Raw genomic sequence first — 55,723 nt, 5'->3', positions numbered from 1 at the left:
GCCCAGCTTGGCGATGCCGGTGATCAGATAGGCCAGGCCACCCAGCATTTTCTTCAGTCCTTCGTCTGTCTCGACGGTCACCTCCGTGCCGAACCCGCCACTGGCCAGGTTCGCGCACCAATGGATGCCGTCGTCGGCGTCGATGCGCAGCAGGTCGAGCGGCACGGCCGCCGCGTCGCGGACCAACGCCAATGCCGCCAGTGGCTCGTCGGGAATCCCGGCGGCGGTGGCGAAATCATTCGCCGTGCCCATCGGCACCAGTCCCAGCGAAGGCAACGCGTCGGCGCGCTCGTCGCGATGCGCCAGCGTGGTGGCGACTTCGCTCAAGGTGCCATCGCCGCCGGCGGCGATCACCGTATCCACACCATCGGCGATGGCTTCGGCGACATAACGCTCAGCATCGCCGTTTTCCCAGGTGACGCGCACATCAAGGGCGATGCCGGCCTCGCGCATCGCACCCACGGCCTCGCGCAGGGCATCGTCGCCGGCGGATTTTCCATTGAGGATCAGGCGCCAGCGGGGTGCGGTCATGGGGGATTCCTTGGAGGACGCGCGAGCATAGCCGCTCTCCTGTAGGAGCGACGTGAGTCGCGACCGCACGCTACGGCTTGCAGGGAAGCTGCGGACCCAGGAATTTCGGAACTCGGGGTCTACGGTCGCGACTCACGTCGCTCCTACAACGGCAAAGCCGCTGTCACGGCTTCGTCACAGACGCTGCGTAGTGTGGAAGGCCATAGCAGGGACGACGGGCGGAGGCAGGATCAGCCTCCAATTCTTCCGGGGCGGTGGCGAAAGCCATCGCCCTTCTGCTTTTTTCAGGCGCCACGCGCGTCGGCCACGGCCTGACGCATGCGCTCGATCACGTCCTTGTAGTCCGGTGCATTGAAGATCGCCGAGCCGGCGACGAAGGCATCCGCGCCCGCGGCCGCGATCTGGCCGATGTTGTCGGCCTTCACGCCACCGTCGATCTCCAGGCGGATGTCCTTGCCGGTCTTGTCGATCATCGCGCGCACGGCACGCAGCTTGTCCAGCGCCGACGGAATGAAGGCCTGCCCACCGAAGCCCGGGTTCACCGACATCAGCAGCACCAGGTCCAGTTCCGGCAGCACCCAATCCAACACTTCGACCGGCGTACCGGGGTTGAGCACCAGGCCGGCCTTGCAGCCCAGCGACTTGATCAGCTGGATCGTGCGGTGCACGTGCTTCGAGGCTTCCGGGTGGAAGCTGATGATGCTGGCGCCGGCCTCGGCGAAGTCCGGGATGATGCGATCCACCGGCTCCACCATCAGGTGCACGTCGATCGGCGCGGTGACGCCGTGCTTGCGCAGCGCACTGCACACCAGCGGGCCGATGGTCAGGTTGGGCACGTAATGGTTGTCCATCACGTCGAAGTGGACCCAGTCGGCGCCGGCCTTCAGTACGTTGTCGACTTCCTCGCCGAGGCGGGCGAAGTTCGCGGACAGGATGGACGGGGCGATGATGCAGTTCGACATGGAGAGGCTCACTTGCGCTTGCGCTGGGTCTTGATGTGGTCGTAGGCGGCGTTGATCTCGCCGGCCTTCTGTTCGGCCTGGCGGCGCAGGTCTTCCGCCGCGCCGGCCATCTTGTCGGGGTGGTACTGGGAAATCAGCCGGCGGTAGGCCTGGTCGATTTCCGCATCGCTGGCATCGCTGGTCAGGTCGAACACGCGGTACGGGTTGTCGCGACTGAGCTTGAACCAGTCCTCGTCGAAGGCATGGCCGATGATCAGGCCCACCAGGCCGCCCAGCGGATGGCGCATCAGCAGCCACCCGGCCACGAATCCCAGCAGTTTTCCGTACCAGCGCTTCATTCGGCCCGCCTTCTCCGGCAATCGCGCCATTTTACGGCACACACGGGCCCCAAGCGCCGTACACTACGCGGCCCGGTCCGGTACCCGGCCCCGCCACCCGCGGGTAGACGGCCGCCCCGGGGCACGGGCGCACGGCCTGCCGCACGCCCCCACGACGCTGTACCGCCTCGATGGCTTCCGGACTCCCCAAGGAGTGTTTGTGCCCACGACGTTGCTCCAATCCGATCTGCCCGGCCTCACCCTGCGCCATCGCGGCAAGGTCCGCGACGTGTTCGACCTGCCCCGCGACCGCCTGCCCGCCGATGCACCGGCCGGCGACTACTTGTTGATGGTCGCTACCGATCGCCTGAGCGCGTTCGACGTGGTGCTGCCCGACCCCATTCCCGGCAAGGGCGAAATGCTCTGCCAGATCTCCAACTTCTGGTTCGCCAAGACCGCACACCTGATGCCGAACCACCTGACCGGCATCGACGTGGCCAGCGTGCTGCCGGCCGGCGTGGACGCCTCGCTGTACGCCAAGCGTGCGGTGGTGACGAAGAAGCTCAAGCCCGTGCCGGTGGAAGCCATCGCGCGCGGTTACCTGATCGGCAGCGGCTGGAAGGACTACCAGCGCACCGGCAAGGTCAGCGGCATCGAACTGCCCGACGGCCTGCGCCAGGCCGAGAAGCTGGCCGAGCCGATCTTCACCCCCTCGACCAAGGCCGCCGTCGGCGACCACGACGAGAACATCGACTTCGACGCCATGGTGAAGACCGTCGGCGCCGAACTGGCCGAGCGCGTGCGCGACGCCACCCTGCGCATCTACCGCTTCGCCGCCGATTTCGCGGCTGAACGCGGCATCCTGCTGGCCGACACCAAGTTCGAGTTCGGCACGGACGAAGACGGCCGCCTGTACATCATGGACGAGATGCTGACGCCCGACTCCTCGCGCTACTGGCCCGCGGACCAGTACGAAGTCGGCACCAGCCCGCCGAGCTACGACAAGCAGTTCGTGCGCGACTATCTGGAAACGCTGGACTGGAACAAGACCGCGCCCGGCCCGGCGCTGCCGGCCGAGGTCATCGAGCGCACCCGCGCCAAGTACGCGGAAGCGCTGCAGAAGCTCGCCGGCATCATCGTCGACTGATCGACGGCCCTCCCGCCGGACGGCCCGGCACACCCTGCCGGGCTGGGGTATGCTCCATACCCTGCCGCATTGCCATCCTCGGGAGGGATGAATGAACGCGACTGCGCAACGCCCGGTGGACCGCTGGTTCGCCAGCTATTCCGGCGACCACGTCAACGAGACCAACCAGATGATCCATGTGTTCGCCGTGCCGGCGATCCTGTGGACGGTGGTGGCGCTGCTCTGGTGCATCCCGGTGTTCGGCACCTGGGTGAAATCCGGCATGTGGGCGGCGCTGGCGATGTTCGGCGCGTGGATGTACTACTACAAACTCTCGCGTCCGCTGGGCTTCGGCATGCTGGCGATCTTCATCGCGATGGCGTGGCTGACCCGCTGGCTGGAAAGCCTGCTCGGGCTGCAGAACCTGTTCTTCCTCGCGGTGACGGTGTTCGTGGTCGCGTGGATCGCCCAGTTCATCGGCCACAAGATCGAAGGCAAGAAGCCCAGCTTCCTGACCGACCTCACCTACCTGCTGATCGGGCCGGTCTGGGTCCTCAGCAAGTTCTACCGGAAGATGGGCTGGAAGTACTGAGCGGCTAGCGGCCGCCCTCGCCCAGCGCGCGCGCATCGACCTCGAAGGCGAGCGGCGCAAAACCGAAATCGCGGCGCGCCGGCGCCACGTCGAACACCAGGTCCTCGCGCATGCGGGCCACGGCATCATCCGTGAGCCCGCGCATCGCGCCCGTCATCCGCGCGATGCCCAGCACGGCACGAAACACCGGCATAGGCAGCTCCCACAGCCGCACCGGCGGCGACAGCGCCGCCAGCGTGCGCGCCACCATGTCGCGGTACGCGAGCGTTTCGCCACCCGGCAGCGCGTAGGCCTGGCCGTGCGTGGCGGAGGCATCCACGACCGCGAGCGCAGCGTGCGCCAGATCGTCCACGTGCACCGGCTGGCGCTTTCCATCCGCACCACGCGGCAGCATAAAGAAGCCCATGCGCCGGCCCATCGCGGCGATGCGCGCCAGGGTCTGGTCGCGCCCCGCGCCATACACCAGCGTGGGTCGCAGCAGCGTCGCGGCGGCACCGCAGGCGGAGGCGGTAACGAACACCGTGCGCTCCGCGGCCTGCAGTCGCGCGACGATATCGCGCTCGTACGCATCGCCTGAGGCCTGTTTCGTGTCGAGGCTGGTGGAACCGAATGCGACCACGCGCGATGCGATCACGTCGCCACGCGCATACCACTGCGCGAAGCCATCCAGCGGCCCGGTGCTGAAGATGACGTCCACGGACGAGGGCAATCCTGCGATACCGGCGAAGTCGCCCTTCAACCAGACGATCCCGGTAGACGACGGACGTGGATCGCGCGACACCGCGAACACCTGCCATCCCTCGCCCGCCAGCCGCGCCAACAACGCGTCCCCGATCTGGCCGCTGGCGCCGAACACCAGCGCCGTGCGCGTCGGTGTATCAGGCATCCGGGCGGGCGCCATCGTCGACCGCATCGATGGGGCGCGGCGGTTCGCCGCCCGGCATCGGCGGCCGCTCCGCCATGTGCAGCGACAGCGCAGCCTTGGCCATCAGGTGCGCGCTGATCGGCGCGGTGATGAAGAGGAACGCGGTGATCAGCAGCTCGCGCGGCTGCGGATCGGTGCCCGACAGCGCGTGGTAGCCGATCGAGGCGATCAGCACGCAGCCCACGCCCAGCGTGCTGGCCTTGGTCGGTCCGTGCAGGCGCTTGAAGAACTCCGACAGCTTCACCAGGCTGAAAGAACCCACGAGGATGAAGAAGCTGCCCACGGCCAGCAGCAACACCAGCAGGATGGCGAAGACCCAGCTCATTCGACGATGTCCCGGCGCAGCACGTACTTGCTCAGCACCACCGTGCCGACGAAACCGAGCATGGCGATGATCAGTGCCGCTTCGAAGTAGACCGCCGTGCCCAGGTACATGCCGAACAGCATCAGCTGCGCGATCGCCGCCACGAACAGTGTGTCCAGCGCGAGGATGCGGTCGGGCACGCTCGGGCCGCGCACGAGGCGGAACAGCGCCAGCAGCATGGCGATTCCGACGACGTGCATCGCGCCGACGATCGCGTACATCACCAGGGCCTGCGGCGTCATGGGAATATCTCCATCAGCGGCGCTTCGTAGCGCGTCTTGATCTGCCGTATCACTTCGTCGGCGTCGTCCAGGTTCAGCACGTGCACCAGCAGATGGCGCCGGTCATCCGACAACGCCGACGACACCGTGCCCGGCGTCAGCGTGATGATGCTGGTGAGCGCGGCGATGCCGTGGATGTTGGCGATATCCAGCGGCACCCAGATGAATCCCGGATGGATCTTCCGTTCCGGCCCAAGCACCTGCAGGGCGACGGTGATGTTGGCCTGCACGATGTCCAACGCAAGCACGCCCAGCATGCGCGGCACGCTGCGCAACCGGCCGATCCGCGCGAACTCGCGATCGAGGCGCGCCGCGAACGGCGGGATGACCAGCGCCAACACCGTCGCCATCACCACCTGGCCAGCGCTGATCTCATCGTTCATCAGCAACCAGAAGCAGAACACCGTCGCGCTCAACGGCAGCGACGGCAACCAACGCTTGCGCCAGCTCGCGACCATGCTCAGGGCTCCCGCAACGTGGGCATGGCGGCGCGTACCTGCTGTACGTAGTCGCCGGGCGATTGCAATTGCACCGCGGTGGCATGGGTGTAGTCGAGCAGCGGCGAGGCCGCCAGCACCAGCGCCACGCCATAGCCGAGCAGCAGCACGATGGCGGCGGTTTCCAGCGGGCGCGAAGGCGCATGCGCCAGGTCGCCGGCAGGCGTGAAGGCCGCGTGCGTCTCCGCACTGGCGTCCGGCCACGGTTCGGTGCGCCAGAACAGGCGCGTGCCGGCGCGCGCCAGGCCTACCAACATCATGAAGCTGGTGCCCAGCACCAGCAGCCAGACCCAGAAGGTGCGTGGACCCTCCGGTACCGCGCCCAGCAGCAGCAGCTTGCCGATGAAGCCCGACAGCGGCGGCAGGCCCGCCAGCGACACCGCTGCAACCAGGAACAGAAGGCCCGGCACCGTCTTGCCCGGCAGCGCAGCGATGACGTCCTTGCGGTCGCCAGCATGTCCGCGACGACGGCGAATCAGGTCCGCCAGCAGGAACAGCGCGGCGCCGGCGAAGCTGCTGTGCACCAGGTAGTACAAGCCCGCACCGATCGTCCCCGCGGTGTGCAGCGAGAACGCCACGAACAGCGTCGCCGCCGAGCCCAGCACGAGGTACGCCGCCAGCGCGCGCAACCGGTTGGCCGCCAGCACGCCGAGCGAAGCGAGCACCAGCGTGGCGGCGCCAAGTGCGAGCAGCGGGGGCCAGGCGAAACCCGCGAGCGGTCCCGCCGCGCCGAATGTCAGGGTGCCCAGCCGCAGCACCGCGTACAGGCCGACCTTGGTCATGATCGCGAACAGCCCCGCGACCGCGGCCGGTGCGTGGGTGTAGGTCTCCGGCAACCAGAAGTACATCGGCAACAGCGCGGCCTTCGCGCAGAACACGACGAACAACAGGCCCGCCGCCGCCTGCACCAGCGCCACGTCGCCGGCAGGCAACTGCGCCACCCGCACCGACAGCTCGGCCATGTTCAACGACCCCAGCAGGCCGTACAGCAGACCCAGCGCGATCAGGAACAGCGTCGAGGCCGCGATGTTGAAGGTCACGTAGTGCAGGCCCGCACGCATGCGATCGCCGCGGCCACCGCTGAGCATCAGCCCGTACGACGAGATCAGCAGCACTTCGAAGAACACGAACAGGTTGAAGACATCGCCCGTGAGGAAGGCCCCGTTCAAGCCCATCAGCTGGAACTGGAAGAACGCATGGAAGTGCGGTGCGCGCCGATCCCAGCCCGCGCAAGCGTGCAGCAGGCAGGCCGCACCGAGCAGCAGGCCCACCAGCACCATCAGTGCGGACAGGCGATCGACCATCAGCACGATGCCCAGCCGCGCCGGCCAGTCGCCGAGCAGATAGACCTGGACCTCGCCGCTGGCCGCCTGCGCGACCATCGTGCCGGACACGCCCAGCATCGCCGCGACCGACAGCCAGGCCACGATCCGTTGCGGCACCATGCCGAAGCGACGGTGTTCGAAGAACAGCGCGATCGACGCGGCGAACAGCGGGATGAGGATCGGCAGGATGGGCAAGTGGCTCATGCGCCGTCCTCCGCATCGCCGTCGGTCTTCGCGAGCTCGCGCGCCTCGTCATGGCGGCGCTGTTCGGCGGCCTGGAATTCGCGCTCGGCCTTGCGGCCGTCCACGTGGTCGCTGTCGTTGTCGCCGCGGCTGCGGATCGCCAGCACCACGGTGACCGCCGTCATCGCGAAGGCGATCACGATGGCGGTCAGCACCAGCGCCTGCGGCAACGGATCGGTGTAGTTCGCCAGGTCGGTCGGAACGCCGTCGCGGAGGACCGGCGGCTTGCCCGGGACCAGTCGGCCACCGGAAAAGATCAGCAGGTTGGTCGCATACGACAACAGCGTCAGCCCGAGGATGACGTCGAAACTGCGCGCACGCAGCAGCAGGTACACGCCCGCCGCGGTCAGGATGCCGATCGCGCTCGCCATCGCCAGTTCCATTACGGTGCGGCCCTCATCAACGCATGTCTCCGGTGCGGGTGGAACGGTCGCCGGGCTCCATCACGCCCAGGTGCGAGATGCGCGTGCGGGAGGGCTTGATCGTGCCGAGCATCGACAGGATCAGCATCGCGCCGCCGAACACCACCAGGTACACGCCGGTGTCGAAGCCGATCGCGCTGGCCAGCGGTACGGTCCCGATCAGCGGCAGGTCGAGGTCGAGGTGGCCGCTGGTGAGGAACGGCACCCCGAATCCCATCGAGGCCACGCCGCTCACGCCCGCCACGATCAGGCCCACGCCGATGCACTTGACGTAGTCGAAACCGAAGCGCGACTCGACCGATGCCGCACCCTGGATGACGTACTGCACCAGCAGCGGCACGGCCAGCACCAGCCCGGCGATGAACCCGCCACCCGGCGCGTTGTGGCCACGCAGGAACAGGAATACGGATACCGTCAGCGTCAGCGGGAACATGATCTGCGCCAGGTCGGCCGGCACCGGCAGCTGGATCGGCGGGCCCGACATCACCTTCTCCGGCGCCATCCGCGCGCGGCGCAGCAGCGCGTGCACGATCAACGCGGCGATACCGAATACGGTGATCTCGCCGAAGGTGTCGAAGCCGCGGAAGTCCACCAGGATCACGTTCACCACGTTGCTGCCGTAGGCCTCGGGCAGCGAACGCGCCAGCATTTCACCGCTGATCGTGTCGCCGGGACGCGTCATCACGGCATACGCCAACGAACCTACGCCCAATCCCGCGGCCAGCGACACGACGATGTCGCGCAGGCGCCTGCGCGGCGTGCGCTCGGGCGGCGAGCGCGGCGGCAGGTAGTGCATGCCCAACAACAACAGCGCCAGGCTGACCATTTCGACCATCAACTGGGTAAGGGCCAGGTCGGGCGCGGACAAGAAGACGAAGGTGAGGCTGACCACCAGCCCCGCGCCGCCCAGCACGATCACGGCGAGCAGGCGCTGCCGGTACAGACGGATCGTATAGACCGCGCACACCACCAGCACCAGCCACAGCAGCCAGCCGAGCAGCGGCATCGGTTGCGGCGCGCGCCACGCCAGCGGCGGCGATACGCCCGCGATGAAGGGTGCCGCGCCCGCGGCGAGCGCCGCGAGTACGAGGAACAACAGGCTGCGTTGCAGGCTGCCATTCGCCACGCGTGCCGTGAAGCGTCCCGCCACCGCGTACAGGGCTTCCATGTTCCAGCGGAACAGGTTCCGGCCGAGCGACCGCCGCACGATCGCATGCAGGTCGAACAGGCGCCGCAGGCCGAAATACAGCAGCACGCCACCGGCGATGCCGGCCAGGCTCATCAGCAGCGGCGTGTTGATGCCGTGCCAGACCGCGAGACTGTAGTCGGGCATCGCAGAGCCAAGGATCGCGCCGGCGCCTGCCTTCAGCACCGGCGCCACGGTGAAGGCCGGGAACATGCCCACCGCCACGCACAGCACCACCAGCACTTCCACCGGGATCTTCATCCAGCGCGGCGGCTCGTGCGGGGTGGTGTCCAACGCGCGCGGGCCCTCGCCGAAGAACGTCTCGTAGACGAACCGCAGGCTGTAGGCGACGCCGAAGATGCCGTACAGCAGCGCCGCCACCGCGATCGCATCGCGCATCGCGCGATGGCCGGGGATGTCGATCGCCTCGGCGAAGAACATTTCCTTCGACAGGAACCCGTTGAGCAGCGGAATGCCGGCCATCGCCAGCGACGCGACGATGGCCAGCGCGCTGGTCCACGGCAGGTAACGCCGCAGGTTGCCCAGCCGGCGCATGTCGCGGGTGCCGGTTTCGTGGTCGATGATGCCCGCCGCCATGAACAGCGAGGCCTTGAACGTGGCGTGGTTGAGGATGTGGAACACGCCCGCCACCACGGCCATCGGCGTGGAGATGCCGAACAGCAGCGTGATCAGCCCGAGGTGCGAGATGGTGGAATACGCCAGCAGGCCCTTCAGGTCGTGCTGGAAGATCGCGAACCACGCGCCGATCAGCAGCGTCAGCGCACCGACCGTGGTCACCACGTAGAAGAACAGGTCGGTGCCCGCGAGCGCCGGATGCAGGCGCGCGAGCAGGAACACGCCTGCCTTCACCATCGTGGCCGAATGCAGGTAGGCCGACACCGGCGTGGGCGCCGCCATCGCATGCGGCAGCCAGAAATGCAGCGGGAACTGCGCGCTCTTGGTGAACACGCCCGCCAGCACCAGGGCCAGCGCCCAGGGATACAAGGAGCTTGCACGGATCAGCTCGCCCGACGCCAGCACCACGTCGAGGTCGTAGCTGCCGACGATGCGTCCGATCAGCAGCACGCCACCGAGCAGCGCAAGACCGCCGGCACCGGTGATCGCCAGCGCCATGCGGGCGCCTTCTCGCGCATCTTGGCGATGCGACCAGAAGCCGATCAGCAGGAACGAGCTGATGCTCGTCAGTTCCCAGAACACCACCAGCAACAGCAGGTTGCCGGCCAGCACCACGCCGAGCATCGACCCCATGAAGAGCAGCAGGCTGGCGAAGAAGCGCGGCGCGCTGTCCTTCTCGCTGAGGTAGTAGCGCGCATAGATCACCACCAGCACGCCGATCGCCAGCACCAGGCCGGCGAACATCCAGGCCAATCCGTCGAGGCGCAGGGTGAAATCCAGGCCGATCTGCGGCAGCCAGGCGTGCTCGGCGCGCAGGTTCCAGCCCTGCAGCACGCTCGGCGTCATCCACGCCAGCAGCACCAGGCCCAGTAACGGTGCGAGCCCGGCCAGCCATGCGGTCGCCCCGCGCGGAAGGCCGCGCGCCAGCGCCACCACCAGCGCGAGCACAAACGGCAGCGCCAGCAGGATTTCAAGAAAAGGGATCATCAACCGCCTTGCGTTGCAGGGAATGCGTCATTCACGAGCAATCCGCCCGAGTTTAACAAACCCGTCACGCCCTGCCTGACCCGTGGTTCAGGCCAGCAGCGCGATCTCCAGCACCAGCCAGCCGAAAAAGGCGATGAGCAGGAAGGCGCCTTCCCGCCGGCTGATACGCAGGTCGCCGCGCAACATCGGGTAGAGCACGAGCACGAAGGCGATCGCGGCGGGCAGTTCAAGCCGCACGAACGACTCGGGCAAGGGCAACGGCCGGAACGCCGCCATGCCACCCACCACCACCAGCAGGTTGAACAGGCTGGAACCGATCACGTGCCCCGCCACCATGTCGCCCTGCCCGCGGCGGGCCGCCATGGCGGCCGCGGCGATTTCCGGCAGTGCGGTGCCGATGGCGACCGGCAGCAGGCCGGTGAGCAACGGCGAGAGACCCCAATGCGCGCCGATCACCGGCGCGCCCTGCACCACGAAGCGCGCGCCGTAGTACAGCAACACGGCTGCCACGACGAAACGCAGCAGGTTCATCCACAAATCGGTACGCGTGCTCGCGTAAGCCTCGATCTCGGCGCGCACCGCGGCGTCCTCGCTGCGCGCGCGCGCCAGCAGGAACGCCACCATCGCGACGAAGGCGAGCAGCAGCACCATGCCTTCGATGCGGCTGACCATGCCATCGAGGCCGAACACGATCAGCGCCAGCGTGGCGAGCGCCAGCAACACGAGCACCGGCGACAGCAGGCGCATGCGCACGACGACCGGCGCGATCACGGCGGCCAAGCCGAGGGTCAGGCCGAGGTTGACGATGTTGCTGCCCACGGCGTTGCCGAGCGCGAGTTCCTGGGAACCCACCCACATCGCGCGCGCATTGACCGCCAGCTCCGGCAGCGAGGTGCCGAAGGCGATCAGCAGCAGGCCGGCGATGAAGGGCGAGGCGCCGACGCGTTGCGCGAGCCCCGAGGCACCCTTGACGATGGAGTCACCGCCCAGTGCCAGCAGCACCAGGCCCAATGCGAAATAGCCCCAGGCTTCCATCATCGCCCCGCACTCCCCTCGTGGATTGCGGGGATTCTATGCCGCCCCGCTTCCTCAGGAACAGCCTTCGACGTACTCGACCTGCGGCGACAGGCCCACGCGCCACGAGGTGACCTTGCCGGCGGCGTCGGCCTCGAAGATCAATTTGGTCGGCGCCACGTCACCCGCATCGATGGACAGGTACTGGCCGCCCTGCACGTACTTGTGCGGCGTGCCCTTCAGCGCGCCACCGTAGAGCTTCTGCAGCTCTTCCACGCTCATGCCCACCTTGCCGCCGCCCGGCGCGGTTTCCTTGTCGATGCCCACGTCATAGCGGACGAACTTGCCCTCTTCCATCATGAAGGCGAAGTCGGCAGGACGGCTGATCCACTTCGGCCACAGGTAGTGGCAGGTGGTGCCTTCCATCGGCGCGCCGTTCAATTCACCGCCCCAGGCCGCACGCGCCTCGTCCACGGTGCTGCCCAGCTTCATGTCGCCATAGCCGAGGAAGCTGGCCTGGCTGACCGGACCGGCCGGTGCCGCCGTGTCGTCGACCGCCGGCACCGGGGCCGGCGTCTCCGCCACCGGGGTGCTCGCCGCCGTGGTCAGCGGGTCCGCGTCGGCCGCGGCCGGCGCCTCCTCGCGCTGGCAGGCAGACAACAGGGCAGCGACCATCACGATCGGCAGCATCGACTTCATCGGCTCTCTCCTATGCACAAACCTGAAGACTAACGTTTACGCGTTAAGTCACCGCGAACGCCGGGCTGTCATCGGCACTTCATGGCGACGTACTAGCCTGCGCGCCGGCCCCTCCGGTTCTGCCATGCGCCCGTCCAAGACCGACCTCGCCCGCACCACGCTCCAGGCCCATGGCGGCACGCTGGGCATGCGCGAGCGCCGGACGCTGATCCTGTGCGATGGCCAGCGCGGGCTGGACGAACTGGTGCAATTGCTGGGACAGGATGCGCCGCTGTTGATCCAGCGCCTGGTGCGGGACGGCTACCTCGCGACATCGTCACCGGCGATCGCAACGGCGCCCCCGCCCGCGACATCGACCGCATCCACCGGACCGCGCCGCTCACGGGTGGCCGCCCGGATCTATCTGTCGGGCATGCTCGAACTGCAGCGGGATGCGGAGGCACGACATCACCGCGACCGCCTGCAGTCGCGGCTCGACGATGACGCGATGCTCTACGTGCTCGCCGACGCGGTGCGGTTCCTCGAAGGTCGCGTAGCCACGACGTTGGCCCAGCGCATCCGCGAACGCCTGCTCGAAGCGCTGCCGCTGGAAGACGTGCCGCTGCTGCAGGCACGCCTCGCGCCGGAAGACGCCGCCCTCGCCCTGCCGTGACGCCGCTCAGCCGCGCGGCGGCGTGAAATGCTTGCGCAAGCCGGCCCAGCAGGCCTGGTAGTCGCGCTGCCGGTGCGGGGCTTCGACGGCCTGGCGCGTGGGACGGATCACCGCGCGCGTTTCGAACATGAAGGCCATCGTGCCGGTGATGACATCGGGCTTGGACAGATCGGCGCCCGACGCCTTCTCGAACGTCGCCGCATCCGGCCCGTGACCGGTCATGCAGTTGTGGAGCGAAGCACCGCCGGGCGCGAAACCTTCGGCCTTGGCGTCGTAGACGCCGTGGATCAGGCCCATGAACTCGCTGGCGATGTTGCGATGGAACCACGGCGGCCGGAACGTGTCCTGCGCCACCAGCCAGCGCGGCGGGAAGATCACGAAGTCCATGTTGCCCACGCCGGGGGTATCGCTCGGCGAAGTGAGCACCAGGAAGATCGACGGATCCGGATGGTCGTAACTGATCGAGCCGATCGTGTTGAAGCGGCGCAGGTCGTAGCGGTAGGGCGCGTAGTTGCCGTGCCAGCCCACCACGTCGAGCGGCGAATGGCCGATGTCCGCGCGCCACAGGTGGCCCTGGAACTTGGCGATCAGTTCGAATTCGCCTTCGACGTCCTCGTAGGCGGCGACCGGCGTTTCGAAGTCGCGCGGATTGGCCAATCCGTTCGAGCCGATCGGCCCCAGGTCCGGCAGGCGGAGCTGCGCGCCGAAGTTCTCGCAGACGTAGCCGCGCGCCTCGCCGTCGGGCAGTTCGACGAGGAAGCGCACGCCGCGCGGAATCACCGCGATCTGCTGCGGCTCGAGGTCGATCACGCCGAACTCGGTGGCGATGCGCAGGCTGCCCTGCTGCGGGACGATCAGCAGTTCGCCGTCGGCGTCGTAGAAGTAGCGCCCCTGCATCGACCGGTTGGCCGCATACAGATGGATGCCCACGCCGTGCTGGGCTTCCGGCGCGCCGTTGCCGGCCATGGTGTAGAGGCCATCGACGAAATCGGTAGGCGTTTCCGGCATCGGCAACGGCGACCAGCGCATCTGGTCCGGCGACACCGGACCGGCGCTGAAATCGCTGTGCAGGCGATGCTGCGCGTACGGCGCGAAGGTGCCGTGCATCGCCGCCGGGCGGATGCGGTACAGCCAGCTGCGGCGGTTCTCCGCCCGCGGCGCGGTGAACGCCGTGCCGCTGAGCTGCTCGGCGTACAGGCCGTGCGCGACCCGCTGCGGCGAATTGCGGCCCTCGGGCAACGTGCCCGCGACCGCTTCCGTGGCGAAGTGGTTGGCGAAGCCGGTCTGGTAATCCGATGCGCTCATGCCGCGTGGACCTCGGGAGATGGTGCGATTACAGCACGCCGCGCTTCATCTGGTCGCGCTCGATGCTCTCGAACAGCGCCTGGAAGTTGCCTTCGCCGAACCCTTCGTTGCCCTTTCGCTGGATGATCTCGAAGAAGATCGGGCCCAACGCGTTCTGGGTGAAGATCTGCAGCAGCTTGCGCTCCTTGGTCTCGACGTCGGCATCGATCAGGATCTTGTTGCGCGCCAGGCGCGCGACGTCTTCGCCATGGTTCGGGATGCGCTGGTCGATCACGTCGAAATAGGTATCCGGCGTGTCGAGGAACTCGACGCCCGACTCGCGCATCTTCTCCACCGTGGTGTAGATGTCGTCGGTGAAGCAGGCGATGTGCTGGATGCCCTCGCCCTTGTAGGCGTCGAGGTACTCGTTGATCTGGCTCTTCGGGTCGCTGGACTCGTTGAGCGGGATGCGCACCATGCCGTCCGGCGCGGTCATCGCCTTGGACAACAGGCCGGTCTTGGCGCCCTTGATGTCGAAGTAGCGGATCTCGCGGAAGTTGAACAACCGCTCGTAGTAGTCCGCCCACTTGGCCATGTTGCCGTGGTAGAGGTTGTGGGTCAGGTGATCGATGAAGGTCAGCCCGAAGCCCTTCGGCAACAGCTCCACGTCCGGCAGGTATTCGTAGTCGGGGTCGTGGATGGTGCCTTCGGTGTCGTAACGGTCGACGATGTAGAGCATGCAGTCGCCGATGCCCTTGATGACCGGCGCGGCCACGGCCTTGGTCAGTTCGTCGGCGGCATCGAACGACTCGGCGCCGTTCTTCAGCGCCTGCACGCGCGCCCATTCGGCGAGCTTGTTCACGCGGATCGCGAAGCCGCAGGCGCTGGGGCCGTGCTTGGCGGCGAAGCGCGCGGCGAAGGAATCCGGATCCTCGTTGATCAGGAAGGTGCAGTCGCCCTGGCGATAGGTGCTGATCGGCCGCGTCTTGTGGCGGGCGACCTGGACGAAGCCGAGCTTGCGGAAGTAGTCGTGCAGCTGGTGGGCCTGCCCGGCGGGCGCGGCGAACTCCACGAATTCGAACCCGTCGATGCCCATCGGGTTGTCGAAGGTGGTCGGTTTCATGCCGGTATTGGGTTGTGCGTTCATGGGGCACCTCGCTAGGCTTGCCGGGATACGCTCCAATATAGTTTCAGCTGAAACCACCCACAAGTAGCAGCGCAGCATGAGCCAGCCAGCCAGCCCCGCCATCCACGCCGATTTCGACCTCGACCGCCTGTTCTCCTACCGGTTGAGTGTGCTCTCCAACCGTATCAGCGGGGCGATTTCCCGCGAGTACCACCGCCGTTTCGGCCTGGCCATCACCGAATGGCGGGTCATGGCGGTCCTGGGCCGCTTCCCGGGCCTGTCCGCCGGCGAGGTCGCCAACCGCACCGCCATGGACAAGGTGGCCGTCAGCCGGGCGGTGGCCCGCCTGCTGGAGCGGGCGCTCATCCAGCGCGAGATCCACGGCGACGACCGCCGCCGCTCGGTGCTGGCGCTGACCGACGAGGGCTTCCGGGTCTACGACGAAGTCGCCCCGATGGTGATCGAGTACCACCAGCGCATGCTGGAGCCGCTGAGCGACGAGGAACGCGCGATGCTCGATCGGTTGATCGACAAGCTGGCGGGCGAAGGCGTCAGGCGCATCGAAGGCTGAGGCCTTTCCTTCGCGGATAAAAAAAACGGCGGCCAATGGCCGCCGTTTTTCGTTGGCACCCGGCGAGGGCCGGAACGCCAGATGGTCACTTCACGCCGTGCATCAGTTTCTGGATCAGCGGCGCGATCAGGAACAGCAGCGCACCCGGGATCACCAGCGCCCAGAAGCCGAAGGTGTAGCCGCCCAGCGCGGATTCCACGTTCATGCCGCTCTCGCCACTGACATGCGCGGCGAAGATGCCCGACAGGTTGTTGCCGATGCCGGTGGACAGGAACCAGCCGCCCATGCCGAAGCCGACCAGGCGCAGCGGCGCCAGCTTGGTCACCATCGACAGGCCGATCGGCGAAAGGCAGAGCTCGCCGACGGACTGGATCACGTAGACCATGAACAGCGTCCAGAAGGGGATCTTCAGCGTCTGCGGGTCCACCAGGCTGGACAGCGCGAACATCAGCAGCAGGAACGCCAGGCCATTGAAGATCAGGCCCAGGCCGAACTTGCGCGGAATCGACGGGTTGGCCTTGCCCATCTTCACCCACAGCCACGCCAGCACCGGTGCCAGCGTGATGATGGCCACCGAGTTGACCGACTGGAACCAACCCACCGGGAACGTCCAGTCGCCGAAGGTGCGGTTGACGATGTTCTGGGCGAGGAAGTTGAACGAGCTGCCGGCCTGTTCGAAGAAACACCAGAAGATGATGTTGAACGTGAAGATGATCAGCATCGCGATGACCATGTCGCGCTGCTTGGGCCCGTTGCGGATGCCTTCGACGAGCAGCAGGGCGCCCAGCGCGATGAACAGGATCGTCAGCGGCACCTGCAGCACCTTGCTGTCCAGCGCCAGCAGGAAATAGAAGGCCGGGATGGCGGCCAGCGCGCCGATGGCGGTGGCGATCACGCGACCGCTGCCCGAACCTTCCGGAGGCGTGCCCACGCCCTTGAGCTGCGCGCGACCGAACCAGAACCACACCAGGCTGATCAGCATGCCGATACCGGAGGTGATGAAGACCACCTTGTAGGCCGGCATCGCTTCGCTGCCGAAGATCTTGTCGGCCAACCAGCCGGTCAGGATCGGCGAGATCATCGCGCCCAGGTTGATGCCCATGTAGAACAGGGTGAAGCCCGAATCGCGGCGCTCGTCGCCGGTGGTGTAGAGCTTGCCCACCATCGTCGAGATGTTCGGCTTGAACAGGCCGTTGCCGACGATGATCGTGGCCAGGCCGAGCTTGAAGATGTTCTCGCTCGGTACCGCGATCATGAAGAGACCCGCCGCCATGATGATGGCGCCGAGCAGGATGGAACGTTGGTAGCCGATCACGCGGTCGGCGACGTAACCGCCGAAGATCGCCGCGGCGTAGACTAGCGCCAGGTAGGCGCCGTAGACCTGGTTGGCCGGGGCCTCACCGGTGCCGCTGCCCTGGTAGAACTGGGCCACGATGTAGAGCACCAGTGCCCAGCGGATGCCGTAGAACGCGAAGCGTTCCCAGAACTCGGTCATGAAGAGCATCCACAACGGACGCGGATGGCCCATGACCTGGGCGTAGTCGGGAACGTGCCCCGGTTGCGAATTGACGGCTCCGCTCATACGGGCTCCCCCTAGAAAAAGTGGTTCAGGATTTCGGTTTCCCCTGCAACGAGCGCAGGGGACGGGCGAGGATCACCGACCCGGCGGGCCCTCGTCAAATCGCTGAAACACTGGCGGTGTAACGGCCGTTTGGCCTGTTCAGCGAGTCAATTCGCTGATTTCCAAGGGATTTCGATCCAGGCGACCCCGCTCGCCCATCAACGATCGGGGCCGATCGAGGTGCGCACGTCGAACAGTTCCGGGAAGAAGGTCAGCTCCAGCGCCTGGCGCAGGAAGCCCACGCCGCTCGAGCCGCCGGTGCCGCGCTTGAAGCCGATGATGCGCATCACCGTGCGCATGTGGCGGAAGCGCCACAGCTGGAATTGGCTCTCCAGGTCCACCAGGTCCTCGCACAGCGAGTACTCGCGCCAGTAGCGGTCGGTGTCCTCGTAGATCGCTTCGAACACCGGCAGCAGGGCGGTGTCGGCGGCGTGCGACTGGCGCCAGTCGCGCTGCAGGTGCTGCGCGGGGATCGCATGGCCCCAGCGCCCGAGGTACATCAGGAACTCGTCGTACAGGCTGGGCGCGTCCAGCACGGCCTCCAGGCCGGCGTGGCCTTCCGGATCGTGGGCGAACACCTTCAGCATCGCCGCGTTCTTGTTGCCCAGCAGGAATTCGATGGTGCGGTACTGCAGCGACTGGAAGCCCGACGACGGGCCCAGCAGGTCGCGGAAGCCCATGTATTCGGACGGCGTCAGCGTCTCCAGCACCGACCATTGTTCGGTCAGCTGGCGCAGCACCTGCTTGGCGCGCGCCATCACCTTGCGGCACTGCCAGACCTGGTCGCGCTGGAGGAAACCGATCGCCGCGCGCAGCTCATGGATCATCAGCTTCATCCACAGCTCCGAGACCTGGTGCTGCACGATGAAAAGCATCTCGTCGTGGTGCGGCGGGTCCGACACGGGGTGCTGCGCGGACAACAGGCGGTCCAGCTGCAGGTAGCCGCCATAGCTCATGCGGCCGGAGAGGTCGGTGTGGATGCCTGCTTCCAGCGGGCGCTCGTTCTTTTCTACGGCCATCCGTCGATCAACCGGGACGCCACCTGGGCGGCGGCGGGGGCGCCAGCGTAACCGATGAGGGCGGGCGACCCGGGCAAGGTGATGGAAAACCGACACTTATGTCACGCCCATGCAATGCGTGTACCACAGGCTTCCGCTACATTGCGTCGGCCGGGGGCGGCACCGCTCCCGCGGGGGTCGGCGTTCAATCCACTGAGGGAGATTCCGCAACATGGAAATGCCACGGGGCCGCCTTGCGGCCGTGTTCGCGTCTTGCGCCTTGCTGTTTGCCGCCTCGTCGGCACAGGCACAGGTGGTCATCAGCCAGGTCTACGGCGGCGGCGGCAACAGCGGCGCCACGCTGAAGAACGACTTCATCGAGCTACGCAACAACGGCCCCACCGCGGTCGACCTGACCGGCTGGAGCGTGCAGTACACCTCCTCCGCGGGCACCACCTGGAGCGGGCGCACCAACCTGACGGGTACGATCCCGGCCGGCGGCTTCTACCTGGTCCAGCAGGCGCAGGGCGCCGGCGGCACGGTGGACCTGCCTGCACCTGACGCGGTGGGCACCATCGCGATGAGCGGCACCGCCGGCAAGGTCGCGCTGAGCCGCAGCGCCACGGCGCTGACGGGCGCCTGCCCGACCGCCGATGCGAACGTGGTCGACTTCGTCGGCTTCGGCAGCGCGGCCAACTGCTTCGAAGGCAGCGCGCCGACCGGCACGCTCAGCAACACCACCGCCGCGCTGCGTGGCGGCGACGGCAGCATCGACACCAACAACAACGGCGCCGACTTCGCGGTCGGTGCGCCGAATCCGCGCAACAGCGGCGCCGAGCCGCCGGAACCGCCCGATCCGCCGCTGGCGCTGACCATCGCGCAGATCCAGGGCAATGGCCTGCTGTCGCCGCACAACGGCAAGCGCGTGGTGACCGAAGGCATCGTCACGGCGATCAAGTTCAACAACGGCTTCTTCCTGCAGGCCGCCAACGACGATGGCGATCCGGCGACCTCGAATGCCGTGTTCGTGTTCACCAGCAGCGCACCGCCCGCCACCGCCGCCGTCGGCAACCGCGTGCGCGTGACCGGTACGGTCGAGGAATACACCCCGTCGTCCAATCCGCACCAGCTGGCCATCACCGAGATCGTCACCCCGACGCTCGAAGTGCTGGAAACCGGCGTCGCCCTGCCCGCCGCCATCGAACTGACCGCCGCCGAGCTGGGTCCTGACGCTCTGCCCGGCACGCTGGAACGCCTGGAAGGCATGCGCGTCAGCGTGGCGCAGACGGTGGTGATCGCCCCGTCGGGCGGCAGCATCGACGAGAACGATGCGCTCTCTTTCAGCGACGGCGTTTTCCACGTGGCCCTGCCCGGCGTGGCGCGTCCGTTCCGTGAGCCCGGCATCGCCGTGATGGATGCCATCACCCTGCCGGCCGGCAAGAACCCGCCGCGCTTCGACACCAATCAGGAACGCCTGATGGTGCGCAGCCGCGGCCAGGTCGGCGCGTCGCCGCTATCGGCCGACACTGGTGCCGACGTCGCCGGCCTGCTCGGCGTGCTCGACTACTTCGCCGGCACGTGGGCGCTGCTGCCCGACGTGGCCACGCCGCCGACGGTCACCGGCGGCATGTCGCCGGAAGCCGTCAACGATGCCACCTACGATGAAGTCACCGTCGGCAGCTTCAACCTGCTGCGCCTGTTCGACGAGGTCAACGACAGCAACGGCGCGGTGACACTGACGCCGGAAGCGCTGGACAAGCGCCTGGCCAAGGCGGCGCTGGCGATCTGCGACTACCTGAAGACCCCGGACATCCTGGGTGCGGTTGAAGTGGAGAACCTGCGCGTGCTGCAGCTGCTGTCCGAGCGCATCGACGCGACCTGCGCCACGCGCCCGGGCTACGTGCCGTACCTGCAGCCGGGCAACGACGTGGGCGGCATCAACGTCGGCTTCCTGGTCAGTTCGCGCCTGACCGCGGACGGCATCGCCCGCGTCGAAGTGCTGGACGTCGCGCAGTTCGGCAAGGAGACCACCATCGCCAACCCGAACGGCACCACCAGCCTGCTCAACGACCGTCCGCCGCTGCGCCTGCGCGCCCGCGTGCACCAGGACGGCACGTCGAGCTACCCGCTGACGGTCGTCGTCAACCACCTGCGTTCGCTCAACGACATCAACGACACCCTGCCCGGCAGCAGCGGCTGGGCGACCGGCGGCGAACGCGTGCGGGTGAAGCGCGGCGCCCAGGCGGTCTACCTGGCCCAGTTGGTGCAGGAGATGCAGCAGGCGAACCCGGACGAGAAGATCGTGCTGGTCGGCGACTTCAACGCGTTCGAGTTCAACGACGGCTATGTCGACGTAATGGGCATCATCAAGGGTGAAGCCGCGACGGAAGACCAGGTGCTGACCTGGATGGCCAGCCCGGTCACCACGCCGCTGGTCGATGGCTCGCAGCTGATCGCCGATCCGGCGCAGCGCTACTCGTACTCGTTCGAGGGCAATGCGCAAACGCTGGACCACGTACTGGTCAACGAAGCCCTGGTGATGGACGCCGGCCTGCGCGTGGACCATGCGCGCATCAACGCGGACTTCGGCGTGGACAACTTCGGCGATGCCACGCTGGCCCTGCGTTCGTCCGACCACGATCCGGTGCGCTTGAGCATCCGCGTGCCGTCCTTCGCCCGTGCCGACCTGTCGGCCACCGTCAGCGCAGACCGCACCAGCGCCAACGTCGGCGAGACCGTCCGCTACACCGCTACCGTCCGCAACGCCGGTCCAGGCGCGGCGTCGCCGGCGGCCTTCGCCTTCGTGTTCTCGGCCGAACTGTCGCCGTCGCTGGCCACGCTGCCGGCCGGCTGGAGCTGCGGCGCGGCGGAAGTCACCGCCGGCACCACCCGCGTGGCCTGCACCACGCCGGCGCTGGCCGAGGGCAGCGACGCGACGTTCGCGATCGACACCGTCGTCCCCGCCAGCGCCGCGGGCGCCACGCTGGGCCTGGGCGTGTCGGCGAACTCGACCGTGCTCGACCCGGCCAATGGCGACAACACCGCCGCCGTGTCGGTGGCCGTGGCCGCGCTGCCGCAGACCCGCGCCGACCTGTCGGTGCAGCTGCTCGGCGCCGCCCTGCCGCTGCGTCGCGGCACCATCGCCACGCTGCTGGTGCCGGTGCGCAACGCCGGTCCCGATGCGGCCGAGCAGGTGACGGTGCGACTGACCAGCAACGTCGATGCCCGCTACGCCGCCGTCGCCGCCCCCAGCGGCTGGAGCTGCACCCGCGTGGAGGACACCACCGACGGCGCCGCCGCCGACTGCACCCGTCGTGGCGCCATGCCGCGCGGCGTGCAGACGCTGGCCTTCGCCCTGGTGGTGCCGGGCAAGCCGAAGCGCGGTACCGAACTGGAGTTCGACGCCACCGTCAGCAGCACGACGACGGACCCGAACCCCGCCAACAACCACGACCGGCTGGTCCAGCGCATCCGCTGAACTTTCCCGCCATCGTGGGGTCGACAGGGGCGCGGGCAACCGCGCCCCTTGTCGTTTGCGCAGCCCGCGACGCGCATCACGTCCGGCCCACGCCGGCTGCAGGCAGGCTGACACCGAACGACAGCCGGGCAAGCGCCTGTTTCCGCACCGGTTTCTCCGCGCAGCCACCTGCCATGCACCCCCGTCTTGCTGCATTGCACGACAGCCGCCAGCCCCATCGCTCCTAAAATTACATTTGAAACCAATTCCGCCGGCCGACGAGAACACCGTCCAGATGACCACCGCCGCAAGCTTCGAGATCGAATACCTCCAGTACCTAGGCCCCGACGGCACCCTGGTGCGCAACGACCTGCCCGAGGCCGGGCGCGATATCGCCCGCCTGCGCGAGCTGTTCAAGCAGATGCTGTTCGTGCGCACGTTCGACACCAAGGCGATCGCCCTGCAGCGCACCGGCAAGCTGGGCACCTACGCCAGCTGCCTCGGCCACGAGGCCACCCATGTGGGCATCGGCGCCTCGATGCGTACCGGCGACGTCTACGCCCCCAGTTACCGCGAGTACGGCGCCATGTTCATGCGCGGAGTGAAGCCGCGCGACGTACTGATGTACTGGGGCGGCGACGAGCGCGGCAGCGACTTCGACCGCGACAGCGATGCGCGCATCGATTTCCCGTTCTGCGTGCCGATCTCCACCCAATGCTTGCACGCCGCCGGCGCGGCGCTGTCGTTCAAGCTGCGCAAGCAGCCGCACATCGCGGTGGCGACCTGCGGCGATGGTGGTTCGTCGAAGACCGACTTCTACGCCGCACTGAATTCCGCCGGCGCCTATGAGCTGCCGCTGGTGCTCGGCGTGATCAACAACGGTTGGGCGATCTCGGTGCCGCGCAGCGCGCAGACCGGTGCGCAGACGCTGGCGCAGAAGGGCCTGGCAGGCGGCTTGCACTGCCTGCAGGTGGACGGCAACGACCTGATCGCCGTGCTCGAGGGCATGCGCCGCGCCAGCGAGCGCGCCCGCAAGGGCCAGGGCGGCACGGTGATCGAATTCGTCACCTACCGCCTGTCCGACCACACCACCGCCGACGACGCACGACGCTACCGCGATGACGCCGAAGTGAAAGCCGGCTGGGAACGCGAACCGATGACGCGCCTGCGCACCTGGCTGACCGCGCAGGGCGCGTGGAGCGAAGCCGACGAGGCCGCATGGAAGGAAGAGTGCGGCGTGCGCGTGGACGAAGAGGTCAACAGCTACCTCAACACGCCGGTGCAGCCGGTCGAGGCGATGTTCGACTACCTGTACGCGGATCCGCCGCCGGAACTGTTGCAACAACGCGCCGCCGCGATCGCCGCGGAGGGCCGCGCATGAGCGCCGTGATGGAGAACAAGACCGTGGCCAAGACGCAGAACGCCGAGACCGTGGCCGCCCCGACGGCGATCACCCTGATCGAAGCCATCACCCAGGCGTTGGCATGGGAGATCGCGCACGACGAATCCGTGCTGGTGCTGGGCGAGGACGTGGGCGTGAACGGCGGCGTGTTCCGCGCCACCGCCGGCCTGCAGCAGAAGTTCGGCCCGGAGCGCGTGCTGGACACGCCCCTGGACGAAACCACCATCGCTGGCCTGACCGTCGGCCTGGCGGCGCAAGGCATGAAGCCCGTGGCCGAAGCGCAGTTCGACGGCTTCGTCTACCCGATGGTCGACCACATCATCTGCCACGCCGCCCGCCTGCGCACCCGCACGCGCGGCCGCCTGCACTGCCCGATGGTGCTGCGCGTGCCGTGGGGCGGCGGCATCCGCGCGCCGGAGCACCACAGCGAGGCCAACGAAGCGATCTTCACCAACGTGCCGGGCCTGCGCGTGGTGATGCCCTCCTCGCCGCAACGCGCCTACGGCCTGCTGCTGGCCGCGATCCGCGACCCGGACCCGGTCATCTACATGGAGCCCAAGCGCATCTACCGCCAGTACAAGGAAGTGGTCGCCGACGATGGCGAAGCGCTGCCACTGGACGTGTGCTACGTGCTGCGCGACGGTACCGACGTGACCCTGGTGACCTGGGGCGCGCAGGTGAAGGAAGCGCTGGAGGCCGCCGACAAGCTGGCCGGCGAAGGCATCAGCGCCGAAGTCATCGACGTGGCCACGCTGCGTCCGCTCGACTTCGACACCATCGCCGAATCCGTGGCCCGCACCGGCCGCTGCGTGATCGTACACGAGGCCCCGCGCACCGCCGGTTTCGGCGCCGAGATCGCCGCGCGCCTGGCCGAACACTCGATGTACGACCTGCTGGCCCCGGTCGAACGCGTCACCGGCTACGACACCCACATCCCGCTGTTCCGCCTGGAAATGAAGTACCTGCCGAGCGTCGACAAGATCGTCGCGGCGGCGAAGCGGGCGATGGCGAACGGCTGACCGCGCGTCGGCCCAAGAAACGACTACGAAGAGATATCCGAATGAGCGAGAGCAAGACCTTCCACCTTCCCGACCTGGGCGAAGGCCTCCCGGACGCCACCATCGTCGAGTGGTTCGTCAAGGAAGGCGACGTGATCCGGCTGGACGAACCGCTGGTGTCGATGGAGACCGCGAAGGCCGTGGTCGAAGTCCCCTCCCCGGTGTCCGGCAAGGTGGTGAAGCTCGCCGGCGCGGCGGGCGATGTCGTCATCACCGGCAGCATGCTGGCCGTGTTCGAGCCCGATGCCAGCCTGCCGCAGCGTGCGGAGGGCCAGGACACCGGCCACCACCACGGCCCGCCGAAGGAGCAGCCCGCCCCGGCCGCCGTCGCGACGCCCGCGCCCGCAGCGAACGACGGCGGCGAGCGCGACGATGCCGGCACCGTGGTCGGTGCCATGCAATCGTCCAATGCCGTGCACACCGAACAGGCGATCGCCGTGGGCGGCGTCAAGGCGATGCCCGCCGTGCGTGCCATGGCGAAGAAGCTCGGGGTGGACCTCGCGCGCGTTCGCGCCACCGGCGCCGATGGCGCGGTGACGATGCAGGACGTGAAGCAGGCCGCAGCCGACGGTACCGCGCACGGCGCGACGGCGCCGGCACCTGTCGCCATGCGCAACGTCGCGCCTGCTGCCGCACCGGCACCGGTCGCGGCCCCGCAGCGCACTGCGCTGTCCGCCAGCGGCAAGCCGATGCGCACGCAGCCACCGGGCGTCTCGGTCAGCGGCCAGCCGGAACAACTCAAGGGCGTTCGCCGGAACATGGCGCGCGTGATGGCCGATGCGCATGCCAAGGTCGTGCCGACCACGCTCAGCGACGACGCCGACGTGCATGCCTGGACGCCCGGCAACGACATGACCGGCCGCCTCGTCCGCGCCATCGTGCGCGCCTGCAAGACGGTGCCGGCGATGAACGCCTGGTTCGATGGCGAGAAGCTCACCCGCACGCTGCACCCGCATGTCGACATCGGCATCGCCGTGGATACCGATGACGGCCTGTTCGTCCCCGCGCTGCGCAATGCGGACCTGCTGGAGGCCGGCGGCGTGCGCGAGAGCATCAACCGCCTGCGCGCGCAGGTGGAAGACCGCAGCATCCCGCCGTCGGAGCTGACCGGCTACACGATCTCGCTGAGCAACTTCGGCATGTTCGCCGGCCGCTACGCCACCCCGGTGGTGGTGCCGCCGTGCGTGGCCATCGTCGCCGCCGGTCGCGCGCGCCACCAGGTCACGCCGGTGATGGGCGGCTTCGAATCGCACAAGGTGATCCCGCTGTCGGTGACGTTCGACCATCGCGCCTGCACGGGCGGCGAAGCGGCGCGTTTCCTCAAGGCATTGATCGACGATCTGGCCCTGCCTCACTAACGCGGCCGTCGCAAGGGATGAGCGACGCAGGGTTTCGTCGCTCGTCCCTCCGTTGGGCAAACGCTGTGGTACGAGGACAACGAGCGACCGCGAAGCATGGCAGGATGCCGCGGTGATCCCACCGCAGGAGTCGCCATGAGCCACCGCAGCCGCCTAGCCGGTTTCATCATCGACAGCCAGGTCGACGACCTGCCGGCTGCCTCCGCCTTCTGGAGCGCCGCGCTGGGGTTGCGAGTCACCGATCCCGATGACGGCGGCCTGGGCATCTACGACAAATTCGAGCCCGGCCCGGGTGGCCTGCACATCGAAGTGCAGAAGGTGAAGCATGAAGCACGCGTGCACCTGGACATCGAGACCGACGACATCGAGGCCGAAGTCGTGCGTCTGGAGTCGCTCGGCGCGAAGCGCGTGCAGCACGTGCGCAACCGTTGGTGGGTGATGGAAGCACCTACGGGCCACCGCTTCTGCGTGGTGCCGATGAACGAGGACAGCGCGCGCGAAGCGCCCAACCGCTGGCCCTGACGCATCAGCGCGACAGGATCGCCTGCTCGTTCCAGAACGTCAGCAGGCGCAACAGGCCCGGCGAGGAGGCGACGTGATCCTCCAGCCATGGCGCATCGCGCTGCCACTGCGCCTGGCTCAGCTGCTGCACCACGGTCTGGGGCGCGTCCGAGAACCCCATGTGCCAACGCTGGAATCGGCGGGTCTCGATCCTGTCCCGTTCCAGGACTTCCAACCGGTGATGTTGGCTGGCGCGCGTGATCCGGGCGTAGATCTGATCCAGGTCCGGGCGTGCGCCCTCGAGGTACTGCACGAAGCGATGGTCGCCGTAAAGCAGCACGCCGGTGACATTCGCCAGCTCGTTGTTGATGCGCGCATCAAGCAAGAGGATGTCGAGGTCGGACGCATCCAGGGGACGCGTGGCCTGGCTCTGGTAGACCAAGGCATGGAGAGGCGTCATGGGGGCCGTGGATGACGAAAGGGAGCAGCATAGCGCGCGCCACCGCATGGTGGCGTGCGCCCGTGCCGCTATTCGCGTTCGGCGCCGCTGCGCTCGCGCACGGCCCTGAACTCCGATCCGTCCAGCCAATGTGGCCAGGTGTTGCCATCGGCGATCTCGCGACCGAGCACGTAGAGGATTTCCACGTCCTGCGCCTGCCCCTGCGCATTCCACGTCGACGCCCAAGCGTCGCAGGGCTGGTGGTAGCACTTGGCGAAGTACGCATCGCGCAGGGCCTTGCCGCTCGCGACGCCACCGTCAACGCGATCCAGCCCCGCGCCCACGGTGATCGCCGGCACGCCAGCCCGCGCGAACGCGAAATGGTCGGCGCGATAGAAGAAACCCGCTTCCAGGTTGGGGTCCGGCGAATACGTCCGGCCTTGCGCCTCGGCGACGCGCTTCAGGTCGCCTTCCAGCGACACCCGTCCGTTGCCCCACGAAGCAATGTCACGCGTGGGGCCGTCGGGGCTGAGCATCTCGATGTTCAGCACCGCGGCGGTCTTCGCCAACGGCACCAGCGGATTCGCCGCGTAGAACGTCGCGCCCTGCAAGCCCTTCTCTTCCGCCGTCAGCGCCATGAACAGCAGCGTGCGCTGCGGCCGCGGGCCGGCAGCAAACACGCGCGCCAGTTCGATCACCGCCGCCACGCCGGTCGCGTTGTCGACCGCGCCGTGGCGGATCGCATCGCCCGCCGCATCGGGCTCGCCGACCCCGAACGCATCCCAGTGCGCGGAATAGATGACGGTTTCGTCCGACCGCCCCGCGCCCTCAAGGCGACCGATGACGTTTCGCGTGACCACCTGGTCCCGCTTGATGGCGAACGCGGCGGACAGCGTCGCATCGCCGAGCGCCACCGGTGTGAACGCTTTCGTCTGCGCGCGTCGTCTCTCCGCGTCGAAATCCAGCCCGGCACGCTTGAACAGCGAGACCGCGAGATCGCGCTGCATCCAGCCACGCAGGCGCGTGTGGTACTTCGCCGCATCCGGGCGCGGAATGTCGAACACCGCCGACAGGCCGGAGGCACGGACCGTCGCCCAACCATAGGCGGCCGGCGCGGTCTCGTGGACGATCAATACGCCTGCGGCGCCCTGGCGCGCGAGTTCCTCGTACTTGTACGTCCAGCGGCCGTAATAGGTCACCGCACGTCCGTCGAAGGCACCTGGCGCGTCGGTCTCGAAATCCGGGTCGTTGACCAGGACCACGGCGACCTTGCCGGTGAGGTCGGCATCCTTGAAGTCGTCCCAGCCGCGTTCCGGCGCATCGATACCGTAGCCCACGAAGACCAGCGGTGCGTCGGCCAGTGCGATGCGGTCGACCGGGCTCAGGCTTTGCAGCACCACGTCTTCGCCGTTGGCGAGCACCTGCGTTTCACCGCCGATGCGCAGTGATGCCGTCACCGCCCCCTCTACCTGCGCGCGCACCAGCGGCACCGCCTGCGTCCAGCCGCCCTCCTCGCCTCCCGGCTGCACGCCCGCCTGCTTCAGCGCATCGACGACATAGGCGATCGTCTTGTCTTCACCCGGGGTCGCCGGCGCGCGACCTTCGAACGCATCGGACGCCAGCACGCGCACGTGGCGCGACAGGTTGTCGACGCTGATGCCGCCACCGGGGACGTCCGCAGCGAGCGCGGGCACCGCGCACAGGGAAAGCAGCATCGGAAGTGCGCGTTTCATGGAGACCTACCTCGTTCGAGCGTCGCCGCGATTCTAAGGGATGCTTCCCGGGACGCCCTTACGGTCGCCCACGATCGAGCCACACGCCAAGACCCTGCGCATTCAACTCGATGTCCATGGCCAGGATGCGTTCGACATCTTCATCTGCCAACGGCACCTGCAATGCGTGGGCACGCTCCAGATAGAGCGCCGTGAGACCCGCGGTGAGGCAACGGTGCCGGTCCGCGCGTCCGTCGCAGCTGTCGGCGATGGCCACCATCGCATCGATCTGCTCGTACAAGGCCTGCGCCAGGCGCGGCACGTCGGACACGGGCCCGTAATGGGTGAGGTACATGGCCTCGGGCGCGCGTTCGACCATGCGCACGATGCTGGCCTTCAGCGCCTCGGGTTCGAACTGCACGGGCGTGGTCGTCGGCAGGATGAAGGCGCCGTGTGGTCCGTCCAGTTCGCGGTAGGACAGCCCGAACGTATCCCCGGTGAACCAGCTCCGGCTGCGCGTATCCCAGATGCAGTGGTGGTGCCGTGCGTGGCCCGGTGTATCGATGCACTCCAGCGCGCGGCCGGCCAACAGCACCGTCTCGCCATCGTCGACGATGCGCACGCGCGCCTCCGGCACGGGCTGGATGGCACCGTAGCTGCGCTGCATCTCCTCTTCGCCATACACGGCGGTCGCCCCGGCGATGAGCTTCTCCGGATCGATGAGGTGTGGCGCCGCACGCGGGTGTGCGACCAGCGTGGCGTTCGGCAAGTGCTGCATCAGCAGGCCGGCGCCGCCGGCATGGTCGAGGTGCACGTGGGTGACGATCAGCAGGTCGATGTCGGCAGCCGCAAGGCCGGCGCGCTGCGCCGCCGCCAGCAACCGCGGCACGGAATGGTTGGTGCCGCAGTCGATGAACGCACCGCGACCTTCCTCGACGATCAGGTAGGCGGCGTCGAAGTGGTCGCGCTGGAACGCGGTGTCGATGGTGTGGATGCCGTGGAGGCTCATCCGCGGGCCTGTGTGGGGACGGATGACCCGATTCTAGTCCGCGATCCGCGGCAGCACGACCCGCCTTTGGTGGAACACGCCATCCACGCGCAGGTCAACCGCGCGACAACCACCAGCCGCGCAGCGGCACCGCCAGCGTCAGCACGAACAGGAAAGCACCGTAGGCGACGAGCGTCGCCAGCACCTGCTTCCAGATCGCGCCGGTGCCCACATCGGACGCACCCAGCGCATACCCCCACTGCATGCCGATGAAGCTGAGCACGAAGGCCACCGCAAGCGCGGCGAGATCGAAGCCCTTGCGGCGCGCGTTGCGCGGCTGGCGCGGAAACAGCCAGTACAACGACCCCAGCAACAGGAACCACGGCAGGAACAGGATGACCGCCAGGTACGGCATGGCTCAGGCCTCCGCGGCGCGCAGCGCGGCCAACGCCGCGAGCACATCACCGGCGGGGACCTGCAGCACGATCTCCGGCGTCTCCATCGCGTCCGCCTGCTCGGCCTGCTTGAGCACACCGATCAGCTTGCCGGCGTCCTTCGGCGAATCGAAGCCGTTGCTCTGCACCAGCACGTTGCCCTCGGCGTCCGTGAGCTTGAAGTAGAAGCGGCCATCGGTATCGCGGTACTGCTTGAACGCCGGCAACGCGGCCTTCGATGCCGTGGCCTTCGCCTCGACCACCGGTTGCTGGGACAGGTCACGCAGGCCCACCGCATGGCGCAGCTCGGCCAGCAGCGGCGTGGCATAGCGTTCGCGCAGGCGGCGGGCGCCGTCGCGCAGGATGGCTTCGATGTCGGCCGGCTTGGCCATCAGCGCTTCGTACTTCTCGCGCAGCGGTGCGATTTCCGCATCGATGCGTTCGAACAACTGCTGCTTGGCATCGCCCCAGCTGATGCCGTCGGCGAACTTCTGGGCGAACGCGCGGGTCTCTTCTGCGCTACCGAAGGCCTGGTACAGCTGGAACAGCGCCGAACCTTCGGTGTCCTTCGGCTCGCCGGGTCCGCGCGAGTCGGTCAGGATGGAGAACACCAGTTTCTTGAGCTCCTCGCGCGGTGCGAACAGCGGAATGGTGTTGTTGTAGCTCTTGCTCATCTTGCGCCCGTCCAGGCCGGGCAGCGTGGCGACGTTGTCGTCGATCAGCGCCTCCGGCAGGGTGAAGTACTCCTTGCCGTAGACGTGGTTGAAGCGCTGGCCGAAGTCGCGCGCCATCTCGATGTGCTGGATCTGGTCGCGGCCCACCGGCACCTGGTGCGCGTTGAAGATCAGGATGTCCGCCGCCATCAGCACCGGGTACATGAAGAGGCCCGCGCTGACGCCGGCATCCGGGTCTTCGCCCTCGGCGTTGTTCTTGTCCACCGCGGCCTTATAGGCGTGCGCGCGGTTGAGGATGCCCTTGCCCGCCACACAGGTCAGGAACCACGTGAGCTCAGTGATCTCCGGCACGTCGCTCTGGCGGTAGAACCAGACCTTGTCCGGTTCCAGGCCGCAGGCCAGCCAGGTCGCCGCGATCTCCAGCGTGGAGCGCTGGGTGCGCGTCGGGTCCTGGGCCTTGATCAGGCTGTGCAGGTCGGCCAGGAAGTAGAAGCTCTCCGTGTCCGCGGCATGGCTGGCGGCCACGGCGGGGCGCACGGCGCCGACGTAGTTGCCCAGGTGCGGCGTGCCCGAGGTGGTGATGCCGGTAAGGACGCGGGTGGTCATGTGCGAAGCGGGGGAATGCGGGAAAGCGGCCAGTTTACCGGCTGGGGGCGGGCGATGCCGGTGGCCAGCCTGCGACACGGCGTCGCAGGCGCGGCCCACTGGCGGCTTAACCGGGGCGGGCATCGCCGTTCCAGGCAACCCCACTGCCGCCGACGATCCGTTCCCAGCATCGTCCCCACCTGGAGAACGGACATGCTGCATCGCATCCTCGCTTCCCTGGCCACGCTGGCGTTGCTCGCCGCGTGCGCCCCGTCCCATGCCCGCCCTCTGGTGGACGTCAGCGTGGTCGACCGCGACACCGGCGAATGGCTGTCCCAACATCCCCACCGGGGCGATGTCTGGGTGGCCGGTTCGCCCGGCCATCGCTACAGCGTCCGCCTGACCAACACCACCGGCGAGCGCGTGCTCGTCGTGCTGTCGGTCGACGGCGTCAACGCGATCACGGGCCAGACCGCGCACCCCTCGCAGGCCGGTTACGTGCTGGAACCGTGGCAAACAACGGAGATCAACGGCTGGCGCAAGTCGATGCGCGACGTGGCGCAGTTCTTCTTCACCGACTTCGGCGACAGCTACGCCGCACGTACGGGCCGGCCGCGCAACGTCGGCGTGATCGGCGTGGCGGCGTTCCGCGAAGCCCGCACCTACTACCCGCAGTACTCGCCGCCGCCGATCGCGCGCGGGCGGATGGAGAAGCGTGGCGAAGCCAATGACGCCGCCGCGGCACCCGCGGACACGCCACGTGGCCTCGCCGCCGAAGAATCCATGCGCCAGCAGAGCATCGGCACCGGGCACGGCGATCGCGAATGGGCCCCGACCTCGCGCACGGGCTTCGAACGCGCGACCCGCCAGCCGGAGCAGGTGAGCGAAGTGCGCTACGACGACTATCGTCGCCTGGTGGCGCTCGGCGTGGTGCCGCGGCGCCATGGTCCGATCTGGCGCGAGGACGCGCCCTCCGCGTTCCCCGGCGGCTTCGTCGCCGATCCGCCACGCTATCGTTGATTGCGAAACGCAGACGGGCCGCACAAGGCGGCCCGTCCTGCACGACGCGGCGTCAGCCGGTCAGTGGTGCATGGACTTGTCCGAGCGCAGGCTGCGCTGGAAGTCTTCGACTTCGTTGTGCGCACGGTCGCGATCGTAGCCGTAGCGCTCCTGCAGCCGGCCTTCGAGATATTCGGCGTTGCCCTGCGCGACCTTGAAGTCGTCGTCGGTCAGGTCGCCCCATTTCGCCTGGATCTTGCCCTTCAACTGTTTCCAGTTACCGGCGATGATGTCCTGGTTCATGGTGTTGCCTCGCTAGATTTCGCGGCAGGGAGCGCCGCGGAAACAGCATCGCAAACGGCGCGTTCCCATCCGATCAAGCGACCGTCAACGCGCCATTATGATTGGCTGAACGATTCAGTCGCATGACGATGCATTCGCAGCGATGAATGCGCATCGATCAAAAAGAAACGGGCCGCGATGCGGCCCGTTTCATTCGGTTCGTGCCGGCCTTACTTGCCGGACGAATCCTCGACCTTCTCGCCCACCTTCTGCACGTCCTTGCCGAACCCCTTGACGGTGTTGCAGCCGGACAGCACGGCGACGGAGAACAGGGACAACAGCATCAACGCGACGAAACGCTTCATAAGCGACTCCTGTGGACGGTATTCACGATCGGGGGCTCGGGCGGCCGGACCGTGCCGGCGGTGCTGCCCACCCGCGCAGTCTGATTCAACCACACTGGCTGCCGGCTGACCAAACGCGTGCACCCACAACGAAGAAGGGCCGGGAGCGACCCGGCCCTTCCTGCAGGGAACCCCTCGGGGGCCCCGAATCACACATGGATCAGCACTTGCCGTCCTTGCAATCCTGCGCCTTGTCTTCAACCTTCTCGCCGACCTTCTGTACGTCCTTGCCGGCGCCGGCCATGGTGTTGCAACCGGACAGCACCGCCGTCGAGAACAGGGCCAGCATCAGCAGGGTCATCGCACGCTTCATGTGTTTTCTCCTGGTGGAAAGGGGTGCCGCTGCGCGTGCGTCCGACGTCGCTGCGGCGTGTGCGTCCACCTTCGACGCGCCGCCGTATAGGCCGCGTGAAGCCCGCTCCGTGCCGTTCAGTCGCAGTTTTCCCTGCGGTGCCGGCCTCAGTCGCGCATCAGCGTGGACTTGCCGAACAGGCTCTCCACCAGGTCCACCGTGAGCTTGGCGGTGCGGTTGCGCCGGTCCAGCACGGGGTTGAGTTCGACGATGTCCAGCGACCCCATCAGGCCGGTGTCGGCGATCATCTCCATCACCAGCTGCGCTTCGCGATAGTTGGGGCCGCCCGGCACGGTGGTGCCCACGCCCGGCGCGATGCTGGGGTCGAGGAAGTCCACGTCGAAGCTGACGTGCAGGTGGGTGTCGGCATCGACGCCCTCCAGCGCGGCTTCGACGGTGCGCTTCATGCCGACCTCGTCGATGTAGCGCATGTCGTACACATCGACCTTGTGGTCCTTGATCAGCTTCTTCTCTTCGGGATCGACCGAGCGGATGCCGATCTGCCGGACCATCGACGGCGTGATCGCCGGCGAATCGCCCCCGAGTTTCGTCAATGCATCAGGACCGATGCCGCACAGGCATGCCACGGGCATGCCATGGATGTTGCCCGACGGCGTGACCTCGCTGGTGTTGAAGTCCGAATGCGCGTCCAGCCACAGCACGCGCAACGTCTTGCCGGCCTGGCGGCAATGCCGCGCAACGGCGGTGATCGACCCCATCGCCAGGCAATGGTCGCCGCCCATCATGATCGGCAACCGGCCACTGGCCAGTTCCGCGGCGGTCGCGTCCATCACGGCGCGGTTCCAGGCCACCACTTCATCGAGGTGGCGATATCCCGCGACCGGTCCGGTCCACGGATTGGCCGGCCCCTGCACGTTGCCGGTGTCGACGACATCCACCCCGCGCGCGAGCAAGGCCTCGCCCAGGCCAGCGATGCGGAGCGCGTCGGGCCCCATGCGGGCGCCGCGATGGCCGGCACCGACGTCGGTGGGCACGCCGATCAGGGACACGGGAGGAAAGGCTCGACTCATGGGCACACCTTGCGGAAACAGGCGCACAGTCTATGCCGATGGCGATGACGGCCCTGTGGCATCGCAGCACGCGGGGTGCGGCACGGGGGCGCAGGAGTGGTGCCGCTTATCCGAATCGAACGGATGACCTACCGCTTACAAGGCGGTTGCTCTACCAGCTGAGCTAAAGCGGCGTGGGCGGCAATTCTAGCGCAGCGCCGTGCATTCGAGCGGTTGCGGCGGCGCGCTCGACGCACGCCGCGCCAATGCAGCGGGGTCCGCACCCTCGGCCGCACCCGTATCCAGCCACCACAGGCTCGGACCTGCGCGACCCACCGGTTGCAGTTGCGCGGTGAAGCCGCCCGCCTGCAGTTCGGCGATACGGCGCTCGGCCGCATCGCGGCTGCGGTAGCGGCCCAGCGCGATGCCGTTGGCCTGGTCGCCCTGGCGCACGACGAGGAAGTCATCGAAACCCGCGGCGCCGATGCGCGCCGCGGTGGCCTGCGCCTCTTCCAGCGACGCGGCGGGCGGCATCACGACCTGGTAGCCACTGGCGCTGGCGCCCGGTGCTTCCCGCAACCGCGAGCGCAGCAGGTCTGCGCCGAGCGCGTCGCGCGCCTGGATGGCCGCGGCCTCGCTGGTGAACGGGCCCAGGCTGAAACACACGGCGGGCGCGGGCGGCACAAGGGTGGGGGCGGGCGACGCAGGCAAGGGTGCGGCCGGCGCCTCCTCGCCCACCAATTGCAGGCGTGCCACGCCTGCCGGCAACGCCGGCGGCGGTTCGGGGGCGGGGGCGGGTCGGGTGAGCCACCAGGCGGCGGCGCCCAGGTTCAGCACCACCAACAGGACGATCAGGGCACGGATCAGCATGCGTCGATTCTAGCCAGCCCGGCTCAGTCGTCGATACCGGCACGGGCCCAGCGCGCGAGGCCTTCCAGCACCAGCGCTGGGGCATGCACGGCATCCGGAAGCCCGGGACGCAGGGCTGCGGCGCCACCTCCATGCAGCAGCAGCGCCGGTGGTGAACCGAGCAGGTCCGTCGCCCGCGCGAGGCTTCGCTCGACCAGCCCCAACGCGGCGCCCTCGCAGCCGGAGGCGAGCGCGTGGGGCGTATCGGTCGCGAACTCGGTGTAGTCGCCGCCCTGCGCCGGCAGTTGTGCGGCGGCCTGTTCGAGCGCCGCCCGCATCAGCGTCGGCGAGGGTGCGATGCGCCCGCCATGGTGCAGGCCCCGCGCATCCAGCAGGTCCACGGTGATCGCGGTGCCCACGCCGACCACCAGCCATGCCTGCGCGCCGCGCGCACGCGCTGCGAGCAGTGCCAGGAAGCGATCCACGCCCAGTCGCGCCGGATCGGCGTAGGCGATGCGCACACCCGCCAACGAGGACTGCGTCCGGGCGATCGAAACCGCGCCGAACCGGGTGGTCAACCACTCCACCACGGCGGCCGTACGCGCGGACGAGGCGACGCTCGCCAGCGCGGCCGATGCGGAACGCGTCGGCGCCAACGCCAAGGCTGCATCCAGCGCGGTCGCGATCCCGTCCCCATCGTGGGCGACGGCGATGACCTCACCGAGACTGCCATCGGCGCGCAGCGGCGCGGCCTTCAAGCGGCTGTTGCCCACGTCGAACACCCATTCCGTCATGTCGCCCTCACGCTGACGTCCCCGGCATGCACCTGCCGGCGTTCCTTGCCGATCCTCACCTGCAAGGCGCCATCCGCGCCAATGCCATCGGCGATGCCCTGCTCGTCGCCCTGTGGCCCGTGCACGGTGACCGCACGACCCGAGAGCACATCGAGCACGGCATAGCGCGCCAGGAACGGCGCCAGGCCATCGGCATCGAAGAGATCCAGTGCGGGCAGCAATGCATCCAGCACGCGGGCGGCCATCGCATTGCGCGATGGCGCATCACCATCACCCAACCTGGCCAGGTCGGTCCACGCCTGTTCGATGCCTCCGGCAGCGGCATCCGGCATGCGCACGTTGAGGCCGATGCCGATCACCGCGCGCACGGGCCCGCCGTGTTCGCCCCCGCCTTCGACGAGGATGCCGCCGAGCTTGCGATCGCCGGCCAGCAGATCGTTGGGCCATTTCACGCCGACGCTCTCGTAGCCCGCCTGTCGCATTGCCTCGGCGACGGCCACGCCCACCACCAGGCTGAGGCCACCCAGGCGCGCCAATCCACCGGAGAACTGCCGCGACACAGAGAGATACAGGTTCGCCGCGATCGGCGATGCCCAGTACCGTCCGCGCCGGCCACGCCCACCGGTCTGTTGCTCGGCGAGCACGACATCGGCGCCCTGCGCGGGCGCCTTCCGGCGCAGCAGTTCGCTGTTGGTCGAATCCAGCGACCATGCGACTTCGAGCGCCGACACCGAGGCGACGTACCGCATCCGTGCACGGATAAGGTCCGCCTCCAGCAGTTCGACCGGCACCGCCAAGGCATAACCGCGACCCGGCTGCGCATCGATACGCACGCCGCCCTCGCGCAGGGCCTCGATGCGCTTCCACACGGCCGCACGCGTCTGCCCCACGGCACGCGCGAGCGCGTCGCCAGACACCGGGCCTTGCGAAAGGCGCAGCAGCAGATCGCGTTCGCCCGTCATGCGCGCCGACGCCAGAAACGCACGCGCTCGAAGCGCGACTCCGTGCCCGCACGCAGGCGATGCACGTTGGCGCGATGGGTGAACAGCACCAGCAGCGCCGCGGCCGCCGCGAACAGCTGCGTCGCGCCATCCGCGCGCAGCCAGAGGGCCAGCGGCAGCAGGCACGCCGTCGCGATGATCGAGGCCAGTCCCACATAACCGGTGGCGACGAGCACGCACACCCAGACCAGGAACAACGGCAACAACGCGACCGGCCAGAGGATCGCGACGCCACCCAGCAGCGTGCCGACGCCCTTGCCGCCGCGGAACCCATGCCACAGCGGCCACACGTGACCCAACGCGGCCGCGAACACCGCCAGCCACGCCACCGCGCGCACGGGCAGCGCGCCATCCACCGGCGCGAACCGCAGCGCGAGCCACGCCGCCAGCGCGCCCTTGCCGATGTCGATCAGTACCACGCCGAGCGCGAACTTCGCGCCCTGGGTGCGGAAGGCATTGGTGCCGCCGGCGTTGCCGCTGCCCTGGGTGCGGATATCCACGCCGCGCAGCCGGCCCAGGGTCAGGCTGCCCGACACCGAGCCGAGCAGATAAGCGGATACGAGAAGGAAGAGGGAGACGAGCATCGCCCCATTATGGGCCACGGCCGGTGCGTCTCAGTCGGCCTGCGCTGGCTGCACCGCGACGATCAACGCGCCCTGCCCGGCGTGCGCACCGATGGCCGCACCGGTGTCCACCAGGCGGTCTTCCGAGATATCCAAGCGTGCGCGCAGCGCCACCAGCAGGCGGTCGGCTTCCGGTCGCGCATCGCAGTGACCCACGATCAGGCGCCAGCGTTGGCCCTGAGGGAGTGCACGCGCAACGCGGCGCGCGAACGCTTCGGGCGCCCGCGCACGCGTGAGCAACAGCCCCGCCACGGTCATACGACCGTCCACGCTCATCTTCGCCATCGGCGTCAACGCGGTCAGTCGGGCGATCGGTGCGGCCCAGCGGGGAATGCGTCCGCCGCGTACCGCGTGCGAGATGTCTGGCGCGATCGCCCACATCCGGGTAAGCGGGCGGAGGCGTTCGAGTTCCGCCACCACATCGCTCTCCTCCTGGCCCCGTGCGGCGAGTTCCGCTGCGCGCCAGACGAGTAGCGCCTGCCCGCATGCCGCATTGATGGTGTCGAACACGCGCACGCGTGCCCCGGGGTCGCGTGCCGCCGCATGCTCGCCCGATTGCAGCGTGCCGGACAGTGCGCGCGACAGGCCGACGTACAGCACGCGCGCATGGTGGGCGAGCGAGAGTTCGAACTGCCGGCGGAAATCCCCCGGCGGCGGCTGGCTGGTGCGCGGCAATTGCCGTGAAGCCGCCATTCGCCGGTAGAACTCGGCCGTGGACAGCCCCACTTTGTCCAGGTAGTCGCGACCATCCAGATCCACGCGTGCCGGCACCACGCCGATGGCGAAACGCTCGCCGATGTCCTCGGGCAGGTCGGCGGCGCTGTCGGTGACGATCACCAGTGGTTGCGTCAGTGCGGCGGCGGCTTGCTGGCGCACCATGTCGTCCGCCTTCATGCCTTCGACCTGCCCTTGCTCCGCGCAGGCATCGAACAACGCCTGCGGCGACCCCGTATGCGCGTGCACGCGCAACCGCGACGCGCCACCCGCGATCACGATGGAGTCCGCGCCCGCCGCTTCCAACGCCGTACGGAGGCGGTCCCGGTCCAGTCCCTGACCCAACAGCAGGCATTCGGTGCACCAGCGGCGCGCCGGATCGATGTCATGGTCATGGCCGACCGGCTCCGGCGCGTCGTTCGCGGCCGGCGGCGCGCTGCCACGCATGCGCACCGCGCGCGGTCCGCCCTCGACGAATTCGGCGATGCCTTCCAGCAGGTCGACAAAGCCCTGCGCGCCGGCATCCACCACGCCAGCGCGTTGCAGGAGCGCCATCTGCCGCGGCGTGTCGGCCAGCGCGCGACGCGCGCGGTCCAGCGCACGGGCGAAGCCGCTGCGCGCGTCGGCCGGTGCATCGCGATCGCCAGCGGCGGCATCCAGTTCGTCGGCGAACGCGGTGATGACGCTGAGGATGGTGCCCTCCACCGGCTGCGCCAGCGCCTGGCGCGCGCTTTGCGCCCCCTGGCGGACAGCGGCGGCGAGGGATCGGGCATCGAGTTCCGGGAGGGTCCGGACGCGCTCCGCGACGCCGTACAGGAACTGCGCGAGGATCGCGCCCGAGTTGCCGCGCGCGCCGTCGATGGCGTCGTTGCCGACCTGGCTCAGCAGGTCACCGGCGTGCTGGCTGGGCCGCGACAGCGCCCCGTGCAGCACGCTCCCCAGGGTGGAGGCGAGGTTGTTGCCGGTATCGCCGTCCGCCACCGGGAACACGTTGATCCGGTTCAGGCCGTCACGGGCGGCGATGACGCGCCGGGCCCCTGCGATCAGCGCCAGGCGCAGGGCGGGAGCGGTGAGTGGGCGGTCAGGCGGGGCGGGCATGGGGCGCCAGTCTGCCGCAACCGGCGCCGCTTACCTGCTGCGTCGCAGCAGTCGGTCGGCAGGTTCCCTCGTTCCGTCGCCGTGTATCGGCGTTTCGTCGCACGGCGCCCCCGGCCCGTGCCGGGAAGGGGTCTTTCCGGCTATAGTCGGCGACGTCATCTGGCCGCCGTAACCGACCGACAGGAGTCTACCGATGCTTCGCGCCAGCCTTGCCCTGCTGCTCCTCGGTGCCTCGGCGGCCGTGTTCGCCCAGAACGGCCGCGCGATCTCCAATGGCAACGCCACGGTCTGCCAGGACGTCGCCGACCGCGCGGTTGCAGACCGTCCGGGCGATGCCGTGCCGACGGCGACGGATGCACGCCGCGCGCGCGCGACCGCCGTGCGCAGCAAGTACGCCGCACCGACCGCATTGACCCCGCCCGCCTCGCGCGGTGGCGGCGATGACGACGAGACCCCCCTGCCGCGCAGCCGCGGCTCCAAGTGGCACAGCTTCCTGCCGGGCATGTTCCGCTGACGCGGACTGCGCCGACCCGTGATTGGACTGTTGCGCCGCTTGCGGCGCCCCGCCCCCTTCATTGAAGACGCCCTGTGGCACGCGGTCCGCATGGATACCGCCTGGGCCGCCGCGCTGGATGATGCGCGCGCGGCTCGCCTGCGCGCGCTGACCGCGCGTTTCCTGCACGAGAAGACCATTACGCCGTTGGCCGGCCTGAAACTGGACGATGCGCAGCGCGTGCAACTCGCCGCGCTGTGCAGCCTGCCGTTGCTGGAGTTCGGCGAAACCGGCCTGCGCGGCTGGTCGCAGCTGATCGTCTACCCCGATGCTTTCCGCGTGCAGCGCACGCACACCGATGCCGCCGGCGTGCTGCACGAGTGGGAAGACGATCTGTCCGGCGAAGCCTGGGACCAGGGCCCGTTGATCCTCTCCTGGGCCGACGTGCAGGCCGACCTCGCCGAACCCGATGCAGGCTTCTGTGTGGCCGTGCATGAAATGGCGCACAAACTGGATGTGCTCGACGGCGAACTGGATGGCACGCCGCCGCTCCCCCGCGAGTGGCACGCGCGGTGGGCACGCGACTTCCAGCGTGCGTACGACGATTTCTGCATGCAGGTGGACCTGGGGCGCGAGACCGCGCTGGACCCCTACGCTGCGGAAGCGCCGGAAGAGTTCTTCGCCGTCACGACCGAGTACCACTTCTCGGCACCGGACGTACTGGCGGAATCGCTGCCGACGGTGGCAGAACACCTGCACCGCTTCTACGGTCCGTCGCCGTTCGCCCAGCGCTAACGCTACAGCCCCGGCGGCAACCGCACTTCAAAGCGCGCACCGCCCAGTTCTTCCGAGCGCGACACCTGCAGTTCGCCGCGGTAGTCGCGGATCAGGTCCTGCACGATCGACAGGCCGATGCCGTGACCCTGCACGCGCTCGTCGCCGCGCACACCCCGCTGCAGCACCTTCGCTACATCGTCTTCGGCGATGCCCGGACCGTCGTCGTCCACGGCGAGGAACAGGCCCGGCCGACGCTGCGGCGCGGTCGCGCCCACCTTCACCGTGAGCAGCACGCGTGAGCGCGCCCACTTGAAAGCGTTCTCCAGCAGGTTGCCCATCAACTCCTGCAGATCGCCCGTTTCGCCGTGGAAGCGCGCGCGTGGATCGATTTCGAATTCGCAGATCACGCCCTTGACCGCGTAAACCTTCTCCAGGCCCCGCACGATCTCTTCCGCATGCGGCTCGAGCGGCACCGGTGCGGAAAACAGCTTGTGGCCGCTCGATGCCGCGCGCGCCAGCTGGTACGACACCAGGTTGTTCATGCGTTTGAGCTGCACGTCGAGCTCATCGCGCAACGCAGCGGGGTCGGCGTTGTTGTCCATCTGCGTGCGGAGCACGGCGATCGGCGTCTTCAGGCTGTGCGCCAGGTCGGCCAGCGTGTTGCGCTGGCGCTCGAGGTTCTCGCGTTCGCTTTCGATGAAGGCGTTGATGCTGTCGGTCAACGGCTCCAGTTCGCGCGGGTGGCTCTCGGTCATGCCCGAGGCCTCGCCCCGCTGCACGCGGCTCAGTTCGAAGATCACGCGCCGTAGCGGACGCAGGCTCCAGCGCAGCACCAGCATCTGCAGCAGCAGCAGGATCACACCCGCGCCGCCCAGATAGACCCATAGCGAACCGCGGAACACGCGGATCTGCGCACTCAGCGCCTGTGCGTCTTCGAGGATGTAGATGCTGTAAGGGATTTCGCCGTGCTGGTGGGTAGCCGGCCATGCGTAGCCCACGCCATAACGGTAGGCCTCGCTTTCGGTGCCGTCGGCGCGCCGGATCGGCAATGGGCCTTCGAAAGACTCGTCCAGCGCACCCAACAGCTGAGGCGTGGGAAGCTCGGGGCCCAACGTGGAGTTGGAGCCCCACGGCGCAGTGCCTTGCAGCACCACCTGCGCGTACATGCCGCTGTCGGGCATGTCGAAGCGCGGGTCGGGCGTGTTGTAAGGCGGGATCAGCGTGCCGTTGCGGCCGAACTCCACCTTGTCGGTGTAGTACAGCGCATAGCTCTTCAAACGCTGGCGCAGGTTGTCCTGGGCGGTATCGACGAACGCCCGGTCCAGGGCCCAACCGGCGAGCGCCAGGAAGGCGAGCAGCGCGAGACTGGCGGCCAGCAGCTGGCGCGCGCGCAGCGAGCGCGGGCGCCAGCCGTCGAACCGGTCACGGCCGACGGGCGCGGGCGGCGTACCGCCGGAAGGTGGCGCGGGCATTCAAGTACAGGCGATGCCAGCGCGGCGCATCAGGCCTCGCCGGTGCGCGGGATGGCGAAGCGGTAGCCGCGGCCGCGCACGGTCTCGATCGGCTTCAGTTCGCCTTCTGGGTCCAGCTTCTTGCGCAGGCGGCCGATGAAGACTTCGAGCACGTTGGAGTCGCGGTCGAAATCCTGCTGGTAGATGTGCTCGGTCAGGTCGGCCTTCGAGACCAGCTCGCCGGCATGCATCATCAGGTACTCGAGCACCTTGTACTCGTAGCTGGTCAGGTCGACGTTGCTGCCGTTGACGCTCACCGTCTGCGCAGCCAGATCCAGCGCGACCGGACCGCACTCGAGCGTCGGCTTGCTCCATCCCGCGGCGCGGCGCAGCAGCGCGTTGACGCGCGCCAGCAGCTCTTCGACATGGAACGGCTTGACCAAATAGTCGTCCGCGCCCTGCTTCAGGCCCTCGACCTTGTCCTGCCAGCTGCTGCGAGCAGTCAGGATCAGCACGGGGAATTTCTTGCCCTCGTCGCGCAGCGCCTTGATCAGCTCCATGCCCGACATCTTCGGCAGGCCCAGGTCGATGATGCCCACGTCGAACGGCACTTCGCGCCCCATGTACAGGCCTTCCTCGCCGTCCTGGGCCGCGTCCACCGCGAAGCCTTCGCGCTTGAGGCGCGCAGCAAGGGTTTCACGCAGTGGGGCTTCGTCTTCGACCAGCAGGATACGCATGGACTCTCCTTGGGAATGCGGCGCGGCGTGGGCCGCGCGGGACGTGCTCGTGTTGAGCCGTGATTCTACGTAAGACTACGGGCGCGGGGGGTTATCGCCGCGTGCAGGCTGGCTGCCATCGCGCGGACGTGACGGGGCATCGGCACCGCGACGCGAGGGACCCGCATCGTCCATCGTGCGCACGCGGCCACGATCATCGACGTACTTCACCCGGTTGATCTCGCGACCGTCGTACTGCATGCGCTCCACGCTCAGCACCTGTCCGCCGGTCTCGTTGCGCACGCGGCGCACGGAGTCGGACATCGAGCTGCGATGGCCGCGATCCTCGGCCCGCTGGGCGCCGCGCTCGCGCGACGGCGGCGCGTTGCCGCGGCCCTGATCGTCCTGCGCCAGCACCACGGAGGTGCCCGCCAGGGCGATGAGCCCGGACATGGCAAAAGCGGCAAGCGTGGATGAACGAAATCGCATAACGGAATCGTAACGGATACGGGGCCGCGAAACTGAACGAAACCCGAAACCGCCTCTGTGGAATGGAGGCAGAGTTTTGGCCCGCGGCAGTGAATCCGTTCTGAATTTATCCACAGCCCGAGGGGCCCCATTCAGCCAGCTGAATGGTCAGAAAATCTCGGCCACACAACATCTTAGCGATCCACCGCCGGCCTCGATGGCCTCCAGGGGCACACTTCGGATGGCAAAGCCCGCCACCTCTTCCAGCTGACGGCGAGCGCCAGCCGTCAGGCCCTCGTGCGCCCGGCGGCTCATCCAGACAGACCGATCGGTCAGTGCGATCGCATTGCCGGCGAAGGCGGCCTGCTCGGCCGGCGACAGCGCCACCACCCGCGGGCCATACAGCGCGTGCAGGGCGGTGGAGATGTCGCCCTGCAGCGCATGCGGACAGACCAGGGCCGCCCGGCCGGCCAGCACCGCCAGCAGCACGTTGGTGTGGTACTCGCCCGCCGCCAGGTCGAACATCAACGTGGCGCGCAATCCGAAGGCTGCATGCATCTGCGCCGCGCCGGCCTCGTCGCAGCGCTCGGACAGGCCACAGAAGCCGATGCCGCGCGCGCGGTCGATGACCAGTGCGCCGGTCAGCTCACCGGGGCTGGGCTGGGCAGACAGATCGGTCTCGGCGTAGCCCATCGCGTTGAAGTAGCCGCGGATGTCCGCCCGCGCTGCTTCCCGCTGGCGCACCGGATGCCGCATGCGCCCGACGATCAGGCGCGGCTGGCCATCGACCCGTGCGGTGGCGAACACGTTGTTCGGGAAGACGGCGTCGGGCGTCGCTTCGTCGCCCGGAAAGCAGATCACCGGCACGTCCTGCGACAGCGCGCGATGCAGCGCATGGTGCTCGCGCAGGGCCGCCTCCGCATCGAACGCGCCGGCATCGGCCATGTAGCGGTTGTCCTGCGCGGATTGGTCCGCGCGCACGAAGCCATCCGGCGACACGAGGAACGCCGCGCGCGCCGTCGCCGGGCCGAAGTCCGCCTGCAACGTGCGCGCAAAGGCGATGAAGGCGTCGATGTCGCGCGTGATCATCGCTCAGGCCGCCGGCCGCAGTTCACGCACGGTCGCCGCCAGCGCCTGCTCCACCAGCGACCAGTCCGCACCAGGCTTGTGCGCGCCTTCGCTGAGGATCTGCCGGAACGCGCGCCCACCCTGCTGCGCATGGAACAGCCCCAGCACGTGGCGGGTCAGGTGCTTCAGCGCCACGCCCTTCGCCAGCTGCGCTTCGACGTACGGGCGCCATGCACGCAGCAGATCGGTACGCGGACGCAGCTCGCCTCCGAACAGCGTCGCCTGCATTTCGTGCAGCGCATAGGGCTCGTGGTACGCGGCGCGACCGATCATCACGCCATCGCTGTGCTGCAGGTGCTCGTGCACCTGCGCCGTCGTGGTGATGCCGCCATTGATCGCCACCGTCAGCGCCGGCCGCTCGCGCTTGAGCCGGTAGGCCCAGTCGTAACGCAGCGGGGGGATCTCGCGATTTTCCTTTGGCGACAGCCCTTGCAGCCACGCCTTGCGCGCATGCACGAAGAACGTGTCGCAACCGGTCGCCGCCACCGTATCGATGAAGGCGAGGAAGAGGTCGTAGTCCTCCTGCTCGTCCACGCCGAGGCGGCACTTCACCGTCACCGGAATGCTCACGGCCTCGATCATCGCCGCCACGCACTCGGACACCAGCGCAGGCTCCTTCATCAGGCAGGCGCCGAAGCGCCCCGCCTGCACGCGGTCCGACGGGCAGCCGACGTTGAGGTTCACCTCGTCGTAGCCCCAGTCCTGCGCGATGCGCGCGGCCTGCGCCAGGTGCGCCGGCTCGCTGCCGCCCAGCTGCACCGCCACGGGATGCTCACCCGCATCGAACCCCAGCAAGCGATCGCGGTCGCCATGGATCACCGCCTGCGCGTGCACCATCTCGGTGTACAGACGCGCATTCGGCGCCAGCAGCCGGTGGAACACGCGGCAATGCGTGTCCGTCCAATCCATCATCGGAGCGACGGACAGGCGCAGGGCTTCGTGGGGAATCGGGGGGGACGTCATGCCGCCATTGTAACGTGGGGCCCTGGAGCGCATCCCGGCGCCAACAAAAGGCTTACCGCCGTACGAAGCAGGCAAGGCTTGCTGCTATTCGCGTCGATGATCCTGACATCCCCATCGACGATGGACCCGGCCGGCGGCAACGAACGACGCGCCCAGCGTTGCACAGGCCTGCAGCAAGCCGGCCATGGCGACCACAATGACCGCCGATGCATGGCGATTCAACAGGCTAACTTTGCTTGAGTCGCACGCTGGCGCGGGTCACCCGCGTGCGCGCAGATCGCGCTCCACGCACGCGGTTTGGATACAGGTATCCGACACCGATCAAACATCCATCAAATGTCCCCGGGTTGCCGCGCGACGCTCCAGACGTGCGTGGTCAAGGGCGCGTTACCTAGGCTCTGGCACGCCGACGGGCCGCACGTCCTCTCGAAAGGTGTAGGAGCGCTGCCCATCGTCGAGAACCAGGGTCCGCACGGAGGCCTCGCGCGAGACGTCGAACCTCATTCCCGCGACGCTCGGAGAGATGGACTCCAGCGCGTCGCCTTCGCCGAGGACGGCGGCCACTTCGGTGCTCCAGCCGCCGAAGTCGAACAACGTCCTGCCGCCCTCGGTCTTGACATCGATACGCCCAAGGGTCGGGTGCGAGTACGTTGATGCCAGGGAAGCCAGAAGAAGGGGGGCGATGGGGCTTTGCAGGCGACGACGGTGCTCCTCGCGCGCCTCCTTCATCTGGGAAGGGATCTCCCGCAAGGCGGCCTGCGCGCCCTGGTCGACATCGAACAGCAGTTCCAGGAAGCGATCCGACAGGACGCTCCTCAGTTGGGCACCCGCATCGGCATTGGCGAGCAGCACGTAGCCGGCGCCGATGTCCGGGAGCCAGAAGACCTCCGCCTGGTAGCCCGCCATGCTCCCACCATGTACTGCCTGGAGGATGCCGAGGCGACGATCCGTCTTGATCCCCATGGCGTACCACTGGTCCACGCCACCGCGTGCCACCTGGCTCTTCAAGCGTTCGTGCAGCGCCTCGTTACCGATGTATCGCCCGCCTCCTGGCAGTTGCCCGGCGGCCAGCTCCATCTGCAGGTAGCGAACCAGATCATTGATGGTGCTCCACGCGCCGCCATCCGGACGCATCGGTATCGACATCCGGTTGTACCCCATCGGGACCGGCTCGGTGACACCATTGAAGTTGACGCCATGAGGCGACGCGAAGTTCCCCGAGAGCGCGACATCGAAGTCGAACGTCGTCGATGACATGCCCAGCGGATCCAGCACGCGCTCCTGCATCGTCAGGTCGTAGGCGCGATCCAGCGGAAGCTCGGGATGCGCCACATGCGCACCCAGATAGCCCGCGGACACGGCCATGAGATTGGAGTACTGATAGAGCTCCCCCGGCTTCGCCGTGGGCTTGATCGTGGCCAGCACCTCGAGCACCTGGTTGGGACCCATCTCATCGCCGGAGAAGATCCCCTCCATGTCCTGGGCCGGGATGCCTGTGCATGCGCAAAGCAGATGCCGGACCTGGACCCGCTGGCGCAGCAGCGGATCGCCCACGCGGAACTGGGGCAACGCGTCCATCGCGGGCGTGTCCCAGCGGAGCTTCCCTTCGTCCACCAGCTTCGCCAGCATCAGGGATGTCAGTGGCTTGGTGACCGAAGCGGTAAGGAATCGCGTCGCCCCATCCACCGCGTCAGGGTGGCCCTTCCGCCGAACTCCAAAGCCGCCCGAGAACTTGACCTCGCCGTCCTGCACGATGCCGAGCGCCAAGCCGGGAATCTCCAGCGCGATGCGCGCTTCTTCGACGAACCGCGCGAGCGTCGCGGTTCTGGCGCGATCGAGTTCCCGGGGCTTCTTCCCAACCAGCGTCTCGGGCACGAAGCCGGGCGCCCGGATGCTGGTCAGGATGCGGGTGAACTGCGCTTCCCTGCGATCCATCACGTCAGCCGCGACGTCCATGATCACTACCGCATGCACCGCGCCATCCTGCAGCACTTGCGCGCGCAGGATGTGCCCGCCTGCTTTTCCGCTGTCGTAGTTGTAGCTGCGCACCGCTTTCCAGCCACCGCGAACGGGACGTTCTCTCTGTGATCGCGGCACGGGCACGGCGGATGATGAGTACTGTCGCCACGCGGCGGCCAATGCTTGATCCGGCGAACCGGCCGTGATGTCCAGCAGCGCCACCGATGCGTCGACTCCCGGCGCCTTCAAGACCACCAGGTTTCCCCGCTTCTCGGCCTCCCAGCCGGCGGGCGTTATGAAGGTCACGCCCGAATCCGTCTTGTTCCACGCATCCTCCTGGAAGAACGCGCCATCGGCGGGCGTCGCCGCCTGGGTGACGCTACTCAGCGACTGAAGACAAACGAAAACCAGGGTGGCTCGCAGCCACCAGTCGAACCGCTTCATTCATGACCTCTGGACTACTCAGTTGATGTTGATGACGCCTCGCCAAGCTTCTGGTCCTCGAGATCTGCGGAATCGCTCCACTGGAAGTCCCTGCCGACCGTCGCCACAAAAACTATCTAATTAGTTTTATAAAGCCTGCCGCGCCCCGGCACGCTTGTCAACTATAGATTTAGTTATCAAGTTCGATGGCCGTGTCAGCCGTGAGGAACCCCGGCGTCTTCACTACTTTCTCCAGGGGCTGGGAGGTCTGCGCAGCTGCCCTTGCGTATCAACGATATAACTAGTTGACACCCCTGCAGACGCATGCTCCGATACATCCGCTGCTTGCACGTAGGAACGTCATGGCCCGACCCGTCTCCCCCACACCGACAAAGTCCGAGCAGGCGATCCTTGAGGTCCTTTGGGAGAAGGGCGAGGCGTCGGTGCGCGAGGTCGCGGACGAGCTGTCGAAGCAGAAGCCTCTTGCGTACACCACGGTGCTGACCATGTTCAGCATCCTGGCCAAGAAAGGCTTCGTCGTTCACCGCCAGGAGGGGCGCGCCTTCATCTACCGCGCGAAGATCACGCGCGAGCAGGCCCGCAATCAGGCGCTGGATCATCTCTTGACCCAGTTCTTCGACGGCTCGCCGAACCTGCTGGCGCAACACCTGCTGAATCAGGACGGTGTCGATCGCACAGAACTGAAGGCGCTGCGCGAGAAGGTCGAGAGAGCGAAGCTCAGGAGGAGCACATGAATTCCATCGACATCGTGCTGCGGTTCGCCGCCCAGCACGCCTTCATCAGCCTCGTCCTGTTCGCTGTCGCGCTGCTGTTGGTGCGGGTACGTCCACTCAGCGCCGAACGCCGATCCTGGCTGCTCCTGTCCACCCTCGCGCTGGCGTTACTGCTGCCGTTTGCCTCGCTCCTTCCAGGCGGGCTGGATGCGACGCGTGCAGATGCCGCCGCCACCACTCCCATCGTGCTGCTGCCCGAAGAAGGAGCGCGCATGGATGAAGCGGTCTACGACGCAGGCCGGCAGCCGGACATGATGTACATGGAGATCCCACGCTCCTACGGGACGCTCCTGGTGTTGGTGTGGATGCTGGGCGTCCTGTGGCAATGGATGCGCCTGGTCGAGAGTGCGCGCCAGTCGCGTCGCCTGTGCCGATACGCGCAACGCGATCCTGCGCTGGAGACGTCGCTGGCAGCCGTAATGCCCCGTGATGTCGATGTTCTGGCGACGGCCACCGATGGCCCCATGGTCATCGGGCTGTTCCGCCCGCGCATCCTGATCCCGCGCGTGCTGATCGATCGCCTCTCGGCGGATGCACTGGAAGACATCGTCCGCCACGAGCTTGCGCACATCAGGCGTGGGGATCTTTGGTGGACCACGGTGACGCGCGCTGCGGCCGCCCTGTTCTGGTGGAACCCGTTCCTGCACGCCATCACTGCACGCCTCGACCTCGCACGCGAACTCGCGTGCGATGCGAGGGCCGTCCAAGGCAGCGCGAGGGATGCCGACTATGCCGACTCGCTCCTGACCAGCGCCGAGATCTTGTCGCAGGCGGATGATCGGCGCGATTGGCTGGCTGTCGGCATGTTCGGCAAACGCAGCCACCTCGCGCGCCGTATCGATGGGCTGCTTGTCGGGACATCCGGCGCCGCGTCGTCGCAACGCAAAGCAGCGATGGCGTTCTGTGCGCTGCTGCTGGTCGCGTGCGCGGGCCTGGCGATCGCGGCCGTACCCCGCATCACACTGCCGGACAGGGGCGGCGCGGAGCCGGAGGCACGCGTCATCGCGCTGCTGGCCGCGGCGCGCGCGGGCCAGACTGGCGAGGTGCGTCAGTTGGTGCAGGCCGGTGCGGATGTCGATGCGCGGGTGCTCGACGAAGGCACACCGCTCATCCAAGCGGTGCGTTCGCGCAACCTGGACACCGTCGATGTGCTTCTCGGGCTGGGAGCCGATCCCGACAGGGCTTCGCTTGGCGAGGGAAATCCGCTGATCGTCGCGTCCCGACTCGGGCTGCAGCCGGTGGTCGAACGCCTGGTCGACGCCGGCGCGGACGTCAATCGCGTGGTGACCTACGACGAAACACCGCTGATCAATGCCGCACGCGCCGGCCATCTGCCGACGGTCCGCTATCTCGTACGGCATGGCGCCAACGTCAACCTCGGCGTGGAAGCGGACGGCTGGCTGGGGCGCTGGCGCACGCCGTTGAACCAGGCCAAGGATCCCGCCATGCGCGCGTATCTGATCGAGCAAGGCGCCACTGCCGGACGGCACTGACCGCGATCAGCGCACCTTCCAGCCATAACCGGAAAAGCGAAGATTGCGCACAAGACGGTCCGCAAAAGGCCAAGTGTCGGCTCCTATTGTTCGAGCAGGGTCGTGGAATTTCCCCGCCTTCATCGCAAAGACAGCACCGGGACACGTCTCCCTGTGGCCATTTGCCGTGAACCCTGCCCTCACTCCCGCGCAATAAACCGCAACCCCACCCCCGGTTCCGTCGCGATGTACCGCGGCGCTGTCGCGTCATCACCCAGCTTCTGTCGCAACTTGCCCACGAGGATGCGCAGGTAATGCGTGTCGTCCTGGTGGGTGGGGCCCCAGAGTTCGCGCAGCAGTTGTGGCTGGGTGACCACGCGGCCGGCGTGCTGCAGCAGCAGCGCGAGCAGGGCGAATTCCTTGCGGCTCAGCACCACCGGTTCGCCGCCCAGCGTCACTTCGCGGCGACCGAGGTCCACGTGCAGGTGGCCGTCGTCGAACACCGGCATCGCGGCGTCGGCCGGGGCGATGCGTGCGCGCAGCAGGCCGCGGATGCGCGCCATCAGTTCCTGCACGCCGAACGGCTTGGTGACGTAGTCGTTCGCGCCGCCATCGAGCGCGGCGACTTTCTCCGCCTCGCCATCGCGCACGGTCAGCATGATGACCGGCACCTGCGACCACTGGCGCAACTCGTGTAGCACGCCCTGACCGTCGAGATCGGGCAGACCGATGTCGAGCACGACGAGGTCGGCGCCATGCGCAGCCAGTTCCGCCAGCCCGGCGCGCCCGCTCTCGGCCAGCGCCACCACGTAGCCTTGCGCGCGCAGGCTGATGTCGAGGAAGCGGCGGATCTGCGGCTCGTCGTCGATCACCAGGATGCGGGCCGGCGGTGCGGACGCGTGCGGTGGCGCGGTGTAGGTCAAGCCGGTTCCTGGGGCGTGGGCGAGAGCAGCGGCAGGGTAATCCGGATCACCGTGCCGCGGCCATCGGGTCCCGGCAGCGCCTGCACGCTGCCGCCGTGCGCGCCCACCATGCCCTGGCAGATCGCCAGTCCCAGGCCGGTGCCGTGGCGGCCGCGGTCGCCGCGCTCCACGCTGTAGAACATGTCGAAGATGCGCGCGCGCTCGTCTTCCGGAATCCCGGGGCCCCGGTCGCGCACGTCGATGCGCAATGCGCCGTCGACGAGCTTCGCGTCGATCTGCACCGGTGCGTCCGCTGGCGAAAACTTCGCGGCGTTCTCCAGCACGTTGAACACCGCCTGCTCGATCAGCGCCGGGTGCACCCACACCGGCGGCACGTCCGCGGCGACCGCGGTCTGCACGTGCACGCCGGGCTGGTAGCGCTGCAGGCGCGTGACCGCCGAGCCCAGCAGCTCGTCCACGCCGATCCAGTCGCGGTTGAGCGTTAGCCCGCGATGACCGAGGCGGGTCATGTCGAGCAGGTTCTGGATGTAGCGGTCCAGCCGCTCGCCCTCCTGCTGGATGGTGTCGAGCAGGCTACGCCGGTCTTCTTCGCCCATCTGCTGTCCGTAGCTGGCCAGGCTGCTGGCCGAGCCGATCATCGAGGCCAGCGGCGAGCGCAGGTCGTGCGACACCGACGACAGCAGCGCCGAGCGCAAGCGTTCGGTTTCGCCACTGACGCGCGCGTCTTCCAGTTCGGCGACCAGCCGCGTGCGTACTACCGCCTGCGCGATGTCGTCGGCCATCGCTTCGGCGAGACGACGCTGCTCGGGCACCAGGCGCGCCGCATCGTCGAAGCGCAGGCCGAGCACGCCCAAGGTGTCGCGGTCGCCACGCAGCGGCAGGAACCAGTGCGCCGCGCCCGCCAGCGTGTCGGTGTGGCGGCCGGTGGGCTGCCCATGCTGCTGCGCCCAGTCCGCCGCCGCGCGGTCGATGTCGGACAGTACCGCGTGCGCCGGCACCGCCTGCCCCTGCACGCGCAACCACGCCTCGCCGGGCAACGCGCGCGACAACGCCTTGCGGCCTGCGGCCAACACCTGTCCCAGGTCGGCGGCCCCCGCCAGGTCGCGCCCCAGCGCCTGCAGCGCCGTGGCCTGCGCATTGGCCGCGCGCAGCGCCACCACCTGCATGCGCAGGCGCGACGCGAGCCGGCCGGCGACCAGCGCTGCCACCAGGAACAGCACCACCGTGGTCACGCCCTGCCGTGCGCCGATGTTGAGGGTGAAACGCGGTTCGATGAAGAAGAAGTTGTAGGCCAGGAAACTCAACAGTGCCGCGACGACCGCGGCCGTCATGCGCGTGCGCGCGGCCACCAGCACCACCGCGACGATGAACACCATCGACAGGTCGTCCAGCCCCACCCAGCGCTCGGCCAGCGCCGCGACACCGACCGCGAGTACCGACGCCACGGCAGCGAAGGCCAGATCGTGGCGGCCCAGCAGGTCCGACAGGCGCGTGTCGCCGCGACGCGCCCGGGCGCGGGCTTCCGGCGTGCTGATGATGACCAGCTCGTAATGAGCGCCGCGCTGCAGGAGCTGCTGGGTCAGCGTGCGATTGAACATGCGCGCCACCGGCCGCTCGCGTGTTCGCCCCAGCACCAGCGTGGACGCACCGTTCTGCGCGGCGTGGTCGAGCAATGCATCGGCGATGCGCGCTCCGCGCAGCACATCGGTCTCCGCGCCGAGGCGCCGCGCCAACGCGAACGCTTGATCGATCTCGCGCTGACGCGCTTCATCCAGTGCATCGGCGACCTGCACCGTCACCACGGCCCATGGCGCGTCGCGACGCTCGGCGATGCGGCGCGCGGCGCGCACCAGGTACTCGGACTGGCCCAGTCCGTCGATCGCGACCAGCACCCGCCGGCGCAACGGCAGACCCGGGAGCCCGCGCGCGGCCTGGTCCTCGCGCAGATCGGCATCCACGCGGTCGGCGGCGGTCTGCATGGCGAGTTCGCGCAGTGCGATCAGGTTGGATGGCGAGAAGAACGCCTGCAATGCCTGCGCTGCCTGTTCGGGCAGGTAGACCTTGCCCTGGTGCAACCGTTCGATCAGCTCACGCGGCGGCAGGTCGACCAGCACGATGTCGCGCAGCCGATCAAACACGGCATCCGGCACGGTCTCGCTGACGCGTACGCCGGTGATCCGGTGCACCACGTCGTTGAGGCTCTCCAGGTGCTGGATGTTGACCGTCGTGTGCACATCGATGCCGGCGTCGAGCAGTTCGATCACGTCCTGCCAGCGTCGTTCGTGGCGGCTGCCAGGCGCGTTGCGGTGGGCCAGTTCGTCCACCAGCGCGATCTGCGGACGACGGGCCAGCAGCGCGTCCAGGTCCATTTCCTCCAGCCAGCGACCCTGGTAGGCCACGCGCCTGCGCGGCAGGATCTCCAGTCCCTCGGTCAGCGCAGCGGTTTCGGCGCGCCCGTGCGTCTCGACGATGCCCACCACCACGTCCTGGCCTTGCCGGCGCAGCTCGCGCGCCCGCGACAGCAGCGTATAGGTCTTGCCCACGCCCGGCGCCGCGCCGAGGAACACGGTCAACCGCCCGCCCCGCTCGCGCTGCAGGTGGTCGATCAGCGCGTCGGCCTGGCGGTGGCGAGGGTCGGTCATGGACCTATTGTGCGCGTGGAACGGCTCAACGCGCTTGTGCATCGAGTGCCAGATTCAGTTCCAGCACGTTGATCCTCGGTGCGCCGAGGACGCCGAACTGCGGAGCCTCGGTGTGCGCCACGACGAGGGCTTCGACCCCGGCGGCATCGACGCCGCGCGCGCGCGCCACGCGGGGGATCTGGATGCGCACGGCGGCCGGCGACAGGTGCGGATCGATGCCGCCGCCGGACTGGGTGACCAGGTCGCCGGGGACGTCGGACGGCGCCACCTGCTCGCGCGCGGCGACGGCGGCGCGCGCTTCATCGATGCGCGCACGCAGGTCGGGGTTGGTGCGCGCCTGGTTACTGCCGGCCAGCGCCATCGTGTCGTAGTTCGCCGCCGATGGGCGCGACTGGAAATAGCGATCATCGGCGAACGGCTGGGCGACCAGCGACGAGCCGATCACCCGCCCGTCGTGTTCGATCAGGCTGCCGGTGGCCTGGTCGGGAAACAGCACGCGGCCCAGGCCGGTGCCGGCAAGCGAGTACAGCAGGCCGAAGCCGAGCAGCGAGACGGCGGCCAGCATCAGCGACGGACGGAGTGCGCCCTGGGGGGCGGAAGCAGTGGTCATGGCAATTCCTCAGGCGCCGGTAACGGCGGCCAGCAACAGATCGATGAGCTTGATGGCGGCGAACGGCAGCAGCACGCCGCCCACGCCGTAGACCAGCATGTTCCGGCGCAGCAGCGCGGTGGCGCCGGATGGACGGAAGCGCACGCCGCGCAAGGCCAGCGGGATCAGCAGCGGGATGATGATGGCGTTGAAGATCAGCGCCGCGATCACCGCGTTGGTCGGGCTGGACAGCTGCATGACGTTGAGCGCGGCCATCGAGGGGATGGCGGACGCGAACAGCGCCGGCAGGATCGCGAAGTACTTCGATACGTCGTTGGCCAGCGAGAAGGTGGTCAGCGCGCCGCGCGTGATCAGCTGCTGCTTGCCGACTTCGACGACCTCCAGCAACTTGGCCGGGTCGGAGTCGAGATCGACCATGTTGCCCGCCTCCTTCGCCGCCTGCGTGCCGGAGTTCATCGCCAGGCCCACGTCGGCCTGCGCCAGCGCCGGTGCGTCGTTGGTGCCGTCGCCGACCATCGCGACCAGGCGGCCACCGGCCTGTTCCTGGCGGATGCGCGCCAGCTTGTCTTCGGGGCGTGCCTCGGCGATGTAGTCGTCCACGCCGGCTTCGGCGGCGATGGCGGCGGCGGTCAACGGGTTGTCGCCGGTGATCATCACCGTGCGGATGCCCATGGCGCGCATGTGGGCGAACTTTTCCTTGATGCCGTGCTTGACCACGTCGGAGAGTTCGACCACGCCGAGCACGTGGTTGCCATCGCTGACGACCAGCGGCGTGGCGCCGTTGCGGGCGACCTGTTCCACCCGCGCGTTGAGTTCGGCGGGCGCGGTGCCGTCGTGCGCTTGCACATGCTTGAGGATCGCGTCGGCCGCGCCCTTGCGGATCACGCGCGCGTGGCCGCGGCCATCGTCCGGCAGATCCACGCCGGACATGCGCGTCTGCGCGGTGAAGGCGATGAAGGTCGCGTGCTGCGGGTCCACCAGCACGGCGCCCTGCTCGCGCGCCAGCTTCACGATCGACTTGCCTTCCGGCGTGGGGTCGGCCAGCGAGGCGAGCATGGCGGCATCGCGCAGTTGCTCGCGGTCGACGCCGGCCAGCGGATGGAACAGCGTGGCCTGGCGGTCGCCGTGGGTGATGGTGCCGGTCTTGTCGAGCAGCAGCACGTCGACGTCGCCGGCCACTTCCACCGCCTTGCCCGACTTGGCCAGCACGTTGGCGGCCAAGGCGCGGTTCATGCCGGCGATGCCGATGGCCGGCAGCAGGCCGCCGATGGTGGTGGGAATCAGGCAGACCAGCAGCGCGACCAGCAGCAGCGGATCGAGCTTGGCGCCGACGAAACCCGCAATGAAGGGCAGCGTGACCACGACGATGAGGAAGGTCAGCGTCATCGTCAGCAGCAGCAGGCCTAGGGCGATCTCGTTCGGCGTCTTCTGCCGGTTGGCGCCTTCGACCAGCGCGATCATCCGGTCGAGGAAGCTGTGGCCAGGCTCGGCAGTGATCTTCACCACGATCTCGTCCGACAGCACCTGGGTGCCGCCGATCACGCCGCTGCGGTCGGTGCCGGCTTCGCGCAGCACCGGGGCGGATTCGCCGGTGACGGCGGATTCGTTGATCGTGGCCAGTCCTTTGACGATCTCGCCATCGGCCGGGATCTGTTCGCCGGCCGACACGATGACGTAGTCGCCGGGCCGCAGCTCCGCCGCGGGCAGGCGGCGTTCGGTGCCGCCGAGCGGCGTATCCACGCGGCGGGCGACGAGATCCTTGCGGGCGCGCCGCAGCGATGCCGCCTGGCCGCGGCCGCGCGCCTCGGCGA

General features: G+C 68.2%; 53 protein-coding genes, 1 tRNA gene and 1 pseudogene (2 of these 55 only partly in view). 14 read left to right on the top strand and 41 right to left on the bottom strand.

Annotated elements, in window-relative coordinates; all coding sequences use genetic code 11:
• From yegS to ACSION_RS18060, 3 genes are all read right to left on the bottom strand, one after another.
• Nucleotides 1–531 carry the 5' portion of a lipid kinase YegS gene (gene yegS / locus ACSION_RS18070; protein ID WP_435307152.1) on the bottom strand. Its footprint begins 396 nt before the window's first position, so only the first 531 of its 927 coding nucleotides appear in the window; the start codon lies at nt 529–531; its stop codon lies beyond the left edge, outside the window.
• Nucleotides 532–815: 284 nt separating this feature from the next.
• Nucleotides 816–1,493: a ribulose-phosphate 3-epimerase gene (rpe, locus tag ACSION_RS18065; protein ID WP_435307151.1), complete on the bottom strand. Its 678-nt coding sequence runs from the start codon at nt 1,491–1,493 to the stop codon at nt 816–818.
• An 8-nt stretch (nt 1,494–1,501) separates the two neighbouring features.
• Entirely contained in the window at nt 1,502–1,831 is a 330-nt protein-coding gene (locus tag ACSION_RS18060; protein WP_435307150.1) for a J domain-containing protein, read from the bottom strand.
• 199 nt (nt 1,832–2,030) lie between these two features.
• On the opposite strand from ACSION_RS18060, the gene ACSION_RS18055 reads away from it, so the two are divergent.
• Together ACSION_RS18055 and ACSION_RS18050 are read left to right on the top strand one after the other, a co-directional pair.
• Entirely contained in the window at nt 2,031–2,957 is a 927-nt protein-coding gene (locus ACSION_RS18055) for a phosphoribosylaminoimidazolesuccinocarboxamide synthase (RefSeq protein ID WP_435307149.1), read from the top strand.
• A gap of 91 nt (nt 2,958–3,048) precedes the next feature.
• Nucleotides 3,049–3,528, top strand: a complete 480-nt coding sequence (locus tag ACSION_RS18050; protein WP_435307148.1) for a DUF962 domain-containing protein — start codon at nt 3,049–3,051, stop codon at nt 3,526–3,528.
• 4 nt (nt 3,529–3,532) lie between these two features.
• On the opposite strand, the gene ACSION_RS18045 is transcribed toward ACSION_RS18050, so the two are convergent.
• The 9 genes from ACSION_RS18045 to ACSION_RS18005 all read right to left on the bottom strand — a co-directional run bounded on the left by ACSION_RS18045 (nt 3,533) and on the right by ACSION_RS18005 (nt 12,107).
• Nucleotides 3,533–4,414: an SDR family oxidoreductase gene (locus tag ACSION_RS18045; RefSeq protein WP_435307147.1), complete on the bottom strand. Its 882-nt coding sequence runs from the start codon at nt 4,412–4,414 to the stop codon at nt 3,533–3,535.
• On the bottom strand, nt 4,407–4,778 hold the full coding sequence (locus tag ACSION_RS18040) for a Na+/H+ antiporter subunit G (RefSeq protein WP_056879441.1): 372 nt from the start codon (nt 4,776–4,778) through the stop codon (nt 4,407–4,409). Before ACSION_RS18040 ends, ACSION_RS18045 begins: the two co-directional genes overlap by 8 nt.
• Nucleotides 4,775–5,059 carry a K+/H+ antiporter subunit F gene (locus ACSION_RS18035; protein WP_093488016.1) on the bottom strand — a complete coding sequence of 95 codons (285 nt, stop codon included), beginning with the start codon at nt 5,057–5,059 and terminating at the stop codon, nt 4,775–4,777. Before ACSION_RS18035 ends, ACSION_RS18040 begins: the two co-directional genes overlap by 4 nt.
• Entirely contained in the window at nt 5,056–5,556 is a 501-nt protein-coding gene (locus tag ACSION_RS18030) for a Na+/H+ antiporter subunit E (RefSeq protein ID WP_435307146.1), read from the bottom strand. Before ACSION_RS18030 ends, ACSION_RS18035 begins: the two co-directional genes overlap by 4 nt.
• A 2-nt stretch (nt 5,557–5,558) precedes the next feature.
• Complete coding sequence (locus ACSION_RS18025; RefSeq protein ID WP_435307145.1) at nt 5,559–7,124, bottom strand: monovalent cation/H+ antiporter subunit D; 1,566 nt, start codon at nt 7,122–7,124, stop codon at nt 5,559–5,561.
• On the bottom strand, nt 7,121–7,546 hold the full coding sequence (locus tag ACSION_RS18020) for a Na+/H+ antiporter subunit C (RefSeq protein ID WP_093488023.1): 426 nt from the start codon (nt 7,544–7,546) through the stop codon (nt 7,121–7,123). Before ACSION_RS18020 ends, ACSION_RS18025 begins: the two co-directional genes overlap by 4 nt.
• A 16-nt stretch (nt 7,547–7,562) precedes the next feature.
• Nucleotides 7,563–10,394: a monovalent cation/H+ antiporter subunit A gene (locus ACSION_RS18015; RefSeq protein ID WP_435307144.1), complete on the bottom strand. Its 2,832-nt coding sequence runs from the start codon at nt 10,392–10,394 to the stop codon at nt 7,563–7,565.
• 87 nt (nt 10,395–10,481) lie between these two features.
• Entirely contained in the window at nt 10,482–11,432 is a 951-nt protein-coding gene (locus ACSION_RS18010; protein ID WP_435307143.1) for a calcium/sodium antiporter, read from the bottom strand.
• 51 nt (nt 11,433–11,483) lie between these two features.
• The gene (locus tag ACSION_RS18005) at nt 11,484–12,107 is read right to left on the bottom strand and encodes a lectin (protein WP_435307142.1); all 624 of its coding nucleotides are present in this window, start codon (nt 12,105–12,107) and stop codon (nt 11,484–11,486) included.
• 124 nt (nt 12,108–12,231) lie between these two features.
• On the opposite strand from ACSION_RS18005, the gene ACSION_RS18000 reads away from it, so the two are divergent.
• Nucleotides 12,232–12,759 (top strand): hypothetical protein, encoded by a 528-nt coding sequence (locus ACSION_RS18000; protein WP_435307141.1) that lies wholly within the window; start codon nt 12,232–12,234, stop codon nt 12,757–12,759.
• A 6-nt stretch (nt 12,760–12,765) separates the two neighbouring features.
• On the opposite strand, the gene hmgA is transcribed toward ACSION_RS18000, so the two are convergent.
• On the bottom strand, nt 12,766–14,064 hold the full coding sequence (hmgA, locus tag ACSION_RS17995; protein WP_435307140.1) for a homogentisate 1,2-dioxygenase: 1,299 nt from the start codon (nt 14,062–14,064) through the stop codon (nt 12,766–12,768).
• A gap of 28 nt (nt 14,065–14,092) precedes the next feature.
• Nucleotides 14,093–15,190, bottom strand: coding sequence for a 4-hydroxyphenylpyruvate dioxygenase (gene hppD / locus ACSION_RS17990; protein ID WP_435307139.1), 1,098 nt, complete (start codon nt 15,188–15,190; stop codon nt 14,093–14,095).
• Nucleotides 15,191–15,266: 76 nt separating this feature from the next.
• On the opposite strand from hppD, the gene ACSION_RS17985 reads away from it, so the two are divergent.
• The gene (locus ACSION_RS17985) at nt 15,267–15,740 is read left to right on the top strand and encodes a MarR family winged helix-turn-helix transcriptional regulator (RefSeq protein WP_435307138.1); all 474 of its coding nucleotides are present in this window, start codon (nt 15,267–15,269) and stop codon (nt 15,738–15,740) included.
• Nucleotides 15,741–15,825: 85 nt separating this feature from the next.
• Here the strand turns inward: ACSION_RS17985 and ACSION_RS17980 are convergent, their stop codons facing one another.
• Both ACSION_RS17980 and ACSION_RS17975 read right to left on the bottom strand, forming a co-directional pair.
• The gene (locus ACSION_RS17980) at nt 15,826–17,322 is read right to left on the bottom strand and encodes a peptide MFS transporter (RefSeq protein ID WP_435307137.1); all 1,497 of its coding nucleotides are present in this window, start codon (nt 17,320–17,322) and stop codon (nt 15,826–15,828) included.
• 197 nt (nt 17,323–17,519) lie between these two features.
• Nucleotides 17,520–18,380 (bottom strand): tryptophan 2,3-dioxygenase, encoded by an 861-nt coding sequence (locus ACSION_RS17975; RefSeq protein WP_435307136.1) that lies wholly within the window; start codon nt 18,378–18,380, stop codon nt 17,520–17,522.
• Nucleotides 18,381–18,597: 217 nt separating this feature from the next.
• Here ACSION_RS17975 and ACSION_RS17970 point away from each other — a divergent pair, with 217 nt between their 5' ends.
• The 5 genes from ACSION_RS17970 to ACSION_RS17950 all read left to right on the top strand — a co-directional run bounded on the left by ACSION_RS17970 (nt 18,598) and on the right by ACSION_RS17950 (nt 26,156).
• Complete coding sequence (locus ACSION_RS17970) at nt 18,598–21,837, top strand: lamin tail domain-containing protein (protein WP_435307182.1); 3,240 nt, start codon at nt 18,598–18,600, stop codon at nt 21,835–21,837.
• Nucleotides 21,838–22,111: 274 nt separating this feature from the next.
• On the top strand, nt 22,112–23,197 hold the full coding sequence (gene pdhA, locus ACSION_RS17965; protein WP_435307135.1) for a pyruvate dehydrogenase (acetyl-transferring) E1 component subunit alpha: 1,086 nt from the start codon (nt 22,112–22,114) through the stop codon (nt 23,195–23,197).
• An 8-nt stretch (nt 23,198–23,205) separates the two neighbouring features.
• On the top strand, nt 23,206–24,237 hold the full coding sequence (locus tag ACSION_RS17960) for an alpha-ketoacid dehydrogenase subunit beta (RefSeq protein WP_435307181.1): 1,032 nt from the start codon (nt 23,206–23,208) through the stop codon (nt 24,235–24,237).
• A 41-nt stretch (nt 24,238–24,278) separates the two neighbouring features.
• A complete protein-coding gene (locus ACSION_RS17955; RefSeq protein WP_435307134.1) occupies nt 24,279–25,634 on the top strand; it encodes a dihydrolipoamide acetyltransferase family protein in 1,356 nt (451 codons plus the stop codon).
• Nucleotides 25,635–25,769: 135 nt separating this feature from the next.
• The gene (locus tag ACSION_RS17950; RefSeq protein ID WP_435307133.1) at nt 25,770–26,156 is read left to right on the top strand and encodes a VOC family protein; all 387 of its coding nucleotides are present in this window, start codon (nt 25,770–25,772) and stop codon (nt 26,154–26,156) included.
• A 4-nt stretch (nt 26,157–26,160) separates the two neighbouring features.
• Here the strand turns inward: ACSION_RS17950 and ACSION_RS17945 are convergent, their stop codons facing one another.
• The 5 genes from ACSION_RS17945 to ACSION_RS17925 form a co-directional block, all read right to left on the bottom strand.
• On the bottom strand, nt 26,161–26,595 hold the full coding sequence (locus ACSION_RS17945) for a BLUF domain-containing protein (protein ID WP_435307132.1): 435 nt from the start codon (nt 26,593–26,595) through the stop codon (nt 26,161–26,163).
• Between the two features lie 68 nt (nt 26,596–26,663).
• Complete coding sequence (locus ACSION_RS17940) at nt 26,664–28,307, bottom strand: M28 family metallopeptidase (protein ID WP_435307131.1); 1,644 nt, start codon at nt 28,305–28,307, stop codon at nt 26,664–26,666.
• 58 nt (nt 28,308–28,365) lie between these two features.
• Complete coding sequence (locus ACSION_RS17935; protein ID WP_435307130.1) at nt 28,366–29,295, bottom strand: MBL fold metallo-hydrolase; 930 nt, start codon at nt 29,293–29,295, stop codon at nt 28,366–28,368.
• A gap of 94 nt (nt 29,296–29,389) precedes the next feature.
• Entirely contained in the window at nt 29,390–29,689 is a 300-nt protein-coding gene (locus ACSION_RS17930) for a hypothetical protein (RefSeq protein WP_093488059.1), read from the bottom strand.
• Nucleotides 29,690–29,692: 3 nt separating this feature from the next.
• A complete protein-coding gene (locus ACSION_RS17925; RefSeq protein ID WP_435307129.1) occupies nt 29,693–30,988 on the bottom strand; it encodes a tryptophan--tRNA ligase in 1,296 nt (431 codons plus the stop codon).
• A gap of 192 nt (nt 30,989–31,180) precedes the next feature.
• Here ACSION_RS17925 and ACSION_RS17920 point away from each other — a divergent pair, with 192 nt between their 5' ends.
• Nucleotides 31,181–31,987: a hypothetical protein gene (locus ACSION_RS17920; protein WP_435307128.1), complete on the top strand. Its 807-nt coding sequence runs from the start codon at nt 31,181–31,183 to the stop codon at nt 31,985–31,987.
• 60 nt (nt 31,988–32,047) lie between these two features.
• Here ACSION_RS17920 and ACSION_RS17915 read toward each other — a convergent pair whose 3' ends face one another.
• The 10 genes from ACSION_RS17915 to ACSION_RS17870 form a co-directional block, all read right to left on the bottom strand.
• Complete coding sequence (locus ACSION_RS17915) at nt 32,048–32,269, bottom strand: CsbD family protein (protein ID WP_435307127.1); 222 nt, start codon at nt 32,267–32,269, stop codon at nt 32,048–32,050.
• A 209-nt stretch (nt 32,270–32,478) separates the two neighbouring features.
• The gene (locus ACSION_RS17910) at nt 32,479–32,613 is read right to left on the bottom strand and encodes an entericidin A/B family lipoprotein (protein WP_056879414.1); all 135 of its coding nucleotides are present in this window, start codon (nt 32,611–32,613) and stop codon (nt 32,479–32,481) included.
• 199 nt (nt 32,614–32,812) lie between these two features.
• Nucleotides 32,813–32,965 carry an entericidin A/B family lipoprotein gene (locus ACSION_RS17905; RefSeq protein WP_056879413.1) on the bottom strand — a complete coding sequence of 51 codons (153 nt, stop codon included), beginning with the start codon at nt 32,963–32,965 and terminating at the stop codon, nt 32,813–32,815.
• Between the two features lie 146 nt (nt 32,966–33,111).
• Entirely contained in the window at nt 33,112–34,035 is a 924-nt protein-coding gene (gene rocF / locus ACSION_RS17900) for an arginase (RefSeq protein WP_435307126.1), read from the bottom strand.
• A 97-nt stretch (nt 34,036–34,132) separates the two neighbouring features.
• Nucleotides 34,133–34,208 (bottom strand) — tRNA-Thr (locus ACSION_RS17895).
• A gap of 13 nt (nt 34,209–34,221) precedes the next feature.
• Nucleotides 34,222–34,884 carry an SPOR domain-containing protein gene (locus ACSION_RS17890; RefSeq protein WP_435307125.1) on the bottom strand — a complete coding sequence of 221 codons (663 nt, stop codon included), beginning with the start codon at nt 34,882–34,884 and terminating at the stop codon, nt 34,222–34,224.
• 23 nt (nt 34,885–34,907) lie between these two features.
• A complete protein-coding gene (locus ACSION_RS17885; protein ID WP_435307124.1) occupies nt 34,908–35,657 on the bottom strand; it encodes a type III pantothenate kinase in 750 nt (249 codons plus the stop codon).
• A complete protein-coding gene (birA, locus tag ACSION_RS17880; RefSeq protein ID WP_435307123.1) occupies nt 35,654–36,619 on the bottom strand; it encodes a bifunctional biotin--[acetyl-CoA-carboxylase] ligase/biotin operon repressor BirA in 966 nt (321 codons plus the stop codon). Before birA ends, ACSION_RS17885 begins: the two co-directional genes overlap by 4 nt.
• Entirely contained in the window at nt 36,616–37,242 is a 627-nt protein-coding gene (gene plsY, locus ACSION_RS17875) for a glycerol-3-phosphate 1-O-acyltransferase PlsY (RefSeq protein ID WP_435307122.1), read from the bottom strand. Before plsY ends, birA begins: the two co-directional genes overlap by 4 nt.
• A 30-nt stretch (nt 37,243–37,272) precedes the next feature.
• Nucleotides 37,273–39,093 carry a DegV family protein gene (locus ACSION_RS17870; RefSeq protein WP_435307121.1) on the bottom strand — a complete coding sequence of 607 codons (1,821 nt, stop codon included), beginning with the start codon at nt 39,091–39,093 and terminating at the stop codon, nt 37,273–37,275.
• Nucleotides 39,094–39,286: 193 nt separating this feature from the next.
• Here ACSION_RS17870 and ACSION_RS17865 point away from each other — a divergent pair, with 193 nt between their 5' ends.
• The gene (locus tag ACSION_RS17865; protein ID WP_093488072.1) at nt 39,287–39,607 is read left to right on the top strand and encodes a hypothetical protein; all 321 of its coding nucleotides are present in this window, start codon (nt 39,287–39,289) and stop codon (nt 39,605–39,607) included.
• A pseudogene (locus ACSION_RS17860) lies at nt 39,574–40,381 on the top strand (zinc-dependent peptidase). Before ACSION_RS17865 ends, ACSION_RS17860 begins: the two are co-directional and overlap by 34 nt.
• A 2-nt stretch (nt 40,382–40,383) precedes the next feature.
• Here the strand turns inward: ACSION_RS17860 and ACSION_RS17855 are convergent.
• From ACSION_RS17855 to ACSION_RS17830, 6 genes are all read right to left on the bottom strand, one after another.
• Nucleotides 40,384–41,835, bottom strand: coding sequence for an ATP-binding protein (locus tag ACSION_RS17855; RefSeq protein ID WP_435307120.1), 1,452 nt, complete (start codon nt 41,833–41,835; stop codon nt 40,384–40,386).
• Between the two features lie 29 nt (nt 41,836–41,864).
• Complete coding sequence (locus ACSION_RS17850) at nt 41,865–42,551, bottom strand: response regulator transcription factor (RefSeq protein ID WP_056879339.1); 687 nt, start codon at nt 42,549–42,551, stop codon at nt 41,865–41,867.
• A 75-nt stretch (nt 42,552–42,626) separates the two neighbouring features.
• Entirely contained in the window at nt 42,627–42,983 is a 357-nt protein-coding gene (locus ACSION_RS17845; protein ID WP_435307119.1) for a hypothetical protein, read from the bottom strand.
• Nucleotides 42,984–43,166: 183 nt separating this feature from the next.
• Nucleotides 43,167–44,087 (bottom strand): arginine deiminase-related protein, encoded by a 921-nt coding sequence (locus ACSION_RS17840; protein WP_435307118.1) that lies wholly within the window; start codon nt 44,085–44,087, stop codon nt 43,167–43,169.
• A gap of 3 nt (nt 44,088–44,090) precedes the next feature.
• Nucleotides 44,091–45,089, bottom strand: coding sequence for a tRNA dihydrouridine(20/20a) synthase DusA (dusA, locus tag ACSION_RS17835; RefSeq protein WP_435307117.1), 999 nt, complete (start codon nt 45,087–45,089; stop codon nt 44,091–44,093).
• Nucleotides 45,090–45,476: 387 nt separating this feature from the next.
• Nucleotides 45,477–47,492: a serine hydrolase domain-containing protein gene (locus ACSION_RS17830; RefSeq protein ID WP_435307116.1), complete on the bottom strand. Its 2,016-nt coding sequence runs from the start codon at nt 47,490–47,492 to the stop codon at nt 45,477–45,479.
• 341 nt (nt 47,493–47,833) lie between these two features.
• Between ACSION_RS17830 and ACSION_RS17825 the strand changes: the two genes are divergently transcribed.
• Nucleotides 47,834–48,226, top strand: coding sequence for a BlaI/MecI/CopY family transcriptional regulator (locus ACSION_RS17825; protein WP_435307115.1), 393 nt, complete (start codon nt 47,834–47,836; stop codon nt 48,224–48,226).
• Nucleotides 48,223–49,758 carry a M56 family metallopeptidase gene (locus tag ACSION_RS17820; RefSeq protein WP_435307114.1) on the top strand — a complete coding sequence of 512 codons (1,536 nt, stop codon included), beginning with the start codon at nt 48,223–48,225 and terminating at the stop codon, nt 49,756–49,758. Before ACSION_RS17825 ends, ACSION_RS17820 begins: the two co-directional genes overlap by 4 nt.
• Nucleotides 49,759–49,937: 179 nt before the next feature.
• Here ACSION_RS17820 and ACSION_RS17815 read toward each other — a convergent pair whose 3' ends face one another.
• The 4 genes in view from ACSION_RS17815 to kdpB are tightly spaced (at most 25 nt apart) and all read right to left on the bottom strand, a layout consistent with a single transcriptional unit that may run on beyond the window.
• The gene (locus ACSION_RS17815) at nt 49,938–50,660 is read right to left on the bottom strand and encodes a response regulator (RefSeq protein ID WP_435307113.1); all 723 of its coding nucleotides are present in this window, start codon (nt 50,658–50,660) and stop codon (nt 49,938–49,940) included.
• A complete protein-coding gene (locus ACSION_RS17810) occupies nt 50,657–53,302 on the bottom strand; it encodes an ATP-binding protein (RefSeq protein WP_435307112.1) in 2,646 nt (881 codons plus the stop codon). Before ACSION_RS17810 ends, ACSION_RS17815 begins: the two co-directional genes overlap by 4 nt.
• A 25-nt stretch (nt 53,303–53,327) precedes the next feature.
• Nucleotides 53,328–53,912, bottom strand: coding sequence for a potassium-transporting ATPase subunit KdpC (kdpC, locus tag ACSION_RS17805; protein WP_435307111.1), 585 nt, complete (start codon nt 53,910–53,912; stop codon nt 53,328–53,330).
• A 9-nt stretch (nt 53,913–53,921) separates the two neighbouring features.
• Nucleotides 53,922–55,723: the 3' portion of a potassium-transporting ATPase subunit KdpB gene (kdpB, locus tag ACSION_RS17800; RefSeq protein ID WP_435307110.1), read on the bottom strand. 259 nt of this gene lie beyond the right edge of the window; the window shows 1,802 of its 2,061 coding nt (coding positions 260–2,061); its start codon lies off the right edge, out of view; its stop codon occupies nt 53,922–53,924.

Origin of the sequence: Pseudoxanthomonas sp. LjRoot125, from assembly GCF_964252705.1 — a bacterium.
In the GTDB taxonomy this organism is placed as follows: Bacteria; Pseudomonadota; Gammaproteobacteria; order Xanthomonadales; family Xanthomonadaceae; genus Pseudoxanthomonas_A.
This window is presented reverse-complemented; position numbering and strand designations above follow the sequence as displayed.

What these genes read in the sequence shown, in the direction of transcription:
- rpe (WP_435307151.1), bottom strand. Translation starts at nt 1,493, where the DNA reads ATGTCGAACTGCATCATCGCCCCGTCCATCCTGTCCGCGAACTTCGCC.
- ACSION_RS18060 (WP_435307150.1), bottom strand. Translation starts at nt 1,831, where the DNA reads ATGAAGCGCTGGTACGGAAAACTGCTGGGATTCGTGGCCGGGTGGCTG.
- ACSION_RS18050 (WP_435307148.1), top strand. Translation starts at nt 3,049, where the DNA reads ATGAACGCGACTGCGCAACGCCCGGTGGACCGCTGGTTCGCCAGCTAT.
- ACSION_RS18045 (WP_435307147.1), bottom strand. Translation starts at nt 4,414, where the DNA reads ATGCCTGATACACCGACGCGCACGGCGCTGGTGTTCGGCGCCAGCGGC.
- ACSION_RS18040 (WP_056879441.1), bottom strand. Translation starts at nt 4,778, where the DNA reads ATGAGCTGGGTCTTCGCCATCCTGCTGGTGTTGCTGCTGGCCGTGGGC.
- ACSION_RS18035 (WP_093488016.1), bottom strand. Translation starts at nt 5,059, where the DNA reads ATGACGCCGCAGGCCCTGGTGATGTACGCGATCGTCGGCGCGATGCAC.
- ACSION_RS18030 (WP_435307146.1), bottom strand. Translation starts at nt 5,556, where the DNA reads ATGGTCGCGAGCTGGCGCAAGCGTTGGTTGCCGTCGCTGCCGTTGAGC.
- ACSION_RS18025 (WP_435307145.1), bottom strand. Translation starts at nt 7,124, where the DNA reads ATGAGCCACTTGCCCATCCTGCCGATCCTCATCCCGCTGTTCGCCGCG.
- ACSION_RS18020 (WP_093488023.1), bottom strand. Translation starts at nt 7,546, where the DNA reads ATGGAACTGGCGATGGCGAGCGCGATCGGCATCCTGACCGCGGCGGGC.
- ACSION_RS18015 (WP_435307144.1), bottom strand. Translation starts at nt 10,394, where the DNA reads ATGATCCCTTTTCTTGAAATCCTGCTGGCGCTGCCGTTTGTGCTCGCG.
- ACSION_RS18010 (WP_435307143.1), bottom strand. Translation starts at nt 11,432, where the DNA reads ATGATGGAAGCCTGGGGCTATTTCGCATTGGGCCTGGTGCTGCTGGCA.
- ACSION_RS18005 (WP_435307142.1), bottom strand. Translation starts at nt 12,107, where the DNA reads ATGAAGTCGATGCTGCCGATCGTGATGGTCGCTGCCCTGTTGTCTGCC.
- ACSION_RS18000 (WP_435307141.1), top strand. Translation starts at nt 12,232, where the DNA reads ATGCGCCCGTCCAAGACCGACCTCGCCCGCACCACGCTCCAGGCCCAT.
- hmgA (WP_435307140.1), bottom strand. Translation starts at nt 14,064, where the DNA reads ATGAGCGCATCGGATTACCAGACCGGCTTCGCCAACCACTTCGCCACG.
- hppD (WP_435307139.1), bottom strand. Translation starts at nt 15,190, where the DNA reads ATGAACGCACAACCCAATACCGGCATGAAACCGACCACCTTCGACAAC.
- ACSION_RS17985 (WP_435307138.1), top strand. Translation starts at nt 15,267, where the DNA reads ATGAGCCAGCCAGCCAGCCCCGCCATCCACGCCGATTTCGACCTCGAC.
- ACSION_RS17980 (WP_435307137.1), bottom strand. Translation starts at nt 17,322, where the DNA reads ATGAGCGGAGCCGTCAATTCGCAACCGGGGCACGTTCCCGACTACGCC.
- ACSION_RS17975 (WP_435307136.1), bottom strand. Translation starts at nt 18,380, where the DNA reads ATGGCCGTAGAAAAGAACGAGCGCCCGCTGGAAGCAGGCATCCACACC.
- ACSION_RS17970 (WP_435307182.1), top strand. Translation starts at nt 18,598, where the DNA reads ATGCCACGGGGCCGCCTTGCGGCCGTGTTCGCGTCTTGCGCCTTGCTG.
- pdhA (WP_435307135.1), top strand. Translation starts at nt 22,112, where the DNA reads ATGACCACCGCCGCAAGCTTCGAGATCGAATACCTCCAGTACCTAGGC.
- ACSION_RS17960 (WP_435307181.1), top strand. Translation starts at nt 23,206, where the DNA reads ATGGAGAACAAGACCGTGGCCAAGACGCAGAACGCCGAGACCGTGGCC.
- ACSION_RS17955 (WP_435307134.1), top strand. Translation starts at nt 24,279, where the DNA reads ATGAGCGAGAGCAAGACCTTCCACCTTCCCGACCTGGGCGAAGGCCTC.
- ACSION_RS17950 (WP_435307133.1), top strand. Translation starts at nt 25,770, where the DNA reads ATGAGCCACCGCAGCCGCCTAGCCGGTTTCATCATCGACAGCCAGGTC.
- ACSION_RS17945 (WP_435307132.1), bottom strand. Translation starts at nt 26,595, where the DNA reads ATGACGCCTCTCCATGCCTTGGTCTACCAGAGCCAGGCCACGCGTCCC.
- ACSION_RS17940 (WP_435307131.1), bottom strand. Translation starts at nt 28,307, where the DNA reads ATGAAACGCGCACTTCCGATGCTGCTTTCCCTGTGCGCGGTGCCCGCG.
- ACSION_RS17935 (WP_435307130.1), bottom strand. Translation starts at nt 29,295, where the DNA reads ATGAGCCTCCACGGCATCCACACCATCGACACCGCGTTCCAGCGCGAC.
- ACSION_RS17930 (WP_093488059.1), bottom strand. Translation starts at nt 29,689, where the DNA reads ATGCCGTACCTGGCGGTCATCCTGTTCCTGCCGTGGTTCCTGTTGCTG.
- ACSION_RS17925 (WP_435307129.1), bottom strand. Translation starts at nt 30,988, where the DNA reads ATGACCACCCGCGTCCTTACCGGCATCACCACCTCGGGCACGCCGCAC.
- ACSION_RS17920 (WP_435307128.1), top strand. Translation starts at nt 31,181, where the DNA reads ATGCTGCATCGCATCCTCGCTTCCCTGGCCACGCTGGCGTTGCTCGCC.
- ACSION_RS17915 (WP_435307127.1), bottom strand. Translation starts at nt 32,269, where the DNA reads ATGAACCAGGACATCATCGCCGGTAACTGGAAACAGTTGAAGGGCAAG.
- ACSION_RS17910 (WP_056879414.1), bottom strand. Translation starts at nt 32,613, where the DNA reads ATGAAGCGTTTCGTCGCGTTGATGCTGTTGTCCCTGTTCTCCGTCGCC.
- ACSION_RS17905 (WP_056879413.1), bottom strand. Translation starts at nt 32,965, where the DNA reads ATGAAGCGTGCGATGACCCTGCTGATGCTGGCCCTGTTCTCGACGGCG.
- rocF (WP_435307126.1), bottom strand. Translation starts at nt 34,035, where the DNA reads ATGAGTCGAGCCTTTCCTCCCGTGTCCCTGATCGGCGTGCCCACCGAC.
- ACSION_RS17890 (WP_435307125.1), bottom strand. Translation starts at nt 34,884, where the DNA reads ATGCTGATCCGTGCCCTGATCGTCCTGTTGGTGGTGCTGAACCTGGGC.
- ACSION_RS17885 (WP_435307124.1), bottom strand. Translation starts at nt 35,657, where the DNA reads ATGACGGAATGGGTGTTCGACGTGGGCAACAGCCGCTTGAAGGCCGCG.
- birA (WP_435307123.1), bottom strand. Translation starts at nt 36,619, where the DNA reads ATGACGGGCGAACGCGATCTGCTGCTGCGCCTTTCGCAAGGCCCGGTG.
- plsY (WP_435307122.1), bottom strand. Translation starts at nt 37,242, where the DNA reads ATGCTCGTCTCCCTCTTCCTTCTCGTATCCGCTTATCTGCTCGGCTCG.
- ACSION_RS17870 (WP_435307121.1), bottom strand. Translation starts at nt 39,093, where the DNA reads ATGCCCGCCCCGCCTGACCGCCCACTCACCGCTCCCGCCCTGCGCCTG.
- ACSION_RS17865 (WP_093488072.1), top strand. Translation starts at nt 39,287, where the DNA reads ATGCTTCGCGCCAGCCTTGCCCTGCTGCTCCTCGGTGCCTCGGCGGCC.
- ACSION_RS17855 (WP_435307120.1), bottom strand. Translation starts at nt 41,835, where the DNA reads ATGCCCGCGCCACCTTCCGGCGGTACGCCGCCCGCGCCCGTCGGCCGT.
- ACSION_RS17850 (WP_056879339.1), bottom strand. Translation starts at nt 42,551, where the DNA reads ATGCGTATCCTGCTGGTCGAAGACGAAGCCCCACTGCGTGAAACCCTT.
- ACSION_RS17845 (WP_435307119.1), bottom strand. Translation starts at nt 42,983, where the DNA reads ATGTCCGGGCTCATCGCCCTGGCGGGCACCTCCGTGGTGCTGGCGCAG.
- ACSION_RS17840 (WP_435307118.1), bottom strand. Translation starts at nt 44,087, where the DNA reads ATGATCACGCGCGACATCGACGCCTTCATCGCCTTTGCGCGCACGTTG.
- dusA (WP_435307117.1), bottom strand. Translation starts at nt 45,089, where the DNA reads ATGACGTCCCCCCCGATTCCCCACGAAGCCCTGCGCCTGTCCGTCGCT.
- ACSION_RS17830 (WP_435307116.1), bottom strand. Translation starts at nt 47,492, where the DNA reads ATGAAGCGGTTCGACTGGTGGCTGCGAGCCACCCTGGTTTTCGTTTGT.
- ACSION_RS17825 (WP_435307115.1), top strand. Translation starts at nt 47,834, where the DNA reads ATGGCCCGACCCGTCTCCCCCACACCGACAAAGTCCGAGCAGGCGATC.
- ACSION_RS17820 (WP_435307114.1), top strand. Translation starts at nt 48,223, where the DNA reads ATGAATTCCATCGACATCGTGCTGCGGTTCGCCGCCCAGCACGCCTTC.
- ACSION_RS17810 (WP_435307112.1), bottom strand. Translation starts at nt 53,302, where the DNA reads ATGACCGACCCTCGCCACCGCCAGGCCGACGCGCTGATCGACCACCTG.
- kdpC (WP_435307111.1), bottom strand. Translation starts at nt 53,912, where the DNA reads ATGACCACTGCTTCCGCCCCCCAGGGCGCACTCCGTCCGTCGCTGATG.